Origin of the sequence: Herbaspirillum frisingense (assembly GCF_047325095.1) — a bacterium.
Lineage (GTDB): Bacteria > Pseudomonadota > Gammaproteobacteria > Burkholderiales > Burkholderiaceae_D > Herbaspirillum > Herbaspirillum frisingense.
Window position 1 is genome coordinate 4,666,582 of record NZ_CP168558.1, and the last position, 57,671, is coordinate 4,724,252.

The 57,671-nt window shown below is 61.7% G+C and carries 39 protein-coding genes and 1 tRNA gene (2 of these 40 only partly in view); 13 read left to right on the forward strand and 27 right to left on the reverse strand.

Annotated elements, in window-relative coordinates; all coding sequences use genetic code 11:
- The 5 genes from ACEOAC_RS21325 to ACEOAC_RS21345 form a co-directional block, all read left to right on the forward strand.
- Window positions 1-1,742: the 3' portion of a methyl-accepting chemotaxis protein gene (locus ACEOAC_RS21325; RefSeq protein ID WP_077237353.1), read on the forward strand. 232 nt of this gene lie to the left of the window's left edge; 1,742 of the gene's 1,974 nt are visible here — the last part of the coding sequence; its start codon lies beyond the left edge, outside the window; its stop codon occupies window positions 1,740-1,742.
- Window positions 1,743-1,906: 164 nt separating this feature from the next.
- On the forward strand, window positions 1,907-3,841 hold the full coding sequence (mutL, locus tag ACEOAC_RS21330) for a DNA mismatch repair endonuclease MutL (RefSeq protein WP_413443441.1): 1,935 nt from the start codon (window positions 1,907-1,909) through the stop codon (window positions 3,839-3,841).
- Between the two features lie 2 nt (window positions 3,842-3,843).
- Window positions 3,844-4,788, forward strand: coding sequence for a tRNA (adenosine(37)-N6)-dimethylallyltransferase MiaA (miaA, locus tag ACEOAC_RS21335; RefSeq protein ID WP_413443440.1), 945 nt, complete (start codon window positions 3,844-3,846; stop codon window positions 4,786-4,788).
- A gap of 69 nt (window positions 4,789-4,857) precedes the next feature.
- Window positions 4,858-4,934 (forward strand) — tRNA-Met (locus ACEOAC_RS21340).
- Window positions 4,935-5,662: 728 nt separating this feature from the next.
- A complete protein-coding gene (locus ACEOAC_RS21345; protein ID WP_413443439.1) occupies window positions 5,663-6,970 on the forward strand; it encodes a winged helix-turn-helix domain-containing protein in 1,308 nt (435 codons plus the stop codon).
- A 223-nt stretch (window positions 6,971-7,193) separates the two neighbouring features.
- On the opposite strand, the gene ACEOAC_RS21350 is transcribed toward ACEOAC_RS21345, so the two are convergent.
- From ACEOAC_RS21350 to ACEOAC_RS21455, 22 genes are all read right to left on the reverse strand, one after another.
- On the reverse strand, window positions 7,194-8,855 hold the full coding sequence (locus ACEOAC_RS21350; protein WP_413443438.1) for a heparinase II/III family protein: 1,662 nt from the start codon (window positions 8,853-8,855) through the stop codon (window positions 7,194-7,196).
- A 191-nt stretch (window positions 8,856-9,046) separates the two neighbouring features.
- Window positions 9,047-9,799: a DUF6270 domain-containing protein gene (locus ACEOAC_RS21355; protein ID WP_413443437.1), complete on the reverse strand. Its 753-nt coding sequence runs from the start codon at window positions 9,797-9,799 to the stop codon at window positions 9,047-9,049.
- Window positions 9,800-9,900: 101 nt separating this feature from the next.
- Entirely contained in the window at window positions 9,901-10,857 is a 957-nt protein-coding gene (locus ACEOAC_RS21360; RefSeq protein WP_413443436.1) for a polysaccharide deacetylase, read from the reverse strand.
- Between the two features lie 18 nt (window positions 10,858-10,875).
- Complete coding sequence (locus tag ACEOAC_RS21365; RefSeq protein ID WP_413443435.1) at window positions 10,876-11,874, reverse strand: polysaccharide deacetylase; 999 nt, start codon at window positions 11,872-11,874, stop codon at window positions 10,876-10,878.
- A 33-nt stretch (window positions 11,875-11,907) separates the two neighbouring features.
- The gene (locus tag ACEOAC_RS21370; RefSeq protein WP_413443434.1) at window positions 11,908-13,062 is read right to left on the reverse strand and encodes a hypothetical protein; all 1,155 of its coding nucleotides are present in this window, start codon (window positions 13,060-13,062) and stop codon (window positions 11,908-11,910) included.
- Window positions 13,063-13,078: 16 nt separating this feature from the next.
- Complete coding sequence (locus ACEOAC_RS21375) at window positions 13,079-13,945, reverse strand: polysaccharide deacetylase family protein (protein ID WP_413443433.1); 867 nt, start codon at window positions 13,943-13,945, stop codon at window positions 13,079-13,081.
- Window positions 13,946-13,976: 31 nt separating this feature from the next.
- The gene (locus tag ACEOAC_RS21380; RefSeq protein WP_413443432.1) at window positions 13,977-17,384 is read right to left on the reverse strand and encodes a glycosyltransferase; all 3,408 of its coding nucleotides are present in this window, start codon (window positions 17,382-17,384) and stop codon (window positions 13,977-13,979) included.
- A gap of 22 nt (window positions 17,385-17,406) precedes the next feature.
- Window positions 17,407-19,317, reverse strand: a complete 1,911-nt coding sequence (locus tag ACEOAC_RS21385) for a hypothetical protein (protein WP_413443431.1) — start codon at window positions 19,315-19,317, stop codon at window positions 17,407-17,409.
- Window positions 19,318-19,386: 69 nt separating this feature from the next.
- Window positions 19,387-20,916, reverse strand: a complete 1,530-nt coding sequence (locus ACEOAC_RS21390) for an LTA synthase family protein (protein WP_413443430.1) — start codon at window positions 20,914-20,916, stop codon at window positions 19,387-19,389.
- A 1-nt stretch (window position 20,917) separates the two neighbouring features.
- A complete protein-coding gene (locus ACEOAC_RS21395) occupies window positions 20,918-21,682 on the reverse strand; it encodes an SDR family NAD(P)-dependent oxidoreductase (protein WP_413443429.1) in 765 nt (254 codons plus the stop codon).
- Window positions 21,675-23,159: a glycosyltransferase gene (locus tag ACEOAC_RS21400; RefSeq protein WP_413443428.1), complete on the reverse strand. Its 1,485-nt coding sequence runs from the start codon at window positions 23,157-23,159 to the stop codon at window positions 21,675-21,677. Before ACEOAC_RS21400 ends, ACEOAC_RS21395 begins: the two co-directional genes overlap by 8 nt.
- A 10-nt stretch (window positions 23,160-23,169) precedes the next feature.
- A complete protein-coding gene (locus tag ACEOAC_RS21405) occupies window positions 23,170-24,255 on the reverse strand; it encodes a glycosyltransferase (RefSeq protein WP_413443427.1) in 1,086 nt (361 codons plus the stop codon).
- Window positions 24,245-25,552: a glycosyltransferase family 4 protein gene (locus ACEOAC_RS21410; protein ID WP_102661820.1), complete on the reverse strand. Its 1,308-nt coding sequence runs from the start codon at window positions 25,550-25,552 to the stop codon at window positions 24,245-24,247. Before ACEOAC_RS21410 ends, ACEOAC_RS21405 begins: the two co-directional genes overlap by 11 nt.
- Before the next feature lie 99 nt (window positions 25,553-25,651).
- Entirely contained in the window at window positions 25,652-26,914 is a 1,263-nt protein-coding gene (gene wecC, locus ACEOAC_RS21415) for a UDP-N-acetyl-D-mannosamine dehydrogenase (protein WP_413443426.1), read from the reverse strand.
- Window positions 26,915-26,975: 61 nt separating this feature from the next.
- The gene (gene wecB / locus ACEOAC_RS21420; RefSeq protein WP_006462894.1) at window positions 26,976-28,109 is read right to left on the reverse strand and encodes a non-hydrolyzing UDP-N-acetylglucosamine 2-epimerase; all 1,134 of its coding nucleotides are present in this window, start codon (window positions 28,107-28,109) and stop codon (window positions 26,976-26,978) included.
- 17 nt (window positions 28,110-28,126) lie between these two features.
- Entirely contained in the window at window positions 28,127-29,293 is a 1,167-nt protein-coding gene (locus ACEOAC_RS21425) for a chain-length determining protein (RefSeq protein ID WP_413628574.1), read from the reverse strand.
- Window positions 29,290-29,952 carry an ABC transporter ATP-binding protein gene (locus ACEOAC_RS21430; protein ID WP_006462892.1) on the reverse strand — a complete coding sequence of 221 codons (663 nt, stop codon included), beginning with the start codon at window positions 29,950-29,952 and terminating at the stop codon, window positions 29,290-29,292. Before ACEOAC_RS21430 ends, ACEOAC_RS21425 begins: the two co-directional genes overlap by 4 nt.
- Window positions 29,949-30,764 carry an ABC transporter permease gene (locus tag ACEOAC_RS21435; RefSeq protein WP_006462891.1) on the reverse strand — a complete coding sequence of 272 codons (816 nt, stop codon included), beginning with the start codon at window positions 30,762-30,764 and terminating at the stop codon, window positions 29,949-29,951. Before ACEOAC_RS21435 ends, ACEOAC_RS21430 begins: the two co-directional genes overlap by 4 nt.
- On the reverse strand, window positions 30,765-31,934 hold the full coding sequence (locus ACEOAC_RS21440; RefSeq protein WP_413443445.1) for a polysaccharide biosynthesis/export family protein: 1,170 nt from the start codon (window positions 31,932-31,934) through the stop codon (window positions 30,765-30,767). It lies immediately after the preceding gene.
- Window positions 31,935-31,982: 48 nt separating this feature from the next.
- Entirely contained in the window at window positions 31,983-33,305 is a 1,323-nt protein-coding gene (locus ACEOAC_RS21445; RefSeq protein ID WP_234295514.1) for an aminotransferase class I/II-fold pyridoxal phosphate-dependent enzyme, read from the reverse strand.
- Window positions 33,302-40,912, reverse strand: a complete 7,611-nt coding sequence (locus ACEOAC_RS21450; protein WP_413628575.1) for an SDR family NAD(P)-dependent oxidoreductase — start codon at window positions 40,910-40,912, stop codon at window positions 33,302-33,304. Before ACEOAC_RS21450 ends, ACEOAC_RS21445 begins: the two co-directional genes overlap by 4 nt.
- A 607-nt stretch (window positions 40,913-41,519) precedes the next feature.
- The gene (locus ACEOAC_RS21455) at window positions 41,520-42,455 is read right to left on the reverse strand and encodes a LysR family transcriptional regulator (protein WP_413443800.1); all 936 of its coding nucleotides are present in this window, start codon (window positions 42,453-42,455) and stop codon (window positions 41,520-41,522) included.
- Between the two features lie 138 nt (window positions 42,456-42,593).
- On the opposite strand from ACEOAC_RS21455, the gene ACEOAC_RS21460 reads away from it, so the two are divergent.
- The 5 genes from ACEOAC_RS21460 to ACEOAC_RS21480 all read left to right on the forward strand — a co-directional run bounded on the left by ACEOAC_RS21460 (window position 42,594) and on the right by ACEOAC_RS21480 (window position 47,526).
- Window positions 42,594-43,715 (forward strand): alkene reductase, encoded by a 1,122-nt coding sequence (locus ACEOAC_RS21460; RefSeq protein WP_413443799.1) that lies wholly within the window; start codon window positions 42,594-42,596, stop codon window positions 43,713-43,715.
- A 37-nt stretch (window positions 43,716-43,752) separates the two neighbouring features.
- On the forward strand, window positions 43,753-44,448 hold the full coding sequence (locus ACEOAC_RS21465) for an SDR family oxidoreductase (RefSeq protein ID WP_413443798.1): 696 nt from the start codon (window positions 43,753-43,755) through the stop codon (window positions 44,446-44,448).
- A gap of 14 nt (window positions 44,449-44,462) precedes the next feature.
- Window positions 44,463-44,867 (forward strand): extradiol dioxygenase, encoded by a 405-nt coding sequence (locus ACEOAC_RS21470; RefSeq protein WP_413443797.1) that lies wholly within the window; start codon window positions 44,463-44,465, stop codon window positions 44,865-44,867.
- A 337-nt stretch (window positions 44,868-45,204) separates the two neighbouring features.
- Window positions 45,205-46,638, forward strand: a complete 1,434-nt coding sequence (locus ACEOAC_RS21475; RefSeq protein WP_413443796.1) for a GGDEF domain-containing protein — start codon at window positions 45,205-45,207, stop codon at window positions 46,636-46,638.
- Between the two features lie 78 nt (window positions 46,639-46,716).
- Window positions 46,717-47,526 (forward strand): TIGR02285 family protein, encoded by an 810-nt coding sequence (locus ACEOAC_RS21480; protein WP_413443803.1) that lies wholly within the window; start codon window positions 46,717-46,719, stop codon window positions 47,524-47,526.
- Between the two features lie 31 nt (window positions 47,527-47,557).
- Here ACEOAC_RS21480 and ACEOAC_RS21485 read toward each other — a convergent pair whose 3' ends face one another.
- From ACEOAC_RS21485 to ACEOAC_RS21505, 5 genes are all read right to left on the reverse strand, one after another.
- Entirely contained in the window at window positions 47,558-48,748 is a 1,191-nt protein-coding gene (locus ACEOAC_RS21485) for an AGE family epimerase/isomerase (RefSeq protein WP_413443802.1), read from the reverse strand.
- A 29-nt stretch (window positions 48,749-48,777) separates the two neighbouring features.
- The gene (locus ACEOAC_RS21490) at window positions 48,778-49,797 is read right to left on the reverse strand and encodes an ABC transporter permease subunit (RefSeq protein ID WP_413443795.1); all 1,020 of its coding nucleotides are present in this window, start codon (window positions 49,795-49,797) and stop codon (window positions 48,778-48,780) included.
- On the reverse strand, window positions 49,790-51,352 hold the full coding sequence (locus ACEOAC_RS21495) for a sugar ABC transporter ATP-binding protein (protein ID WP_413443794.1): 1,563 nt from the start codon (window positions 51,350-51,352) through the stop codon (window positions 49,790-49,792). The genes ACEOAC_RS21490 and ACEOAC_RS21495 overlap by 8 nt, the downstream gene beginning before the upstream one ends.
- Window positions 51,353-51,488: 136 nt before the next feature.
- Window positions 51,489-52,439, reverse strand: coding sequence for an ABC transporter substrate-binding protein (locus ACEOAC_RS21500; RefSeq protein ID WP_234295505.1), 951 nt, complete (start codon window positions 52,437-52,439; stop codon window positions 51,489-51,491).
- A gap of 132 nt (window positions 52,440-52,571) precedes the next feature.
- A complete protein-coding gene (locus ACEOAC_RS21505; protein WP_413443793.1) occupies window positions 52,572-53,189 on the reverse strand; it encodes a nucleoside/nucleotide kinase family protein in 618 nt (205 codons plus the stop codon).
- 820 nt (window positions 53,190-54,009) lie between these two features.
- Between ACEOAC_RS21505 and ACEOAC_RS21510 the strand changes: the two genes are divergently transcribed.
- The 3 genes in view from ACEOAC_RS21510 to ACEOAC_RS21520 are tightly spaced (at most 2 nt apart) and all read left to right on the forward strand, a layout consistent with a single transcriptional unit that may run on beyond the window.
- Entirely contained in the window at window positions 54,010-54,681 is a 672-nt protein-coding gene (locus tag ACEOAC_RS21510) for a hypothetical protein (protein ID WP_413443792.1), read from the forward strand.
- Between the two features lie 2 nt (window positions 54,682-54,683).
- Window positions 54,684-55,178 (forward strand): hypothetical protein, encoded by a 495-nt coding sequence (locus tag ACEOAC_RS21515; RefSeq protein WP_413443791.1) that lies wholly within the window; start codon window positions 54,684-54,686, stop codon window positions 55,176-55,178.
- Window positions 55,175-57,671: the beginning of a calcium-binding protein gene (locus ACEOAC_RS21520; protein WP_413443790.1), read on the forward strand. It continues 2,744 nt past the right edge of the window; the window shows 2,497 of its 5,241 coding nt (coding positions 1-2,497); the start codon lies at window positions 55,175-55,177; its stop codon lies off the right edge, out of view. The genes ACEOAC_RS21515 and ACEOAC_RS21520 overlap by 4 nt, the downstream gene beginning before the upstream one ends.

Sequence of the window (57,671 nt, forward strand, 5' to 3'; positions counted from 1 at the left end):
AGGTCGACCGTTTCTCAAAGATGTTCGACAATGAGTTCGGCAAGCTCACCCTGGATGAGAGCCGCACCGTACAGATCGCCGACCGCGCCACCCCGGTGCTGCAGAACGACGGGCGTGACCTGAACCTGGACTTTTCCATCCCGGACCGCTTTACCGGCCGTACCGGCGTGACCGCGACGATCTTCGCCAAGACCGGCGAAGACTTCGTGCGCGTCTCGACCTCGGTGAAGAAGGAAAACGGCGAGCGTGCCGTGGGCACCCTGCTCGACCGCACCCACCCCGGCTATGCTGCCCTGAAATCCGACAAACCCTATAGCGGCCTGGCCACGCTGTTCGGCAAGCAGTACATCACCAAGTACGTCCCCATCAAGAACGATGCCGGCCAGATCATCGCCGCCCTGTATGTGGGTATCGACATCTCCGCCGACGTCAAGGCCTTGAAGGAGCAGATCAAGGCACTGAAGATCGGCCAGACCGGCAATTTCTATGCCCTCAACGGTCGTGAAGGCAAGGACCTGGGCGTGATGATCGCCGGCGCCCCGCGCGAGGGCAAGGAAGAAGGCGCCAGCCTGTTGGAACTCAAGGATGCCGCCGGCGAGAGCTACATCAGGACCGTGCTGCAGCAAAAGGAAGGCGCGCTGCACTACACCGCCATCGATGGTCGCAAGAAGATCGTGGTCTTCACCCACTACTCTCCCTGGAACTGGGTCATCGCCGGCGAGGCCGCGGTTGACGAGATCACCAGCGAAGTCACTTCCATGCGCAATCTCTACATCGGCCTGGGCCTGCTGTTCCTGGCGGTACTGGGGGCGATCCTGACGGTGATGATCAACCGCATGGTCACCCGCCCGCTGGATGCGGTGTGCAAGGCCGCCGACCAGATCGCTGGCGGCGACCTGACCACCCGCCTGCACGTACACAGCCGCGACGAGATCGGTCGCCTGATGGGCGCCTTCAATGGCATCAGCGCGGGCCTGTCGGAAGTGGTCTCCAGCGTGCGCGCCGGTACCGAGGAAATCAATACCGCCGCCAGCGAGATCGCCGCCGGCAACCTCCATCTGTCATCCCGCACCGAACAACAGGCCGGCGCCCTCGAAGAAACCGCTTCGGCCATGGAAGAACTGACCTCCACCGTCAAGCAGAACGCCGCCAATGCGGTACAGGCCGACGAACTGTCGAGCTCGGCCTCGGACGTGGCCAGCCATGGTGGTGAAGTGGTGGGCAAGGTGGTGCAGACCATGGACGCCATCAACAGCTCTTCGCAACGCATCGTGGACATCATCAGCGTGATCGACGGCATTGCCTTCCAGACCAACATCCTGGCCCTGAACGCCGCGGTGGAAGCCGCCCGCGCCGGCGAGCAGGGACGCGGCTTTGCAGTGGTGGCCACCGAGGTGCGCACCCTGGCCCAGCGCAGCGCCTCGGCTGCCAAGGAAATCAAGGAACTGATCGATGCCTCGGTGCAGACCGTCTCCAGCGGCGGCCAGCTGGTGGCCCAGGCCGGCAACACCATGAACGACGTGGTCTCCAGCGTGCAGCGCGTCTCCACCGTCATCAGCGAAATCACCACCGCCAGCCGCGAACAGAGCGAGGGCATCGACCAGATCAACCGCGCCATCGCGCAGATGGACGAGAGCACCCAGCAGAACGCCGCCCTGGTGGAACAGGCTGCCGCAGCAGCGCAATCGCTGCAGCAACAGGCCGAACGCCTGGCAGCGGCGGTCAGTACCTTCCGCGTGTAAGACGGGTCTCTGGAGCGGGTCGCCGGAGGTGAGCAGCCCGTTTTATCAGCCATGGGGCGCCGGGTTTTGCCGGATGGAAAACCTGTTTTTCTCCACCGCCACCGAAGCCGCCCACGGGCGGCTTCTTCACATTGCCGCCATTGCGTCGGCGGTATAATCGCCGGATGAACGCACCGCATGCCTCCCCTGTTTCCGATTCCGCCGCCACGCCCCATCGCCCCATCCAGGCCCTGCCCGATCAGTTGATCTCGCAGATCGCCGCAGGCGAGGTGATCGAACGCCCCTCGGCGGTCGTCAAGGAATTGCTGGAAAACGCACTCGACGCCGGCTCCACCCAGATCACCGTGCGGCTTGAGCAGGGCGGCGTCAAGCGCATCGCCATCACCGACAACGGGCGCGGCATCCCGCCCGAGCAATTGCCATTGGCCCTGGCACGGCACGCCACCTCCAAGATCGCCTCGCTGACCGACCTGGAAAATGTCTCCACGCTGGGCTTTCGGGGCGAGGCCCTTGCCTCGATCGCCTCGGTGGCGCAACTGACGGTGACCAGCCGCACCGCCGACGCCCCCCACGCCTGGGAAATCACCGGCTCCCAGTTCGGCACGGTCGCCCCCGCCTCGGGCGCACAAGGCACCACCATCGACGTCCAGGACCTGTACTTCAACACCCCGGCGCGCCGCAAGTTCCTCAAGTCCGAACAGACCGAATATGGCCACTGCGCCGAGGTAGTACGCCGCATTGCGCTGGCGCGGCCTGACGTGAGCTTCTCGTTGTCGCACAACGGCAAGACCGTCGATCATTGGAACGTCGGCGAATTCGCCAAGCGCAGTGCCCATATCCTCGGCGATGAATTCGCCAACGCCCGCCTGCCGCTCGACGAGAGCGCCGGCCCGCTGCGCCTGCATGGCTTCGTCGGCCTGCCCACGGCCTCCAAGGCACGCGCCGATGGCCAGTATTTCTACGTCAATGGCCGCTTCGTGCGCGACAAGCTGCTCACCCACGCGGTGCGCGCAGCCTATCAGGACGTGCTGCACGGCGACCGCTACCCGGCCTATGCCCTGTCGCTGATGCTGGACCCGGCACTGGTGGACGTGAACGTGCATCCGTCCAAGATCGAAGTGCGCTTCCGCGACAGCCGCGCCGTGCACCAGTTCGTATTCCACGCCGTCTCGCGCGCGCTGGCACAGACCTCGGCGGTCTCCTTCGGCAATCTGCCGCAACAGGCGGGTGAAGGCGATAATCAGCCCCCCGCGCCGGCCGCGACCGGCAACACCGGCGGCCCCCTGCCCTGGGTCCGCGAACAGCAGCAGCAGACCTTCTCGGCGCAGTTCGCAGAACCGCCACGCCCCTACTCCTTCGGCGGCAACAGCGGCTTTGGCGTGCGCCAGAACACTGAAGCCTACGGCAGCATGTTCCGCAGCGATCCGGCCGCCGGCGAAGCCCTTACCGGTCGCCCCGCAGCAGGGTATCCGGGCAGCACAACCACGCCCGCCCCGGCGCCGCTGCCGGAAGGCGACTTCCCGCTCGGCTTCGCGCTGGCGCAGTTGCACGGCATCTACGTGCTGGCACAGAACCAGGCTGGCTTGGTGGTGGTGGACATGCATGCCGCCCACGAACGCATCCTCTACGAACAACTGAAGACGGCGCTGGACGGCAATGAGATCTTCCTGCAGCCCCTGCTGATCCCGGTGACCTTCTACGCCGATCCGGTGGAGGTGGGCACCGTGGAAGAACACCAGGACACCCTCTCGGCACTGGGCTTCGACATTGCCGTGATGTCGCCCACCACGCTGGCCGTGCGGGCGGTTCCGGCCCTGCTCAAGAATGCCGATGCCCAGACCCTGGCCCGCGACGTCCTGCGCGATGTGCGCGAATACGGTGGCTCGCGCGTGCTGCTGGAGCGCCGCAACGAACTGCTGGGCACCCTGGCCTGCCACACCGCCGTGCGCGCCAACCGCAGCCTGACCCTGCCCGAGATGAATGCGCTGCTACGCCAGATGGAGGCCACCGAGCGCTCCGACCAATGCAATCACGGCCGCCCGACCTGGACCCAGATGGGCCTGTCGGACCTGGACAAGCTCTTCCTGCGCGGGCAATGACGATGGAGAAGCACCCGCCCCTGGCGGTGGCCATCATGGGCCCCACCGCCTCCGGCAAGACCGCCGCCGCCCTGGAAATCGCACGCCGCATTCCGAGTGAGATCATTTCGGTGGACTCGGCCCTGGTCTATCGCGAGATGGACATCGGCACCGCCAAGCCCACTGCGGCCGAGCTGGCCGAAGTCCCGCACCACCTGATCGACATCATCGATCCCACCGAAGCCTATTCGGCCATGCAGTTCCGCCAGGATGCACTACGCCTGACCCAGGACATCGCCGCGCGCGGCAAGCTGCCGCTACTGGTGGGCGGCACCATGCTGTACTTCAAGGTGCTGCGCGATGGTCTGGACGAACTGCCGCAAGCCGACCCGGTCCTGCGCGCACAACTGGACGAAGAAGCGGCGCAGGTCGGCATGCCGGCCATGCACACCAGACTGGCGACGCTGGACCCGGTCACCGCCGCCCGCCTCAAGCCAAACGACAGCCAGCGCATCCAGCGCGCTCTGGAGATCACTTTGTTGACCGGGCAGCCGATGTCGTCGCTGCTGTCGCAAAAACCCGCCGAACCATTGCCCTTCACCCTGTTGCCGCTGGCGCTGGAGCCGAGCGAGCGCGCCGTGCTGCACGAGCGCATCGCCCTGCGCTTCGACCTGATGTTGCAGGGTGGCGCCCTGGAGCGTGAAGTAGCCGCCCTGCGTGCACGCGGCGACCTGCACCTGGGCCTGCCCTCGATGCGTTGCGTCGGTTACCGGCAGATGTGGGAATACCTGGACGGCAGCATCGATGCCGCCGCCCTGCGCGAAAAAGGCATCGCCGCCACCCGCCAGCTGGCCAAGCGCCAGCTGACCTGGCTGCGCTCCATGCCGGAGCGCATCAGCATCGACTGCAACCGCCCGGACGCCACCGCCGAGGTGCTGGCGCGGGTGCAAGAGGCTGTGGATAAGTAAATTCGAGGAAAATCCGAAAAACTATTGACAGAAGCCGCGCCGATGCTTATAGTCTCGGGCTTGCCTCCTGGTGATATAGCTCAGCTGGTTAGAGCACAGCACTCATAATGCTGGGGTCGGTGGTTCAAGTCCACCTATCACCACCAGATACCCGTCGCTGCATGTGCAATCATGCGTATGCGGCGCCGTCCGAAAAACCCGCCTCTTCGAAAGAAGGGCGGGTTTTTTGTTTTGGCGCTGGCTTCACCCCTGTCATAAGAACCAAGCCTCGCTGCCCTCCCCCCGGTCCACCATGCGGCGCTTCTTGATATCAGCTTGACACTATCGGCCTCCACACCGAATCCAGCAGATATAACAAAAATAGATCCATACCCTCTCAATTGGCCCATACCACACCGCTTTGCCCGATGGGCCAGGGAATCACACGACATTACCTGCAGCTCGCCCAAATACTGATTTAATGAGCATAACAGCGCGACTGATATCGTTTTCGCCAGTTGCACCTGGCTTAATCTAGATCGACTATGGGTTTATAGATATATTCATCAAATTTAAGTCTTTATCCAACATAAAATCAACAAATAGTACAAATTCATCGTATTGATACTCGCCACATGTCCATGAACCGATTACAATCTTGTCGCTCTCAAGAGTTAGCCGCCGACTGGATAAGAGCGTCAACAATAAGGGGCAAGACTGGAGGTTCGATTCCAGACCCCATTCCCGACAAATCGCCTTCAGGTAGCGCATCGGATAGCACTCTCTTCAAGGAATTTCTCATGACTATGCAGGCCGGCAGGCAATATCTGAGCGATGGCGCTGCCATGGCAGCATTCGGCAGCCCTGGGGAAGGTCAGCAACAGGGTGCCAGGTCATGCCGCTAAGACTGAACTCCCGTGGCATTCCCACCTGGCGTGGCACGGAGCTGGACTTACCGCCGAAAGAGCGGGCAGTGCTCACGCAGCTGATCCAGAATTCCCCCGACCCCGTCAGCAAGGACGCGATCATCCAGCATGCATGGATGGGCGATCGTTCCGTCTCCGACGATAGCCTGGTGCGCTGTATCAGCCAGCTAAGAAAGGCCCTACCCGACGCCAAGATCGAATCCGTCTATGGCTACGGTTACAGGCTGCTGCTCGCCCGCGATTCCACCGGGTTCCGGCCGGGACCATCGACCAACGCATCGATGGCTCACGAGCAGTGTCTGCATGCATCAATGCTGGCGCAACAACATAGCGCCAAGCCCCTCAAGCAGGCCATCAGCGTTTTCCGCTCCGTCACCCTCACCGCACCGAATTTTGCACCTGCCAAGATCGGCCTGGCCAAAACCATCACCACTGCCATGGCCATCGGCCTTGATACCCATGTGGGGGTATCCCAAGCGGAAGCGATCGAACATCTTGAGGCAGCCGCAGTATTGGCGCCCGATTCACCCGACCTGTTATCGGCCCAGGCCTGGTTGCGGGACAGCCAGTGGCGCTTCCGGGAGGCCCGTGCAATGCATATCGAAGCGCTGCGCATGGCGCCGGACAACGCCGATGCATTGCTCTTCTACGGTCTGCACCTCTCCGGCACGGGCAGACCTGAAGAAGCCATCGGACCACTGCGCCGGCTCTTGATGCTGCGCCCCTACAGTATTCAGATCCGTGCCATCCTCGCGCGTACCTTGGGCATGCTCAACCGCTATTCCGAGGCCATGGAGGAGATTGCCATTGCCGAGGACCACGACTATGCCGGTAGCAGCCCGGCATTGAAGGGCGTCAAGATCATGGTGAGCGCCGCGTTCGAGCCAACGCAGAGACTGGCGCAAATTGCCGAAAAGCTTTCCAGCTCGACCAACATTCCCCCTTACGCACGAATCAACCTGCCTTATGTGCTGGCGCAGTGCGGTCTGCTGTGCAAGGCCCGCAATCTGGTACAGGAGCGGCTGCAGAGCTGCCTCCCCAATAGCCCCGAGGGTATCCTGATGGTGAAAGATCTGGTAGCCATCGGCGAGATGGAGCAGGCAGCTGAACGCCTGCTGGGCGCATTCACCTCACGCTTCAGCTACCTGCCCTTGTTCCTGCAGTCACCGGAACTGGCGCCTTTGCTGACGCATCCGGCTGTCGAGAAGGCGTATCGGGAAATGTATCAGGAGGTCTGGCAGGAGCGTGGCGCGCCTTCAGTCATTAGAAATCCTTGAAATTGCATAGGGAAAGCAGCTCCCTGCAAAGCGCGAATTTGCGCAACCCGAACGCACTGACGATGCTCAGGATCGGTTCCAGCCTTTGTTCCTCCCTATCACCATGGGCCACACAATTATCTCCTGCTAAAGGTATGCTCCGGAAGGAACACGCGCGTACGTGTGAGCCGTTCCTTTACATGAAACCAAGGCCGCGTCCTCACGCATTGATGGCAGGGAGACCTTATTCCCTCGGTTGGAACTGAAAGGAAAACGCGACCTTCTCAACGGTGGCCGGCCCAAAGACAATCACCTGAGAGTCCTCCAGCTGATTGATCGTCACACTTGTTACGCTGGGAAATCTGCCAGCGAATCCACGATGAACTTCGCAGCTCAGACGCTCACTGGATCTGATCACCAGGCTGACCTGCTTGCCCACCACGCGGCATGTATTCGGACCAATCGATATCTTCTTGTCCGAGGGCACATGGAAAAGCCAATAACAGGGGTTATCCTGCGACGACAGGATTTTATCGACCAGCCGGAAATTGTTTTCATCCCTGATCAACAGTTGGCGCACCAGCCGCCTGCCGGAATACATCTTCGTCACGCCCTGCACAGCATAAGGAAAATCGTCGAGAGAAAGGCGCTCCAGGGTGGCGAAGTCCGCGCCGGGCGTAGAGCGGTTCACCTTGGCGCCCGGCAAGAATGGAACGTTGTGGGCCCGCGCCGACCGCATGTACACGCGTACGGGATCATCGTGATGGTGGTTATACAGTCCGGAATCTATCAGCCAATCCTCTCCATGTGCGTGCACCAGCACATTGAGGTCATCGTCCTGGCGATGGTAACGACTCAGGAATCCACACTTCATCATGATGTGCGTATGTCGATCCCAGGGACTCCACCTTGATCGATAAATCGCGTAGCCCGATTTCTGGTACACCACGAATGACTCCGAAGGAGCACTGCCTTCCTGCCCCGCCGTCGCCGCATATCGTACCTGTGCAAAACCCGGCAGGTCGGCTAACTCTGCAGGGGCATTCGGACGATAGCTGACACTGTCACCGAGATAGGAAACAAAGCGATCCGGCCGCGTTACCCAGGCCAAAAACCGCAAGGCCTGGTCGAACAGCTTATCGAATCCGATCAGTACGGCATGGGCGCCGACGGCCTGCAGCAATCGTCGCGCCCGGTTCAAATTGCCGATCATCCCCATATGATAGGCCGGGCTGTTTTCCACGTGCACACCTTCGTCGGTGAAAGCAAAGCGGATTTCATCCTCCAGCCGAACCACACCAATCTGCTGCCATCTGCCGCTTTCGGGATGATGAGGGAAAGCCAACGAAGCCAGCATCAGGGAAAGCGCCTGATCAAATCCATGATTGGTATGCCTGGAATAGAAACTCTCCTCCAGCAGCAAAGCTGCATGTCGGGCCGCCAGCGACGTGAGCTGCCCAGTGGGCATCTGCAGGGCAACCCGGGAGAGTCGATCCAACCGCAAGGCCGTCGCATGATCATGCCAGGGAAAATCAGCCTCGATCGGAGCATCTGCAAACCGAGAGGACCATGCGTTGATATGCGACAGGACGGCGTCCCAGTCTCCGACTGCGATCAGCGGGTCCAAGGGCAGGAACGCATGCAAGGTCCAGCACCACGTCCTGTTATCCAATGGTCCGCAGCCCCAGAGATCGCCATGCGTGAGAATGTCCCCGTAGAATTTGGTCTGGATCACACCTTCCATCTTCAATTTCTCGGCCAACGCTCTATCCAGATCAGAGGGGCAAGAAAAGAGTTCTCCAGCGGAGTTGTTCGACAACATCTGACCTTCCGTATTATTTTCCTTACCGGAGTGCATGGCCTTTGAAGAGCTCAATTTCTTCTCCCACGCCATGATTTCTCCCATGTTGCTCCAGAGGTCGCAGCTCGAAGTCTGCGCGCCGCCTGATGTCTGACCGGAGGCCTATCAGCCGGTGCCGCCGGCTGACGTAGTTCTTGATTATTCATCGTTGTTGCCTGTATTCGTAGGTATCGCCAGATCAAGCTGCATCGGATCATCTGACTGGAGCAAATCAGGGGAGCGCGACAAAGAAGTCCTTAACAAACGCTTTGCGACAGCCTGATCTGCCGCAATTTTCCAATGGTGGCATGGTAAAAGTCTTCTACAAAGTGAAATGGCGCAGGTCCCCATGGATGCTCATCGGGGCAACGGCACAATGCATCGTCATGGCCGATGAATTGCGTCGCCGGCAGCGTGTCCGCCATGATGGCGTATAAACGTTCAAGCATCACATTGGCAGACTCCACCTGCTCTTTACGGACATTCGGAAAAGCCCTTCCGCTCTGCGTGGCGGCTTGCCAGTAGACCCTGTTGACGTAGGTCCTCTCCAGCATGTCTGCGGCGCGCAGCAGTTCGACCAGAGCACACCATCCCCTGATCCACGTTTGCAGGAACGGCTCGGACCCGCTGCGGATGATCCTGATTCTCTTGCTCTCCTGTAGTTCCTTCAGAGCGCCGCTCTTGATGAATTCATTCGAAACCGTACACACCGCACCCGTTGAGACCGCTGCCAGATTGAATCGCTCATCAATCAGGTCGATCAGCACCATATCAGCGGCGACCGACTGCAACCGTCGTCGGCCGGACTTGGTGATATCCATGTTGACGATACGCTGCTGAAAACTTGAGGAGAGCCTCTCGCTGAAGGTATCGGCAAAGGGCGGCGGTGAAAACAGGCTGCCGATGGATGACCTCGCGATGTAGTTCACCAGCCGGAATTCATCCGGCTCGGCAAAGTTGAAAATATCCCGCGATACGCAGCTGCCGATGATGGAAACGCGCGTCACCATGGCGCCGTAATTGCATTAAGCATGTCGATTCTTTCTCTCACTCGCAAACACCGAGGCACGGGAGCAAAAAAATTGCTGAACAATGAACCTGTTCCAGGCGTTCAGGATTGCCTGACGAGCTCGGCCAGATCCAGGTTCACCGTGCGATCCGTCCTGATCTTTCCTCTCGCGCACAGATCAAGAAATTCAGATGAAGTAATCACGTCATAGTCCTTGGTCAGCTTCCTGAGCAACTTCCGGTAACCCTCCAGGCGCTGGTCATCGCGATAGCTGCCAAGTCCATTCTCATCCCAGTACAGCAATGACCATGAATGCAGAAGAAAGACCGCGAACTCGGGCGTGCCGCTGATCATGTTGAGCAGGAAGCGTCCCCACCACGGATCGAACTGAAAATACGCCGACTCCGGATAGGTCAGGCGTACCCAGCGTTCCTTCTTGCCGACCTTGGGCAGAATCCGCTTCTCCGTCATCGGAACCTCGATGACACCATTGGACCACTGGAACGGGTGGTTGGTCGGAACGCTATAGATGCATTGCCCGGTATGGACTGAGCAGACGGTGTTATTGAACGAGAGCGGAATATCGACCGCCTTGAGCGCACGAATGGTCGACGCATTCCAGCGAAACGAGCCGGCACGATGCGACAGCACCGGTTTTCCGGTTTCCTTCGATATCAGGTCCGCGAAGTGGCGGATCACGAATTGCGCCCGGTCATCATCTTCGTACTGATTCATGTACTGCGGCCGATCCGACAGGCCATGCTGATCCCAGAAACTCTTGGGCAGGTATTCGGGGTGCGTGTGCAGCTGCACATCCTGTCCAGCCGCATCCAGCCACCGTACTACCTCACGTAGTTCATCGAGGTAAGCATAGGCACCGCACATGTCCATGAAGAAAATGTGCTTGGCGTTGAATTCGTCGCCGATTTCCGCCATCTCGCGGATACCGGCCGTTCCGTTGGCATGGCGTCCCCAGATCAGGCGGTTGACGTGGTCACCGCTGGCGCGCTTGGGAAGCGCCTCTGTATCGACGGTAAGCATTGCATAACGATTAGCCATTGCTAGTCTGACCTTCCTTTAGAAGCCTGAAGATGAATTGACCGACACCGTCACCGGCGGCGTACTGACAAGGTCGGCCCGCTCCAGCGGGACCACCTGTTTGGTCTTGATCTTTCGCCGGCCCACCAGGTCCAGAAAATCGGTGGTGGTGATGACGTCATAGTCCTTGACGATCGAGGCGACCAGGCGTCGATATTCCTCCTGACGCTGGTCGCCAAGGTAAGTGGCATGCTGATTGTCGTCCCAGTGCAGAAGCGACCAGGAATGCAGCAGGAACACCTGCAGATCCAACGGCTCCGGCAGCCAACGACGCCACCACGGCGAGTGCGGCGGCGCGTACTGGAAATAGGAGGACTGGGGGAACTTGAGGCTGAGCCATTTCTCCGACTTGCCACGCTGTGGCTCCGCCGGGTAATAGCGTTCCGTCACAGGCACCTCGATCACCCCGTTGGACCAGGCATAGGGACTGTTGGTCGGTTCGGCATGCGGGCTGCGGCCAAGTAGGTGGGCCCGCATCGAATTATTGAACGACAGGGGAATGCCTGCCTGCCCCAATGCGCGGATGATGTCGCCATTCCAGCGGAACGATCCTGCGCGGTAGGCCTGAACCGGCTTGCCCGTGAGCTCCTTGAGCCGTTCCGAAAAAAAACGGATGACGAACTCGGCGCGCGCAATATCTTGATACTCATTCATGTAGCGCGGCCGCGGTGTCAGGCCATGCTGTTGCCAGAACTGGAGGGGCAGGATCTCCGGATGCAGGTGTAGTTGTACATCCTGCCCATCACGGTCCAGCCAGGACACCACCTCTGCCATCTCCCCTGGATAGAGCTCGTCGCCGCACATATCCACAAAGAACACATGGGGCGCACCGAATTCCCTGCCGATGGCACACATCTCGCGTACACCGGCCTGGCCTGCGGCATGCTCGCCCCACACCAGATGGCGAACGTGGTCACTGGCCGCACGGGCGGGCAGTGCCTCGGTATCGACGGTGAGAATGGCGTATCGGTTTGGCATAAGCGCTTTCTTCCTTACGGTGCAAGGCAGCCTTCAGACGGCTTGCCGCAGCACCTCGTATTCGGTTACGGCGAAACTCCAGAGGCAGGAGTTCCAGCCGTTCCAGTTCGCGAACAGATCCTTCTCATCCAGAACGATCCCATAGCGCCTGCGAAACCGGCTGGTCTCGTAGGCCACCAGCATGGTTCGCCTGCGCGCCGGTGACACATTGAATCGATAGGCCGCCTTCTGTACCGGGATATCGATCAGACCAAGCCGGGCCACCAGATCGGAGCGCACCTTGTCGCGTCCGATCCGGGGATCGGGAATATTTTTCCACTGGGCCGGCATGGCCATGGTCAGCGCCAGCATTGGATAGCTGAGGAAGGGAAAGAACACATCCTCAAATACAGTGGCCAGACGATGGATGCTTTCCCCCCTGGTATTGAAAAAACTGCGTGCATGCAACCATTTCTCGTACGGCACCGAATACGTTTCCTGGGCCCCGGACAGCAGCACATGGCGGGATGGATCATGCGTCCCCCAGAAGTCGATCTGGTAGGTATAGGGGTTCCAGCCTTCGCAGGGGAGATCGGTCCTGCCGACGTTATAGACGTCCGGCCCGCTATCATCCAGCACCGAGATATTGGTCCAGCCGTTGGCGGCCATGATCTTGCGGAACGAATCGGCCTCATGGGTACACCAGCAATGGAACAGGACGTTATCGAAAGACATCTTTCCCTGGCGGCGCAGGCGTGCCATGGTCCCGGACAGGATGCGGCTGTCCGATCCCGAGGAATGTGCCATCAGATATTGCCGCCCGGGATGCATGCGTAACAGGACCTGTTCCAGCGTCGATTCAAGGCGATCAAGGTAAGCCTCGTAAGACCCCGAAAATATCGGCCAGCCTGGTCGCAGCCGCCTGTGACCATACGCATGCGGCGGAGCACGCCGGATTTCCCTGAATGGCGTCTCGGTTGTATTGACGAACTGCGGATCGAGAAAACGCTCGTCGAAGGTCAGCGTCCTTTGCAACCGAGCCAGCTGGTGAAAGCTGTCCGAGTAGCGGTCTTGCCGGTCTACGAACACGCAGCGATTGAAAAAATGCCGTGTATCAAATGGAGAACGGTAAGCGTAATGCATGCCATCTACCGCCGCGCCCGCTGCGACAGTCGTGCCTGGCGTGCACATCGTCTCCATGCCGTTCATATCGACCTCCGCCGCATCATGTGTCGTCACGGAAGAGTCTGGCAAAACCGGCCAGGGTCATCCGCGGCGAAACATTCAGCCGGGAAATCATGATTTTCCTTCCTTGTTGCGGCTGCGCCCATCCTCTATCGGTTGTATAGAAGTAGCGGAAGCCGAGATGGGCCAGGCGTTCAGTCACCTGTTCATCGTACTGGCCAAAAGGAAAGCAGAAATGACGCGTCTGTCCCAGCTGGGCGAGGCTGAGTGCAGCATCCTCGGCCAACGCGCCGTCATCGGCCGCCAGCAGATCCGAGCGGGAAGGGTTCAGCTTCATCGAATGCAGGTTATGGGTATGGGCAGCCCACTCAAACACATCGCTTGCCGGCGCCATCTGCGCGCGTGCAATGTACTGCAGCTTCTCAGGCAGGAACCGGCTCTCGGCCAGCGCCGGCTGGCGGCCCGTGATCAGGAATACCACTGCGGTGAAACCGTACTCCTTGAGAATCGGATAGCAGAACTTCAAGGTCGTCAGATATCCATCATCGAAGGTGATGAGTACCTTTTTCTCCATCGAACGGTTCGAACGGTTCTCGATAAAGGCTTCGAATTCCTCCAGCTTCAATGAGGAGTAACCATTTTTCCGCAGCCACTCCATCTGCTCGCGAAAGCTCTCGACGGAGTTGGTGACCGAACCATCCCGATATCTTCCGGCCATTTTAAGGTCCTGCGGAAGATGATGGTGATAGGTAATGACTGGGATGCGCCGCGCACGTTCAGGAGCAGAGGTCTCTTCATCCGGGGTCGCATCCGTGACGTCCTGGTCGCTGGCCATGCCCAGCCCCGCAAGACAGGAAAGAAGGCACAGAACAAGCCACCGCAGCAATGTCTGGGGAAACAATTTCATGATGTCCATGCTGATTGACGCGATTGATTCCTCATGCCACCCGTACCGCACCAGCCGAACCGATCAATGCCAGTTCCGCCCTGCTCATCGCCTCGGCACTGCGCGAACCGCGCACCGAACTGGCTGCCTGGGCGGAAAGCCGGGCAAACAAGGTCTCATCCTCATACAGCGTCAGGACTGCTCTGGCCATCGCCTCCACATCTTCCGGGGCGCACAGCATGCCATTGAACCGGGAAACGAAATCGCCTACCGCACCGACCTCGTTGGTCACCGGCACCAGGCCCGAGGACATGGCCTCGTCCCGCGATACACCTTGGGTATCCATGCGCGTTGGAACGAGGAAGATCCCGTATTGCTTATGCAAATCTGCAATCTCGTCCTGGGTCAGGAAGCGTCGCTCCAGCCGCACATTGTCAAATGCGCGTAGCGGTGCCACAGTCTGCTCGAACAGCTCCCCGTCGCCAATCAGATGGAATTCCATCTTCGCGAAATCTGGATGGACGGACAAGGCCTGGATCACCTTCACCGTCAGATCGTTGGCGTACGCCAGCGCCGAGTAAGGCCGGATGGACAAGACCTTGCGGCGCTGATCCGGCTGCTTGGGTATATAGGAAAACTTCCCGGTATCGATGGGATTGTGGATGATCGAATATTTCTCCGATGGCAGCTGCATGCCGAGATCCGCAAAGACCTCGTTGGCAAAGGACTGCGAGACGAAGACCAGGTGCAGATTCTCCGGCATGTCCGAGAAGATGCCGCGCCAGAACTGGGTACGCTGATCGCCCAGTTTCTTCTTGTGTTCGATCTGCTGGGCATCGAACAGGGCAAACTCGAACTGGCGGCGCTGCCACGCCTGGATCTCCGCGCCATGCACCCAGACCGTGACGTGAATACGGTCGATATACTTTTGCAGCACTTGCCACATCTGCCGATCCAGCATATGCACCAACACGTGTTTCACCTGGCCGGTGGCCAGGGTGGCGTCCAGCAGTTCGGCATCTCCGGTGGCCACATCCACGCCTTCAAACTCGCGGTAACCGGGCGGCTGTGGACTGATACGGAAGACCTCGGTCAGTACGCCGGCAGCACGGTAGGCACGAATGCGCGTATGCAGGAAGCCATACCGATACAGATCATCGTAAGCGGGATATTGCTTGCTCAACACCAGCAGCGGCGAACGGCAGACGAAGCTGGCCGGACGTTCGGAATGACTGCCCAGCACCAGTTTGTCGATACGGAACTCGCCCTCGCCTTCGATGCGCAGCCCAAAGCGGACTTTCTCGCACTCGGAGGGAATGGCCAACGAATGCTTGTCACCGACCTTGTTGATCTGGTGCGAGAGCTTCTTGCCATCCTTGTCCTGGAACTCGAAGATGGTACGCACATCCAGTTCGCCGGAGGCGCAGAGCCTGAACTGGCTGTTCAGGACCAGATTGAGCTCCTCCCGGGAAAAAGTCTTGCCAGCGTAGAGATATTCATGGCTGCCCATCCCCAACCGGGAATGGATCAGCAGCTTGCCCCCTGCCAGCTTGATCTGGATAAGTTTCTTCGGGACCAGCAGTTGCGATAACTTCCCGGCCTCCAGGCAAGGCAGGCCGCTGATATCTTCGTCCTGACGGTAGGAGGATGGCGAAAGACGGGCCGTGACCGCCTTCATCGTGCGCGGATAATCGATGCCTTGATCGACCAGTTGCAGGTCGTCGACCTCATGCTGCTGCGCGGGGGATAACAGACCGCCCCCTTCGATATAGTTGAATTCATCGATGGCGACCATCTTTTCCAGTGCCAGGGTGGCCTGTTCCGGTGCCCGCAGCAGTTGCTCCAGCACGGCCGGTGTCACGGCCGCTGACCTGAGCAGCGCACGGCGCGCAGCCAGCATGCCGACGCTGCGGTAGGCGACGTCGCCCCCCTCCAGCGCCAGGCTGCCTGCAGCGGCGCGATATCTGAGCGCCTTGCCCCAGGCATCGGCATGGCTGTAGTGGGTGGCCAGGGCCAGATCGGTCAGGTAGTTGGGACCGTAATAGTCCTCTGGGCAAAGCACGCCCAGCAGGGTCCCGGCAGCCAGCGCCTCGATGCGCTCCCGACAACGTGCTTCGTCCACCCAGACCACCAGCCCCTGCGCCTCTGTGACCGGCACGGGTTCGCCGATGAGCAGCAGCGTCCTGTTGACATAGGTCTGGCGTGAGAATGCCGCCACCACACACTGTACCTCGCCCTCGTTGCGCACCCTGGCCAGCAGGACCACCGGTGCCGATGGCGAAGCTGGATCGGTCCTGGCGATGCTGGCGCAGATGGCGGACATGCGGTGGGCATAGGTGTGCTCGGACATGACCTTGCGCAGGCCCAGTAGCCGGAACTTGCGGTAATTGACATCACTGGTCACGATCTGTCGCACGCGCGCCTGGAGCTCCTTGGGGCTATCCGAGCACACGACCAGTTCACCGAAGAGCAAGCGCACACCACGCGAGAAATTGCTGACCACGACCGTATTGGAGGCCAGCAATTCAAACACTCGGCGCGCAAACATCGACTGCGACTGCTTGATGGTGTTCATGTTGATGCCGTAGCGATAGCCCTTGTAGGCGCGATCGATCTCCGAAAACGGCAGCTTGCCCAGAATCATCGGTTTGTACTGATCCGGGAAGGTGTAATTGGGATGCGGCTTGTCGAAGTTGCGATCATAGATCTCGACCGGCCGAAAATCCTTGACCGTGTCGATCAGCGAAGAGAAGTCACGCTGACGTTCCGGGTAGCGCAGATAGTAGGAACCGGCAAAGTTGAAGGCATCCTTGCGCTCGTAGATCTCGAGCGGGTTATGCACCTTGGGCTGGGCCGCAAAACACAGCAGGAAGACCCGATCGTGTTCCAGCAGCGCCTTGTAGCGGGGGATACAGTCGATGTCGGTGGTAAAGACATAATCAACCTGCCTGGCCATGTCGATGAACGTGCCGAAGTGCACCGGATCTTCCTTGTTCCAGAACATCGAAGGAATGCCCTGTCTACGGCACCAGTCGATGCAGGCATTGATCTCCGGACCATTGGTGCTGATCTTGAGTTTCCATTTCTGTTCGAAGCCCTGCCAGGCCGATTCGATGAACAGCAGGTCTGGCTGGAATTGCTCCAGCTGCTCCAGATAGCAGTCCGGATCCAGTTGCAGCAGCGTACATTCGGGATCGTAGGAGTGGAAGGTAAATTCATCCATCACCGCCGCCACGCGCAGCTTGCCGGGAGCAATCGTCGCCAGCGCCTTGTGCCGCGGAGAATTGAGAAGCCTGCGGCGACACAGGGCGAGATTGGCCGCAACGTACTGCGCTCCCAGATTCTCGCCCAGGGCCTGATAGCTGAACAATGCCGCACCGAAGTCACCCCGCTCGAATTCTTCCATTGCCTTGCGGGTCAGCGACGGCATTTGCAATTCCACGTCCTTGTCGGTTTTCATACTCTTTCCTTGCTGTATCGCCTCAATGGGCCGCGATGAGCGTCGGCCGGATCTCGATGAGGCAGGCATCCTTGTGCAATTTCTTTTCGATCATTTGCGCACGCTGACCGCTGGCACCGATATCGGCCAGCCACATCTGCGCTACCTCCTTTTCGTCGGCACGCACGTAGTCGTCCATCAGGACATCGATGGCGCGCTCGGCAAAATGGGCCAATATCAATGGCAGCGCCGGATAGCGGGCGTGCTGGCCGGTTGCGGCTGGCGGCCCATCGACGATGACCAGGATGCGGGCTGTCGCGGGCGTCTCGCGGGCCAGTGCGGACAATATCTCCTCGCAGGCATAGAACGGATAGTGCTTGCCATCGCGGGATTGCCAATCGGACAGGGGCGCCAGGCAGACCTGGGCATAATGTTCCAGTCCCAGCTGGCGTAAATGGCCCACGGTTTTCTGGAAATAGGGTTCCAGATGATCGAAGGAGACAAACCTGGCCGGCGCGCGTTGGGGCGCACGGGCCTGGATCAGTTGCAGCGCCTTGGCTACCACCGTCGTGGAAATGCCCGAGCCAAACTCGATCACCAGATCGTAGGCATTGCATTCGATCAGCTCGACCAGGTAATGGGCCAGGTCCATATCGATGGCCCAGGAATGATGTTCACTGTTGAGCATGGGTAACTCGCCGGAGGCGAAGTAGCTCTGTACACCCAGGAAAGCCTGAACCTGTCGGGTCACATTGAGAGCTTCGTTCTTTACCACATTGTCCAGATGACGCCGGACCTTCAGCAGTTCTTCGGACTGCTTCCTGAAGGCGTCCGCCATGAGACTGCCGGCAGCGGCGTTGGCATGCTGGATTTCCTGCACGGACGAACCGAATTTCTGCAACTGGTCCTGTTGCGAAAGCAGTGTCTGCATCTGCGCAGTCAGGGCCTGGTTGTGTCCCAGCACGGTCGCCACCTGCTGCTGGAACACCCGCAGCTGCTCGGCGAGCATGTCCCTTTCGCCTACCAGGGCGGCGCGTTCCTCTTGCAGCCTGCCTTGCTCGATCTGCAAGGCAGCATTCTCCTGTTGCACCCGACGGTACTCACTGCGCAGCCAGGCCTGCTCCTGCTCCAACGTGGTTTTGCGCGCCTCCAGCGTCGCCACCCGCTGCTGCAGCTCGGAAGTCTTCTCCAACGCCTCGCCGGCCTGCTTCCTGAGCGCGGCCTGGCGTTCGCTGAAATTGGTCAATTGCATGGCCTTGCCGTGCCAGAACCGTTGCGTCTGCTGGCGCAGCTTTTCCACCTGGCGCAGTTCCGACTCGCTGAACGACACATCCTCCGGCAAGCAATCCAGGTTGGCCTGGGCCTGCTCCATCACACCTGCCTCGTACTGGCGCAGTGCCAGCCATTTGAGACGGAACGGCCGCGGCTCAAGATCGTAGGCCTTGCGCGCAAGGTCGGCAGCAGCCTGCGCGTCTTCCTTCTGCAGGCTGCGCGCGAGGACGGTGAGCGCCTTGGCCCGCAGTTCCGGCGGTGTCATGCACTGGTCGAACAGGACGTCAACGGCACGTGCCCCGCCACTGGCATAAGCGGCGATGACCTTGGCAAAGCTCTTGCCACCCAACCGGTCGGCACCAGGCATGTGCTGCCACAGGCGCCGCCACCATGACAGCCGACCGTTGGCGGCCGCATAGCGACGCTCGGCGGCCAGGTTACGTTTCCATGCGGCGATGAAGGCTGCGTTGGCGAGATTGTCGGCGTGCGCCTGCACAACGTGGTCGTCGATCAGGTCAATCCGAACTGTGGCTGCCGGTGGCAACGCCTGCAGACGTTCCAGCTCCTCCTGCAACACCACGGACTGCCTGAGCAACAGCTGGTTCTCCTGCTGCAGCTCCTGATTCACCTCCAGCAACTCGGCTGGCGGGAGGGTCCGACTGTTATCGATCTCGTTATGCATGGGCGCGATTCCCTTGGACTAGGCGCTTGGGATGGAAAAATAGGTATGGTGATCTGGACAGCGTGCTACTCAGGTGCCGTATCTGGCCTGCCCAGTCTCATGCGACTGCTCGGTGACCATGATTCGGGACACCTCCTCCACGCGGGTATTCCGGACCTCGCCACGACCAGCCTCGACATTGCTCCAGAGGAGGTATTCCACAGTGCCGTCGGGTGCGCCGAAATGCTGGTAGACCTCCGGCATGATGGGGACGTGATCGCCATACCAGCACAGCCTGGCCGGGAATTTCTGGCGCTCCAGGAAAGCCCGCAACCTGGCCAGCATACGGTCCGCATTGCGCAGGTGACGCAGATAGACGGTCAGATCGTCACAACCCGACGGCGGCGGCTCGGTGTACAGATCATCAATATCCGACTGGCTGATCGATTCCAGGTGCAGCGGGCCATGGTTTTCCATGGTGACCACGAAAATGAATACCGGTCCGGTGGCAAACTTGAGAATCGATTCAATCTTGTCAGCCACGGCATCGTCACTGGTGTAGGGGCCGAAGCGCGAATGCTCGTCGAACTGCTCGATATCGATGAATTCGTCAAAGCCTAGCCGTGGAAATACCCGATCGCGCCGATAGAAACTCTTGGGATAAGGATGGATGCAGACGGTGCGGTAACCCTGGCGCTTGAGATGAAGCGCCACGGAACCAGGCTTCCAGCCAGCAGCTACAGCGCGGTAGGGGTTGAAGCGATGTACGCCCAGTGAACGATTGGATATCCCCGACAAGAAGGCGAACTCAGTGCGTACCGTATTGGCCCCCCAGGCCGGCACCTTCATGGTGCCGCGCACGAGCGCGTCGCGCTTGAGCTGGTCGAAGTGATGCAGCACGTCCTTCTTCACACCTGGATACAGCGCACGGGCGTCGAAAAACGACTCGCTCTGGATCGTCACCAGATGCGGCAATTGCGCCGTCTGCGTGGTCGCAGGCGGGAGCGTGGCGAACGGCGAAGCAGCGCGGGGGAACTGGCTTTCCTCCTGCCCATAGCGGATGAAGCTTGCCCAGAAGCCCAGTCGCGGCAGATCCAGCGTCGGATCAAGACTGATGGGCAGCGCCTGGCGCAGACCCGCCCGCAGCAACAGCAGCCCGATGACCAACAACACCAGCATGGCACCGCCCTGCCCCCGCACCGCCAGGCGCATTTCCGGCAGTGACTCTCCCAGCAGGCCGATGGCGACGGCCAGCACGAATCCAGCCACCGCACCGATGAACTTGAGCCAACCGAGGAAGGGAATGTACAGACGCGGATGCCGGATCGCATCGGTGAAGTATTCGTAATCCTGGAACACGAAGGGCTCGCGCAAGGCCTTTTGCTTGGCATTGTTGACCAGGATGAAGGTCAGCATGACCGCCGACACGATGGCCATCGAAAACCAGGGCCGGCCCAACACCAGCAGGAAAGCATCGAACGTCAGTGTCCAGAGCGCCACGTGCAGCGCCCAGGCGCCCCACGGGCGGTGCTGCGAAGGACGTGGCGTCATCAGGGCTTCGATGCATACCGACAGCAGCAGTCCTGCCACCCAGGCACTCAGCGCGACGACAAGAGTCACATTAATGTCCATAGCCCATCCAGCGAACGATTCGGGTCGACAGTCCGGCCGGCATCACCGCCAGGAACCAGGTACCCAGGTTGAGAGGGAACGGGAAGCTGATGCGTGCCCGGTTGGCCTGCAGACCGCTCCTGATGGCGGCCGCCGCCCGCTGCGGCGTCCACAGGAAAGGCTTGGGACCGGGCATGTCGTCGCACATGGCGGACTTGACATAGCCGGGCATGACCACGCTGACCTTGATGCCATAGGGCATGAGCCAGCCGCGCAGTGCCTCACCATAGGCTTTCAGCCCAGCCTTGCTGGCGCTATAGGCGGGTGTCACCGGCAAGCCGAAATAAGCTGCCAGCGAACTGATCAGGGCGATCTGGCCGCGACCGCGCGCACGCATGGCCGGATAGACGGCATGTACGGCGACCATGGCGGACTTCAGGTTCACATCCAGCAGGGCCTCGACTTCGTCCCAGGGCTCGGCCTGACCGTCGGGACCCGTGCTGGTATTGATCCCGGCATTGAGGACCAGCAGGTCGATGACCGGCAACCGCGACAGCGCATCACGCAGGGTAGCGAAATCGCGCAGGTCGAAGCTGAGCAACTCGACTTGCGCGCCAAGTGCGCGGGCGCCCTCTGCAACCTCCTCCAGGCGCAGCGCATTTCGCCCGTGTAGTACCAGCTGCACGCCCGGTCGCGCATAGGCCACCGCCAGAGCAGCGCCGATGGCGCTGGTGGCGCCGGTGATGACGATAGTGCTTTGTACTTCTTCAGCCATGATCACGGCTCAACCTTTCCTTCCAGGACCAGTACAGCACCATCGCGAAACCGACGCAGACGGTCACGTTCAGTGGTACCAGACAAAAATTGTCTTCGTCCAGCGCAACCAGCACGGCCGCCAGCGAATAGAAAAACGTAAATATCTCTCCCAACAGCATGGCGGTATTGGCACGAGGCATCTTCGTGCGATGTTCGTCACCGGCTTTGGGGGTACGGTGGAACTCGCCATAGACGCCGAACAGGGCGCGACAGCCGCCGAAGAAGTAGTACCAGGCCATCGGCAGGAACAGCGCGATGTAGAGATAGGAATCCCAGACCATGCGTCCCAGGGAGCGTTTATCGTTGATCCACGCACCCTTGCTGGCGCCGATGGCATTGTCGATACCCCAGACGCCGGCCAGAACGAAGAACAGCAAGGCGCCCCACTGGACACTGGCCGCCTCGAAGTTCAGGAGATAGTTCAACGGCAGACTCAACAGGACCAGCACGTGGATGGAAGCCAGCAGCAGCGAAGAAAACATGGTCGAGATGGCATGCAGTCTTCGCATCAGCGGCATGCGCTGGTGGAACATGGCCCCGGCATGCTTGAAGGCGCTGTGGATCAAGCCGCGCCCCCAACGCTCACGCTGCATGCGAAAGGCACTGATGGTCTCAGGCAGGATCGACATCGACATCACATCGCGCAGGTAGGCGTACTTCCAGTGGCTGAACTGGGCACGGTAACCCAGGTCGACATCTTCGGTCACGGTGGCATCGCTCCAGCCACCCACGGCCTCGATGCAGCGCTTGCGCCAGACGCAGGAACTTCCGCTGAGGGAGGCCATGTCGCCATCTTCACTCAGTCCCACGGTCACATATTGCTGGTGGCCCATCTCCATGGCCTGGAACCGCGTCAGGAAGGAGTGGTCGCGGTTTTCATAGCCGATGCCGGTCTGCAGGAAGCCCAGTTCCGGGTCGCTGAAACAAGGCATCGTACGCAGCAGGAAATCCGCCGGCGGCAAAAAATCGGCGTCGAAGATGGCAAAGAACTCGCCACGCGACTGTTCGATGCCATGGATCAGGTTGCCCGCCTTGAAGCCATTCCTGTCGGGGCGCCGCAGCACGCGGATATCGATACCGGCAGCCTGGTAGCGGCTGGCCGCCTGCTGCGCCAGCGCCGAGGTCTGATCGGTCGAATCGTCCAGCACCAGAATCTCGAGCTGGCCTGCCGGGTACTGCATCTGGCAGACGGCGTGGATCAGGCGTTCGATCACGGCAGATTCGTTACAGACCGGCAGCAGCACCGTAACCGGCGGATAGCCAGCGGGTGGCTGCACAGGCAGCGCCGGTATCGCCGTCAACTGCGCCAGCTTGCGCCGCTCGGTCTTGCGCGAGATCAGCAAGGCACGCAGCTCCAGCCCCACGTACAGGAAGAAATAGCAGACCACCAGCCAGAAAATGGCCTGGGCGAGGAAGGAAAAAATGGAGACCAGCACGCTGCGCCCTTCAGAGACCAAGCACGGCGCAGACTTCCTGCAACCGATGTGACCAGGTGTGATGGGCACGTACGTAACGGGCGCCTGCTTCGGCACGCTCCAGATCCAGAGACGACGGGCCATGCTTGAGACGACCGAAGACTTCCTGCATCTCTTCCCGATTGCGCACAACATGGCAAAAATCGGCGAAGTGCCGTTCCACTGAACGGCTCGGATTGGTCACCGCAATGCCGCCACAGGCCAGGATTTCCAGCAGGCGGCGTGAAAACATGGTGTCGGACGCGGTCACCGAATTCACATTGAGCGAGAGGACATGCCGCTTGTAGATCTCCGCCGTCTGGCGATGCGCAACGCCACGCTGTACGTTCAGGTGGCTGCCGCGGGGATAGCGGAATTCGATGTACCGGGAAAGCCGGTCGTGATTGCGATCGAAGACGTTGAGCGTCAGCGCGGTATCGGCGCAGGCCTGGAAAGCGCTGTCCAGGAATTCCCGACGCGCCCCCAGGATGCGGCGATAGTAGCTCCCGGTGAAACAGGCTTCCTTGTGCGTGAAGCGAAAGCCATCAAAACGATGGAAAGCCGGCTGGTAGGGCATGATCAGCGTGTTGACCGCGCGCGCACCGGGGGCGGCTGCACGGTACCTGGGCACGCAGGTCTCGTCGGTGGTGAAGATGTAATCGAAATGCCTGGCCACGTCGATGAAGGGCTCGAAATAGGCGCCGTCATCCTTGTTCCAGAAGACCGTCGGAATGCCCCGGGCCTTGGCGAAATCGATCAGCCTGAAGATGGCCGTCGGTCGTGTCAGGCGCAGGAGTCGGGGCTGGCGGGCCAGCTCGTAGCGCCAGCTGCCCCGTATGCCGTGGAAAGCCGATTCGACGAACACCAGATCGGGCTTCCACTCACCGATGACGCTGCGGTAGTTGGCAGGCGTGAGGGCCCGCACGCGACATTCTCCGGAAAGGCAGTCGGCGGTGAAGTGGTCGGTGACCAACGCGATCTTGAGCTGACCGAAGGGACCGGCTGCCGGTTGGTCTTCCTGCAATTCGGGGAAGCGGTATATCAGCGAACCGACGGCGCGAATGACTCTACCGACCATGCGGTGCTCCCATATTGCCGGCGCTCGCCCGAGGGGTAGCACCCGGTACTGCCGCACCGACGAAACCCTGCCAGCGGCGTTGCCCTATCGCATAGGTACGCGCACGCTGGCCAATCGCAGCCAGTTGCGCATGATCTTCCAGCGCCACCCTGAGTGTGCGCGCAAGATCTGCGGAGTCGCCTGCCTTGAAGAACCAGCCGGCAGGATCACTGCCCATCTCGTCGACGAACACCGGCAGATCAGGGACCACGACCGGACGCGCCATGGCCAGGGCTTCCACCAGCTTCAGCGGCGGCACGATCCTGCAAACCTCGAAGGGACGACGCGGAATGCAGATCACCGCGCAGCGGCCGATGATGGCGCGCGCCTGCACGGCGCTGACGCGGCCATGGAAACACACCACATCGTCGATGCCCAGTTGGCGCGCCTGCTCTTGCAGTGCCTGGCCTGCTTCGCCGTGGCCTGCCACGTGCAAGCGCACCGCCAGGCCTTCACGCTTGAGCCGGGCGACGGCCTCCAGCAAGGTATCCAGACCTTCGTAGACGATCAGCGAGCCGGCGTAACCGATGGTCAGTGGCACTGCCTGGGCAGGATCGGCCGCCGGAATGCGATCCGCATCGATGCAATTGGGTAACAGCGTCATGCGTTCGGCAGGAATGCCCCAATGCTGCTGGATGTACTTACCCAACTGTTCCGAGATGACGAACAGGCGATCCGCCTGGGACGCCACCAGACGTTCCAGTGCCAGCCCCTGGCGGAAGGCCCAACTACCCTCGAAGTCGGGCGAACGGGAGATACGGCTCAGTTCCCACAGGCCGCGCATCTCGTAGTGGAAGGGAATTCCCAGTCGACGCGCCGCCAGCAGGGCCGGCAAGGCATTGGTGTGGTTGGAAGCGGCGTGGATGGCAGCCACTTTGCGGCTGGCCGCCAGTTGCGCAATGGCAGGCGCGGCCTGCAGTGCAAACTGCAGGACCGGACGATGGTTGGAGGGGCTCCGGCTGTGGTGATAGAGGATGCCGTCGACCAGGGTGGCGTCAGGACCGGCATCGACGACGCGGTCCTTGCGATCCCAGGGATAGCCAGGGCGGGTCATCACGCTCACATCGGCGCCGACCGAGCGCAGCGCGACAATGATCTCCTGGGTCCGGTTGGTATAGCCGGAGACGTGATAAGGCAGGGCGCTGGCAGCCACATACAGCAGGCTACCCGGACGCGGGGTGTACTCCGGCGCCCTGCGTGCCTTGCGCTTGACCAGCCAACGCAAGGCGCAAACCGTCAGATGGCGATTGATCGCCATCGTCAAGGTCATTGACCGGAGCCGTTTCAAGAACAAGATAGTTACCTTTCTGGAGGGGCCGGCGGGCGAACCTTGTCGCGTTCGCCGTCCGGGCTGGCTTCATGCCCTGGAGATACCGACCACGTCGACCAGACGCTGGTGGGGCTTGAGTCTGGAACGCAGGTCGCGGAATTCCTTGTGCGCCACCAGCACGGCAATCACATTGGCCTCGGCCAGCGCGGTATCGAGCGCGACCAGGCGGGCCTCGGCCAGTTGGGCCGGAAGCGCCTCGATATTGGGCTCCACCAGTGACACCTGGCCCGCATAGCGGGACGAGAGCTCATGAGCGATATCCACCGCCGGACTCTCGCGCAGGTCGTCGATGTCCGGCTTGAAAGCCAGGCCCAGGCAGGCGATACGCACGTCCGCGCCGGTCATCCTGGCCTGCGCCATGGCTTCTTCCACCTTGCCGATGACCCACTTCGGCTTGAAGTCATTGACTTCACGTGCGGTACGGATCAGCTTGGCCTGTTCCGGATTGCTGTGCACGATGAACCAGGGGTCCACCGCGATGCAGTGACCGCCCACGCCAGCACCCGGCTGCAGGATGTTCACGCGTGGGTGGCGATTGGCCAGTGCGATCAGCTCGCGCACATCGATATCGAGCTGGTCACAGATCAATGACAGTTCGTTGGCAAATGCGATGTTGGTATCACGGAAGGAGTTTTCGGTGAGCTTGCACATCTCCGCAGTGCGCGCCGTGGTGATGACACACTCGCCTTCGACAAAGATCTTGTACAGGGCTGCTGCAGCAGCCGAGCATGCCGGAGTCATGCCGCCGATGACGCGATCATTGGACACCAGCTCGCGCAGCACATGGCCCGGCAACACACGCTCCGGGCAGTGCGCCACGCGGATATCGGAGGCCTCGCCGGCATTCTGCGGGAAGCTCAGGTCAGGACGGGCCTCGGCCAGCCACTCGGCCATGCGTTCGGTGGCGCCAACCGGCGAGGTCGATTCCAGGATCACCAGATCGCCCTTCTTGAGCACCGGGGCGATGCCACGGGCCGCCGACTCAATATAGGACAGGTCCGGTTCGAAGCCCTCCTTGAAGGGCGTTGGCACCGCCACCAGGAAAGCATCCGCCGGCTCGGCCACGGTGGTGGCGCGCAGGGCGCCATCGGTGACGACCGCGCGCACCACGATGTCCAGATCCGGCTCCACGATATGGATCTCGCCACGATTGATGGTGTCGACGGCACGAGCGTTGACGTCCACCCCGATCACCTTCACCCCGCGCGAGGCAAAGACCGCGGCCGTGGGCAGACCGATATAACCCAGCCCGATCACCGAGATGGTCTTGAATTGCTGACTTGCTTGCATGACTTTTACCTTCGTTGGAAATGGAACCCGCGGAACCCGCGGAACCCGCCGCACGCGGCGCTCAGTTCAAGCTGGCCTTCCTTGCCAGCAGTGCTTCGACGATCCGCTGGCAGGCACGACCGTCGCCGTAGGGGTTATGGGCACGCGACATGGCCTGGTAGGCTGCGGCGTCGTCCATGAGCATGCTCACGCCATTGACAATCTCTTCGCGGCTGGTGCCGACCAGTCTGACAGTGCCGGCCGTGACCGCCTCGGGTCGCTCGGTGGTGTCGCGCATGACTAGCACCGGCTTGCCCAGCGACGGAGCCTCTTCCTGGATGCCGCCGGAGTCGGTCAGGATCAGGTGCGAGCGCTGCATCAGGTAGACGAAGGGCAGGTAATCCAGGGGCTCGATCAGATGGACATTGGCCAGGCCCTGCAGGATGCGGTTGACCGGCTCGCGCACATTGGGATTGAGGTGCACCGGATAGACGAAATCCGCCTGCGGATAGCGGTCGGCCAGTTCGGCGATTGCGCCGCACATGCGTTCGAAACCGGCGCCGAAGTTCTCGCGCCGATGGCCGGTGATCAGGATCACGCGGGCGTCCTGGCGAATGAACCCGAAGCGCTGCGAAAATTCCTGCTGCAGCAAGGCGTCGCTGTCGATCTTGTCTTTCACTGCCAGCAGGGCATCGATGACGGTATTGCCGGTGACGACGATGTTGCCTTCATCCACGTTCTCGACCAGCAGGTTCTGGCGCGACATGTCGGTGGGAGAGAAATGCAGCTTCGCCAGCGCGCCGGTGAGCTTGCGATTGGCTTCCTCAGGCCAGGGCGAATACAGGTCGCCGGTGCGCAGACCCGCCTCCACGTGACCTACCGTGATCTTGCGGTAGTACGCAGCCAGTGTCGTGGCAAAGGTCGTGGAGGTATCCCCGTGTACCAGCACTACGTCGGGCTGGAATTCCTGCAGCACCGATTCGATGCGCGCCAGGATTTCACGGGTGATATCGGACAGGGTCTGGCCCGGCTTCATGATGTCAAGATCGAAGTCGGGCGTGATCTCGAACAGTTCAAGCACCTGATCCAGCATCTGCCGGTGCTGCGCCGTCACGCACACCTTGGCATCGATGCTAGGTGTTTCTTCCAGCAGCTTGACCAGCGGCGCCATCTTGATGGCTTCCGGCCGTGTTCCAAAAACAGTCAGTACTTTCATCTGGTTCCCCCCATAGGTCAATCAACGTGATCGCGTACGATGCTTTCGAGAAGCTTCAAGATGCCGGCCAGCATGAGTGCCACCAGCAAGGTGAAGAAGGCGTTATAGAGACGGCGCGGCTCCAGCGGATACTCCGGCAGGTTCGGCGTCTGCAGCACGGAAACCTTGTCGATCATCCGGGTAGCCTCCGAGCGTCCCCGCTCCAGCCCGGCCAGCGCGGCCTTGTAGATATCCTGGGCAAACACCGTTTCCATCTGCAGCCGCTGGTACTCTTCCATGGTGTAGTTCAGGGTCTTGCCTTCGGGCTGCGCGAGCTTGGCGCGCTCGCGGGCGATCTGGCGGTCTACCGCTGCCAGCGAGTTCTGCAGCATCACCACATTGGGATGATCGGCATTGAGGTTGCGAGGCAAGGCGGCCAGATTGGTCTGGATCTGGGAGCGCTGATCTTCCAGTTTGGACACGATGGCGTTGATGCCCTCGGCCGTGGTCTGAGGCGAGATCAGTCCCTTGCTGTTCTGGAAGCGCAGCAGTGCCTGGTTGGTCTGTTGTACCCGCAGGCGCGCGGTATCGACCTGACCGACCAGGAAATCGACCTGCGCCTGGGCCAGTTCATGGCCCAGTTGGTTCATGTAGCGCTCGCCTTCCTGGACCAGCGCACGCGCCAGATCCTGGGAAAACTTGGCGTCGTACGCCTGTACTGCGATACGCAGCACCCCGGCGTAGTCGTCATATTCCACGCTGACCCGCGACAGGTAATAGGCGTGGAAATGCTCGATTGAATCGCGGCCCAGCCACATCCGCGAGAAGGGGTCATGCCCGCTGTCACTGTAGTGCTCGCGCAGGTGCAGTTTCTGGTCGAGCTTTTTGAGCATGTCCACCGACAGCAGGTATTCCCGCAGCAGGAACTGATCGGCCCGATTGATGCCCAGCATGCCCTTGGTGACGGCGGAAAGGTCGGTGGCCGCAGAGGCTGCGGAGTCGGTCTTGCGCAGGATCACGGTCGCTTCCGAGACATATCGGTCCGAGGCCACAAAGAGCCAATAGAGGCTGATCAGCACGGCCAGCACAGCGATGACACGGATCAGCTTTCCGAAGATGCGGATGGACAACCAGTCCTGTTTCAGGCGCGCCCAGCGCGAGCCCTTGACGGAGATTGGGGAATTTTCTGCTTGCATGTTACTCATGGGTTCAACGTCTCTTTGTATGCCTTCAGTGCATCTTCAATGTCGTCGAACCAGTCGGCTCGACCATCGTGGATCCATATGCCGGACTGGCAAAAATCGCGCAGCGTGCGCTCGTCGTGCGCCACCATGATCAGACCGGCCCGATTGGTCATGGACTTGAATGCCGCTGCCGCCTTGCGCCGAAAGGCAGCATCGCCAGCCGCAGTCACTTCGTCGGAGATATAGACGTCGAAGTCGAAGGCCAGCGAGAGTCCGAATTGCAGGCGCGAGCGCATGCCTGACGAATAGGTCTTGACCGGCTCATCAAAAGCCGGCCCGAGTTCAGCGAAGTCCTGGATGAACTGCAGACGTTCGGCCAGATCGCTGCGATGGCCATGCACACGGCAGACAAACTTCGCGTTCTGGCGTCCGGTGAGCGTGCCTTCCAGGCCGCCCTGCCCCATCGGCCAGGACACACGGCATTGACGCTGGACCGATCCCTTGCTGGGCTGGTCAGCGCCGCAGATGATGCGCAACAAGGTCGATTTGCCGGCCCCGTTGGCGCCGATCAATGCAACGTTGCTCGCAGTAGGGATGCGCAGATTGATGCCGCGCAGTACCCAGCGTCCCACGCCATGCTCCGTCATGTAGCGCTTGTGAACGTCGTCGACCAGGATCATTGCATCACCAGCTTTCGTTCAAAGCGGCGGTACAGAACCAGTCCCAGGAACAGACTGGACAAGGCCCACATCAACAGGTAGTCGAGACTGGTCTCGGCGACTGCGTGGTAGTTCTCCATGTATCCCAGACGGATCAGTTCCAGGCCGTTGGCGACCGGGTTGTACATCAGCCAGCCACGATAAGGCTCAGGCACGGCCGACATCGGCAAGATGACGCCCGAGAGCAGATAGAGCGGCATCATCAGCAGCTTGAGGACATGTTCGCTCTCCGGCACCAGCGCCATGAGCACCGAAGCCACCAGGCCATAGCCCAGCGCGAACAGCCACAAGGCAACTGCCGACAGCAGTACCAGCAAGGGATCATCGACGGCCAGCGTGTCGTGTCCCAGCAGCGCCGCCCCCAACAGCAGCACGGCGCTGATGACCGCCATCAGGAAGGCCTCCAGCAGCGCGCGCATGAGCGCCGTGTCGAAAGGCTTGACCTGGCGATAGGCAAACAGCGGCAGGTTGGACTCGACCGCATAACTCACCTGCAGGGCGGTGCGACGGTAGAGGAAGAATCCCAGCATGCCGATCATCGTCCACACCGCGAGGTCGGCACCACCAATGGTCTGGATGCGCAGCGAGCGCCAGATCAGCGCAATGAAGCCGATATGCACCACTGGCTCGGCGATGAGCCACAGCCAGGCCGCGCGCATGTCGAACAGGCGATCCAGCGCCTCGCGCAGGAAGATCGCATGCCAGACCGACAGCGTTACCGACAGCGCGCTGCGCTGCCGGGGAGCCAGTGAATTGTCAGAAGATTCGATCACTTAGTCTTTGATCAGATTGTTCAGGGTGACACTGGGGGCTGCCACGGAGACCACCAGACTGAGGAACTTGCGGAATTCGGCGGCCGGCGAATTGGCGACGTAGATCACGTCATGGTCCTGCACCGGGAAGTTCTGGGTGACGAACAGCGAAGCCGGGTCGCGCAGGTCCACCTGGTAGACCACCGGCACCTTGCCGTCCACACCCACAGCCAGCGGCTGGGCGCTGCGCACCAGGGCGGGATCTTCGAAGCGGAAGATGAACACGCCGCGGGCATCGGCACGGCTATCGTTGAGTCCACCGGAGCGTGCCAGCGCCTGGGCCAGGGAAATACCGGCCGCCTCGAACGGAATTTCCTCGTTCTTGCCGGTCGCCCCCAGCACCGAGAAGGATTGCGACTGGAACAACGCGGTCACCACATCACCGGGTTGCAAGGCAATGTTCTGACGCGGGTCGCGGATGATTGCGTCCAGCGGCATGGAGGCGGTCAGGTCGGCACGCGAAAGCTGGATGGCCATGCGATTGACCGGTTGCTTGACGCCGCCACTGGCGGCCAGTGCGTCCAGCAGTCGTTCGCGACGCGGCGTCAGTGGCAGGAGCACACTGTTGCTGACCTCGCCCACCACGGTCACATTGGATGAATTGTTCTTGCCCACGCGCACCATCACCTGTGGCCTGTTGGCCTTGCCATTGAGGCGACGCACAATCTCGCGCTCGATCTCGTCGGTGGTCTTGTCATTGGCCACGATGCGACCCGCAAAGGGAATACCGATGGTGCCGTCCGAGGACACCATCTGCGAAGGAAAGGCGACTGGCTGCACCGTGGTCGCGCTGACATGGGCGTCCGCGGAGACGGTTCCGAACAGCACCGCGGGCGGGGTCTCCCACAGGGTGACATCGACCACATCACCGGAACGCACCAGGTAACGATCATCGGCCTTGCCGTCGAACAGTCTGGCGAATTGCTCGTGCTTGCGGCTGGCAGCCAGCCTGCGTGCCAGTGCATCATCCACATCGACCAGCTGGATACCCTCGATGCGACCCGAGGCAGGCTCTTCGATCACCTGCGCACGGCTGGCGCCGGAGGTAGGAATCCAGCCTGGCATGGTGGCGCAACCGGCCAGCAGCGCGATCAGGCTAAAGGGAAGGGCAAGACGCGCCCGGAGGGTCATTGAATGCATGGCTTGGGTATCTTCTTGGGTATCGCTATGGGCGGCCTGTCAGCCGACCAGTTTTCTGAGCAGCTCACAGGTGGTGGTGATCTGCTCTTCGCTGTGCATGGCGGAGAAGAAGAAACGCAGGCGCGCGGCCTTCTCTTCCACGGCGGGATAAATGATCGGCTGAGCATTGACGCCGGCCTGGAACATCTGCTCCGACAGCTTGCCGGCCTTGATCGAACTGCCCGTGATCACGGGCACCACGGCATAGCCCTGGGCATAGCCGGTGTTGATGCCGTACTCCTGCATCCGTTGCAGGAACTGTCCGGTGCGCGCGCGCAGCTGGTGCACCCGTTGCGGCTCGGCCAGCATGATGCGCAACGCTTCCAGCGAGGCCGCCGCCAACGGGGGCGAGATACCGACGCTGTAGACGAAACCGGGGGCGGCGTACTTCAGGTGCTCCACCAGTGCCCGCTCACCGGCGATATAGCCGCCGCAACTGGCCAGGGTCTTGGAGAGCGTGCCCATCCAGATATCGACATCCTTGCCAGCCACGCCAAAGTGCTCGCGCAGACCGCGTCCGCTCTGGCCGAGCACGCCCAGCGAATGCGCCTCGTCGACCATCAGGAAGGCAGCATGGCGGCGCTTGATGTCGATGAAGGCCGGCAGGTCGGGAATGTCACCGTCCATGCTGTAGAGACCTTCGATGACGATCAGCACCCGCTCGAAACGCGGGCGCACCTCGGCCAGGATGGCGTCCAGTGCCGCCGCGTCGTTATGCGGGAAGGAGCGTCGCGTGGCACCGGATAGCCGGGCACCTTCCAGGACGCTGTTGTGGATCAGACTATCGTGCAGGATCAGGTCCTTGGGGCCGAACAGATAACCGATGGTGGTGACATTGGTCGCATGGCCACTGACGAAGACCACACAGTCCTCGACCTCATAGAGCGCGGCCAGCGCCTGTTCCAGTTCCTGCTGGACCGGTCGTTCACCCGCGACCAGGCGGCTGGCCGACGGCGTGGTGCCATAGCGCAGGATGGCGTCGCTGGCGGCCTGGTTGACCGACGGATGACCGTTCAGACCGAGGTAGTTGTAGTTGGCGAAGTTGATCAGCTCACGTCCGCCGACGCGGGTGGTCGCACCGGCGATGCCTTCATGGACCTTGAAAAACGGATTGGGTACGCCAAAGCGATCGGCGGCGACCTTGGGTACGAGGATCTTCTGGTAACCCGGATGATGGTCGAAGCGGGTGAACGCCTGCGACACCCTGGTCTGCGTCGGCTGCGCAGCGGCACCGGCAGCGCGGCCGCCTCCGCTGGCGGCGCCGTTCTTGCCCAGGAAACGTGCGATCAGGTCCGACTTGGACCTTCCTTCCAATTTGCTCATGGGGTCAACCTCGCGCCTTGCGCCTTCATGCGTTGGGTCTCGGCGCTCATGCGGGCCCGATCATCGGCGCTGACCTCTTCGCCATGCTTGCGGATGAAATCCTCGACCAGCGTGTCGCTACCGGGCGCATCTTCGATCGCATCCTCGCCGCCGAGACGGGCGGTGATCTTGGCGGCGACCTTGGCAATGGTGGGCGCATCATTGAGCATCATGACCGGCAACTGCACACCGACCCGGCGCTCCAGCCCCATGGCAAGTTCCACCGCCATCAGGGAATCGAGGCCGAGATCGTGCAGTGCTTGTTCATGGCCGATGCGTTCTTCGCTCACGCCCAGGATGGCCGACACCTCGCGCGCCACCTGCTGGCTGACCAGCTGATGAATTTCGGCGCCGGACTTGCCGGCCACCATGCTGCGGAAATCACTGTCGTTCTGGTCATCGGTGCTCATCACGCGCGCCGCGTCCAGTGCCGCGAAACGGGCGGCCGGCGCCAGCAGGCGCGCCAGCGTAGGCCATTCGAAATTGGCAGCGGCCAGGGTGTCGCCGGGGCCGCCTGCGGCCAGAATCCGTCCCAGCGTATCCAGGGCCTGACGGGTCGTTAGCGGAGGACGTCCCAGGCGCTGCTCCAGCGCGTCGCGCACTGCGGTATTGCGGGTCAGGTAACCGCTATCGGCGATGGGCCCCCAACCGATGGAAATCGCTGGCAACCCCTGTCGGCGACGCAGGCCGGCCAGGCTTTCCAGGCCGGCATTGGCCGCCACATAGTTGGCCTGGCCAGGATTGCCGATCGATGTGGTAATGGAGGAATACAGCACGAAGTGCTCCAGCGGCAGAGCGGCGGTCGCTTCATGCAGATGCCATGCCCCCTGCAGCTTGGGCCGCAGGACTGCCTCGATGGCCTCAGGATCCAGCTTGGGGATAAGGCGATCGTCGATCACCATGGCCGCATGCAGAACACCTTTCAGCGGTGGCAGGGTGTGGCCGATCTCGTCGATCAATGCCGTCAGCGCGCTGCGGTCGCTGATGTCGCAGGCAGCGGCATGGACCCGCGTGCCCTGCGCCTGCAGCTCGGCGATGGCTTCCGCTGCGCCAGGGGTCGCCGCGCCGCGTCGGCTCACCAGCACCAGGCTGCGCACGCCCTGTTGCGCCAGCCACCGGGCCGAAGCCAGGCCGAAACCGGACAGGCCGCCCGTGACCAGCCAGGTGGCATCGGCCTGCAGCAGAGGCTGCGCGGCACCGCTGGCTTCCACGCGCGCGGGCGTCTGGTCCAGCGTGACGACCACCTTGCCGATGTGGCGCGCCTGTTGCATGGTGCGGAAGGCATCGACGATATGCGGCACGGCAAAACTGCGATATGGCAGCGGCGCCAGCACGCCTTCGTCGAACAGTGCCATGAGTTCGGTGAACAGGCGTGCGGCCAGCCGTGGGCGACCGGTCAGCAACTGGTCGGCATCAATGCCGAAATAGCTGATGTTGTCCTTGAAGGGTCGCAAGCCGATGGGCGTGTTCTCGAAGAAATCGCGCTTGCCAAGTTCCAGGAAGCGGCCGAAGGGCTTGAGCACCGAGAAGTTGCGACGTACGGCCTCGCCTGCCAGCGAATTGAGGACCACGTCCACACCCTCGCCGCCGGTCGCGGCCATGATGTCGTCGACGAAGTCCAGGCTACGCGAATCAAACACATGGTCGGCACCGAGCAGGCGCACGAAGTCACGCTTTTCCTCGCTACCGGCGGTGGCAAAGACTTCCGCGCCAAGGTGGCGGGCCAACTGGATGGCCGCGATGCCGACCCCACCGGCACCGCCGTGGATCAGCACGCGTTCGCCTTCGGCCAGGTTGGCCAGGTGACACAGCGCGTAATAGACGGTGAAGAAGACGGTCGGCACCGTGGCCGCGGATTCGAAACTCCAGTGGGCAGGCTTGCGCGCCACTGCGTCGCGTCGGGTGACGATATGGCTGGCGAAGCAGGCGCTGCCAAAGCCCATGACCTCCTCGCCGACCCGCAGATCAGTCACGGCCGCCCCGACCCGGGTAACAACACCGGCGAATTCCAGCCCCAGGCTGGCACCGGCAAAACCGTTCTCGACCGCTTCGTCGGGCAGCAGACCCATCAGGTACATGACATCGCGGAAGTTCAGGCCGGCGGCCAGGGTACGTACTTCGATCTGGTCATCGGCCAGTGGCTGCGGCGCCATCGCGAACCATTGCAGGTTGCGCAACTGGCCTGGCACCTTGAAGTCCAGACGGAAACGCGTCGGCTCCGAGGCCTGGGACGCTGCCGTAGCAAGCTGTTCGCTGGCTTGCCAGCGCAGAGCCAGGCGCGCCTGGCCGCTGAGCAGGATTTCGTTGACGCCATCCGGTGCGAGCAGCTCCTGGCCCAGACGCACTGCGTCCTCCTGCCGCCCGGCGCCGCTGTCCATGTCCACCAGCGTGACCTGCAGATCCGGGAATTCGTTCATCGCCACGCGCATGGCCCCCCACAGCGCCGCTTGCGCCGGCTTGTGCTGGTAGTGCGCGGGCAGGTCCTGTGCCAGTGCGCCACCCTGGGTCACTACCCACAGGCGGGGGACGCGTGTCGAGCGTATCAGCGAGGGCAGTACATCCAGCAGTTCGCTCACGTAGAAGCCTGCGGCATCGACGCTTGCTGACGAGCCGCGCAGATAGACCACCTGATCGCCGCCGTTATGCAGGACCCGCTCCAGGTCGGTGGTGCAATCGACTTCCTGGCCTTGGGCGATCAGGCAGGCGCGCAGATGTTCGGTCATCAGTGCCGATGCGTCGTCGAACCAGAGCAACCAGCGGCGTGTCGGGCCGGTCGGCGTCGGCGAGGGCTGTGCCTCGGCGGCATGACGCGCCAGCAGCAGGTAGGCAGCGCGTGCCGCGGCATCTGGTTCACTGACACTTTCGATGTCGGCAAAGCCGGCACGGGTCAAGAAGATTTCCCAGTCGGCCGGTGAGGTCAGCGAAGACAGCGGCGCATCTGCGGCCTCATCCTGCTGTACCGGGGCATGCCACCAGTGCGGACGCAGCCCTTCGATGAAATCGGCGCTCAGGTCGGCGTGGCGCTCGGCCACGACCAGCAGTCCGCCCGGTACGATCTGGCGGCGCAGTTTTTCCAGTACCTGTTGCGGCTGTGCGGCCAGGTTCAGGCAGTGGCGCAGCACAACGACATCGTAGGACTGCGGCAGCTCTGCATCGCTGTGCACATTCCAGTCGGCATCCAGCCGGGCCAGTGCCAGGCCGGGCAGACCTGCCAGTTCGGCCTGGTGACGCTGGACCATGGTTTCATCGGACAGCGCCAGGGTGTAATGCAGACTGCCCTCGGATTGCGACTGTACGAAACGGCGTGCCACATCGCTGTAGCCAACAGATATCTCCAGAATGCGCAGGCGCGACTGGATGGGCCAGACCCGCGCGAGATCGGAGAGCAGTTGCTCGATGCCGCGCGTGCTGCCGGTATAGACGGGGTCGCTGTCAAGCTGGGTTTCCACCGCGGGCATACGCGCCAACTGCATCCAGAAGCTCTCATGCAGCGACGGATCGGCCAGTAGTGCCGGCAGGTGCAGGCCCACGCGACCGGCCAGCAATAGTTGCGGCAGGCTTTGGGGGGACTGGTTGAGCAGGAGTTTCCAGATCTCTGCAGCCGGCGGCAGTGCGGAATCCGCATGCAGTTGCCAGTGCTGACCTGCACGGCTCAACAGGCCTTCGGCATGCAGCACATGGCGCACCCAGCGGCCATAGGCGCTGTGTTCCAGCAAGGCCGGGTCCAGTCCATCGCGCAAGGCTTCGTGCAGGAAGGCCATCACCAGGGCTTCCTGCAGCGGCAGGTTCTCGTTGAACCACGATTGGCGCTGCGCGGCCATCTGAGACAGGGTCTGGCGAATGCTATCGACCATTGGAGCCAGCGCCTCTTGGTTGTGCAGGTGGCCAGCGCCGTCAGCGCGAGGTGCCAGGCGCGCGCTGGTCTGCCACAGGCTGACCGCACCACCGGCGCCTTGAACCAACGGCGCGGCGCGGAACCGGCAATCGCTCAGGCGTGCCACCAGTTCGCCATCGGCATCATGCAATTCGATATCGGCCAGGGCGGCGCGCGTGCTGACGCGCTTGAGATGCAAGCGGGCGAACTGCGGACAAGCCGCGCCGAATACCTCCACGCGTGCGGTCTTGACAGGCAGGAAGGCGCGTCCCTGGCCAGCGCGGATTTCGTCTCCGGAAAAGCCGACCAGTGCCTGGTAGCAGACATCCAGCAGGGCTGGATGCAGCAGGTAGTCGGCCAGGCCGTTCTGCACCGCAGACGGCAGGGACAGATGCAATTCCATGCAGCGCCCGGCGACGCGGGCGTGGCTGAAGCCGCGGAACGCAGGGCCATACTCCAGCCCGACGGCAGCGGTAAAACCATAATGCTCGCTGGCGTCAATCACGCCGGCGTCGGCGGGCACACTGATGGTGCCGGCGCGACATCCCTTGCCCGGGGCCAGGATGCGACCGCTGGCATGCAGCGTCCATTCGTCGGCCGACAGACGTGGCTTGCTCTTGATGAGGAAACTGCCATCGCGCTCGTTCAAGCTCAGACGCAAGGTGCGGGCCTGGTCCTGATCGAAGAGCATCGGTGCCAGGATATCGACCTGATCCAGCAGATAGTGACCGCTGCCCTGGGTCCCCAGCCATTGCCGGGCCGCGGCCAGCGCCATCTCGGTATAGCCGGCACCGGGGAAGACCGTCGCACCACCGACCTGATGGTCCTTCAGCCAAGGCAGGATGCTTGCGTCCAGTACGTTCTCCCAGGCATGGCCGTCGTACAGGGACCAGCCGAGCAAGGGATGCTCGCGGCGGCTGGTATTGGCGCGCCGTCCTTCGCTGGTGCTGGGGTGCCAGTGCCGCACATGTTGCCAGGGGTAGGAGGGCAGGCGTACTGGACGTCCAGGCTGCGGGAAATGATGCTGCAGATTGGGTGCACGCGCCAGCAATTCGCCCCGCGCCACGGTATCCATGAGACAGTCCACGCCATCATGCTGGCGACGCAGGAAGGGCAGTACCTTGCCCTTGACGCCTGCGCCTTGCAACGATTCACCGATGTAGCGCTGCAGGATCGCATGAGGTCCGATTTCGATGAAGACGCGGCAGTGGCGTTGCGCCAGCACACGAATAGCCTGATCGAACAGCACCGGTGCACGCACGTTACGCCACCAGTAGTCAGCATCAAGCTGGTTGCCTTGCAGCTCCCCACCGGTGACCGTAGAAACGAAGATGGCCAGATCCGCTGGGCCCGGTCGCAGTCCTTGCAGACTGTCCACAAGCAGTTGCTGCACCGGGTCCATGGCGTGGCTGTGGAAGGCGTAGTCGAGATCGAGCAGACGGAAGAACACACCGCGCGGACGAAGCCACGCCTCGATGCGGGCCAGTTGCTCGGGCGCCCCCGAGAGAGTGACATTGCCAGGACTATTGATCCCGGCCACGACGACGTCGTCACTGCCGGTGGCGACGATGGCCTCCAGTACATCCTGTTCACCCAGGGCGACGGCGGCCATGCGGCCGGCACCCCGGGTCTTGCCTTGCGCGGCACTGCGCATGACTACCACCTGCAAGGCCTGATCCAGGCTGAGTGCGCCACAAGCCCAGGCGGCGGCCACTTCGCCCACGCTATGGCCGGTCACGGCCGCAGGCTGCACCCCCTGTTCACGCAGCAGCAAGGTCGCGCCGACCTGCACGGCGAACAGCAGCGGCTGTGCCACTTCGGTTTCGTCCAGACGGGCCTGCGTGCCGTCGGCGTAGAGTTCGGCCAGGATGGAATAGCCGAGCATGGGATGCATGCGCGCATCCAGATCGGTGATGATCTGCCTGAAGCGCGGGACTTCCTCGCACAGGCGACGTCCCATGCCGACCCATTGCGCGCCATTGCCGGAATAGACGAAGGCGATATCGCCAGACTCGGCGGGTTCGTCTTCGCACACGATCGTGGCCACGGCATGGCCGGCGGCATAGGCTTGCAGCGCGGCGACCAGTTCGGTACGCGAACCGGCCCGGCACACCAGCCGGCGAGCCAGGCGCTGGCGCCCGGTGGCACTGGCATAGGCGACGTCATAGCAACGCTCGTCGGCCACCTCATCGGCCAACCAGCTTGCATAGCGCCCGGCCAGCTCGCGCAGGGCGTCTTCGGTTCTGGCCGAAAGGTAGAGCGGTGGCAGGCCAGCGGCCGCAGGGGTGTTGCCGGCGACCTCGGCCACCGCCGGGGTGCCGGCTTCCAGCAGCACATGGGCATTGGCGCCACCAAATCCAAAGGAATTCAGGCCAGCGATCAGCGTACGACCATTACCGGGGGGCAGCTCGGTATAGTCAGTCAGCAGGGCCAGCTTCAGGCCGGCGAAATCGATGCGGGGATTGGGCGTGTTGAGATGCAGGCTGGCCGGCAAGGCGCGCTGACGCAGGGCGATCACGGTCTTGACCAGTCCGGCCATACCGGAGGCGGCCTCGAGATGGCCCAGGTTGGCTTTCACCGAGCCGATGGGGAGATCCCGTTCGCGCCCCGAGCCGGCACCATAGACTGCGCCGATGGCGGCCGCCTCGATCGGATCGCCAACCGACGTACCGGTCCCGTGCGCCTCGACGAAATCAATTTCGGCTGCCGCCAGTCCGCTGCGGGCAAGAACGCTGCGCATCAGCTCCACCTGGCCGTCGCGGCTGGGGATGGTGATGCCGGTCTTGCGCGAGCCATCGGCATTGACGCCGCTGGCGCGGATGACGGCCAATACATCGTCACCGTCGGCCTGGGCCTGGGCCAGCGGCTTGAGCAGCAGCACGGCCCCGCCTTCGGCGCGCACGTAGCCATCACCGGATTCGTCAAAGGCCTTGCTGCGCCCGTCCGCCGACAGCATGGAGGCCTTGGTGAAGCCCACGAACGGATAGGGATGCATGAGCATGTTGACGCCACCGACCAGCGCGGTGGAAGCCTGACCGGTCTGCAGCGCCACGCAGGCGTGATGCAGTGCGACCAGCGACGAGGAACACGCGGTATCGACGGCCAGCGAAGGGCCGTGCAGATCGAAGACGTAGGAAATGCGGTTGGCGGCCACACTCATGGTGTTGCCGGTCATCATGTGGCCACCCAGGCTGGACAGATCGTCCAGCACGCGGGTGCCGTAATCGAGACTGGAAATGCCGACGTAGACGGCGCAATCGCTGCCGGCCAACGAGGCAGGCGGCACGCCTGCATGCTCCAGAGCCTCCCAGGTCAGCTCCAGCAGCAGACGCTGCTGCGGATCCATCCAGGCCGCCTCACGGGGCGAAATGCCGAAGAATTCCGCATCGAACTGGTCCGCACGGGACAGCACGCCGGCGGCAAAGGTGATGCTGCGCCCAGGTTCGGCGCGTGTTCCGTGTTGCAGTTCGTCGGTCGCCCAGCGATCGGCCGGCACCTCGGTCACCAGGTCACGACCCGCCTTCAGCGCCGTCCAGAAATCGGTTTCATTGCCAAGATCGCCGGGCAATCGAAAGCCCATGCCAACGATGGCTACAGGCAGGCACACAGGGGGACTTGACTGACTGCTGCCCAACGAGCTCTGGTCAATTCCGTGCGGCAACTTATCGCCATCGCTCGTTGTGCTTTGAGCCATGCTTCCCCCGAAGATGCTCTCCCCTGCCCCCTCGTAAGCTCAGACGCCTGCTTGACTTCCGAATCCAACACGCAGTGAAGATAGTTCACTTATTCACTTAATCAGGCGGCGAAGTATTCAGTAAATAATCGCAAACATCCCGATGAATTCCGATGTTGTATTGTAAAAGCGGAGCATCGGAGAAGCAACGAACTGAGGAATTTTTAACCTAAATTCATCCCGGATGATGAGATCGAATTATCATAAGGCGGCCTCGAGCCCAAGATCATTCTGAGAGAAATCGAGAAATATACGGTTATTTAGGAGTTTTTTAATCCATCTTATAGGATTTTTCTCATATTTCCAAAATAACATCATTCCTGCTGGAATGTTGTGTTTTATGACAAAAAGCTGGAAAGTACGACTAGATTCCGATTATTAGATAAGCCATTACCGATGTATTCCTCACACCACAGCTCGGCTGTCGATTACGTAACTGCACCGGCGTGAATGCATGGGTTTCAAACCGGGGCAGGTACGCATTTAGGGCAGGACGGAACATTCGCGGGTTGACCATCGACGATTGCTCCCAGGAAAAGATAGTCGCCGATACTTGCCAACCGCTGTACTAACGCAGTTCAAGCAGCGCCGTCATTTCGCCTCCCGCCACCTCGAACCGCTCGACCAGATAATCCAGCAAGGCCCGCACCCGGGGCGCCATGTAGCGCGTGCGTTGGTAAAGCGCATGCACCGGTGCTTCCGGGGCGCGCCACTGCGGCATCACCACCTGCAAGTTACCCTCGCGCAAGTCCGCCGCCACGTCCCAGATCGACTTCATGACCAGTCCCTTGCCTTCGATGGCCCACTGACGGGCCAGCGCGCCGTCGTTGGTTTCGCGTGCGCTGGTGAGGGGAACGGTATGGGTCTGCACCACGCCGTCACGCTCAAAGCGCCACTCGTTGGCCGGACCGCTGGCCGTGAGCAGCACGATGCAGTCCTGATGCTGCAGATCGGCCGGCTGTTGCGGCGCTTGGCGACCGGCCAGATAGGACGGCGCCGCGCACAGCACGCGGCGGTTCGGGGCCAGCGGGCGGGCAACCATGGAACTGTTCTGCGGTACACCGAAGCGGATGGCCAGGTCCAGGTCGTCCTGCAGCAGATTGGCGACCGTGTCGCCCAGGATCAGGGCCAGCGTGATCTGGGGATGCAGCGCATTGAATTCTTCCAGCCAGCCCTGCAGGACATGGCGGCCGAAGTCGGAGGTGGCGGCGATGCGCAACTTGCCGCTGACAGCGCTGCGGCCTGCCTGCAAGGCCGCCTGGGCATCGTCCAGCGCGGCCAGGGCCTGCTGGCAGTGCGACAGATAGAGCGCTCCCTCGGCGGTCAGTCGCAGGCGGCGTGTGGTGCGCTCGAAGAGCCGCGTGTTGAGCTCCGCCTCCAGCTTGACCAGCCGCGCGCTGGCCGCCGCCGGGGACAAGCCGATCTTGCGCCCCGCTGCTGATAGGCTGCCCAGGCCGGCGGCCTCCACGAAGAGTCGGATATCACCCAGGTTGTGCGCTGCCATTATTCCGCTCCATTTGATAATTATTCAAATACTAGACCAATTATCAAATTCCAATGCGGTTCGCATAATGACCTCCATCAGCGCCTGAACCCTTCGATGAACCCTTTGATCGTCTTGCCCCCTTTTTTGGAGTCTTTCATGCAAACCCCGACCTCCCTGCTGGCACCGCTGACCGTGGGCCACCTTTCGCTTCCCCACCGCATCGTGATGGCCCCCATGACCCGCGCACGCAGTTCGCAGCCGGGTGACATTCCCAATGCCATGAACGCCTTGCACTACGCTCAACGCGCTTCGGCTGCGCTGATCATCACCGAGGCATCGCAGATTTCGCCGCAGGGCAAGGGCTACTCCTTTACCCCGGGCATCTACAGCCCCGAGCAGGTCGCCGGCTGGCGCCTGGTCAGCGAGGCGGTGCATCGTGCCGATGGCCGTATCTTCCTGCAGCTGTGGCATGTGGGCCGCATGTCGCATCCCGATTTCCACGACGGCGCGCTGCCGGTGGCGCCTTCGGCAATGCCCTTCGAGGGCCAGATCTGGAAGGTGGACCCCGTCACCGGCCAGGGCGGCATGGTCGCCAGCCCGACCCCTCGCGCACTGGAACGCCAGGAGATCAAGGCCATCGTGGAGGACTTCCGCCGCGCTGCACGCAATGCCATCGACGCCGGTTTCGATGGTGTGGAAATCCACGGCGCCAATGGTTACCTGGTGGACCAGTTCCTGCGCACCACTTCCAATGTGCGTACCGACGAATACGGCGGTTCACGCGAAAACCGGTTGCGCTTCCTGAAGGAGGTGGTCGATGCAGTGGCCGATGAAGTCGGTGCGCATCGCACCGCGATCCGCCTGGCGCCCTTCCTGACCGCTCGCGGCATGGATTGCCCGGACATCCTGCCCACCATCCTGGATGCGGCCGCCTGGCTGCAGCAGCGCGGCATTGCCTATCTGCACCTGGTGGAAGCGGACTGGGACGATGCGCCGGTCGTGACCGAAGCATTCCGCCAGCAACTGCGCGAGCGTTTCAGCCATCCCATCATCGTGGCTGGCAACTACAACAAGGCGCGTGCGCAATGGGTGCTGGAACACGGCTACGCCGACCTGGTGGCCTTCGGCCGCCCCTTTGTTGCCAATCCGGATTTCCCGCGCCGCCTGATCGAAGACCTGCCCCTGGCCGAATTTGATGGCGCTACGCTGTTCGGTGGTACCGAGGTCGGCTATACCGACTACCCCGCCCTGCCGACTGCCACCGCGGCAGCCGCCTGAACCTCTTCCACCGGTTGATCCCTCAAGGAGTCTGATCATGAAAGACCAGAAAATCGTCGTCATCGGCGGCCTGACCGGCATCGGTCGCGCCGTCGCCGAACAGGCTGCCGCTGCCGGCGCGCAGGTGACCGTGGCCGGGCGCTGCAGTGCGCCGGCCGACTTTCCCACCCACATCACCACGGCCCAGGTCGACATCGGCAACGATGCGTCGGTGGCGCAACTGTTTGCCGGCATCGGCAGCTTCGATCATCTGGTGGTCACGGCCGGTCCCGTGATCGGGTCGGCGCGACTGGCCGACCTGAAGATCGCCGACGCCATGGCCGCCTTCAACGTAAAGTTCTTCGGCCAGATACGCGCCGCGCAACAGGCACTACCCTATCTGCAGCCCAACGGTTCCATCACCTTCACTTCCGGCCTGCTGGCACGCAAGGCGGCTCCGGGTGCACTGGTGAAGGCGACCATGAATGCCGCCACCGAAATCCTCGCCAAGACCCTGGCCAAGGAACTGGCGCCCTTGCGCGTGAACGTGGTCAGCCCGGGCATGGTCGAGAGTGGCATGTGGGGCGACATGAGTGAGGCCGACCGCAAGGCCATGGCCACGCGCGCCGGAGGCAAGCTGCCGGTGGGACGCGTGGGTCAGGGCGCGGACCTGGCGCAGGCCTACCTGTTGCTGATGCAGAACGGCTTCATGACCGGCAGCGTGGTCGATGTCGACGGTGGCGGGCTGCTGTAGAGATCAGGTATCGCATGCATCTTGATCACATCACCATCGTGGCCGGTGACTGCAGCTTCCTGCGCCAGTTCTTCGTGGAAGTGGCCGGCCTGAGGGAGGGTCCAAGGCCGCCTTTCGGCAGTACCGGCCATTGGCTTTACCTGGGCCAGCAGCCGGTACTGCATCTCATCGAACGCAGCACCCTGCCAGCCCCACACGGCATCAGCAATGGGCCGCCGGCCACGCGTATCGACCATCTGGCGCTGCGCATCGACAGTCATCCGGAATGGCAGGCGCTGCTGCAACGTCTGCATGCGCACCGCCTGCGCTATCGGATCGAGACGATCGATGCCCTGCAGGAACGGCAACTCTTCGTGGCGCCGGTTCCCGGGGTCAAGGTCGAGTTCGTGATTGCCGAACGGCATCTTGAGGCGACCTGATTGCGCCCCTTCTGCCGCAATCCTCACCAACCCTTCGCATCCATCCCCCTTCGCAAACTTCTCGGCCCCCTGCGGGCGCAATTTAGCCAACATCATTGGCAGTTTCGCAAAACCTAACTGTTAAAATTTGCTCCACGCATTCAACGACCAGCACGTTGATCATTTTCATTCCAGCGGGAGGAAATTCCATGGGGCAGCAGCATGCCTTGCCAACGCACCCGATCCCGCCCGGCGGGACGCAGCGTCAACCTGCAGGGGAGGCCGCGGGCGCATGGCGGCGCCTTCCGCTCTGTCGATTCTCTCAATACTGAGCAGAGCATCCCCATCACGCAAGAACATGAATTTGCTCTCCAAGAATTCCCTGGCGGTCCACCTGCTGCGCATCATTTTCGGGAGCTACTTCCTGGTGACGCTGATCGTCACCTGCCTGCAGCTGGCGGCCGAGTACGAGCACACCCAGTCCGGCGTGGATAACGAATTGCGGGCAATGGACCTGACCTTCGGCGCCAGCCTCGCCAGTTCGACCTGGCGTTTCCAGGGCGATGTGCAAAAGGCCACATTGCGCGGCATCAGCAACCTGCCGGTGGTGACCGGGGTGAAGATCGAAGATCCGCAGGGTCGGCTGGTGATGGCCCAGGGCAATATCGTCGATCACGACGGCCGCCAGATCCATGTCGATGCCGACGGGCAGCGCAGCCCGGTGCGGACGGGTTTCCTCAACGCCGCCACCAGCCACCGCTTCCCCATCCTGTATCGCGATGAACATGGCGTGACGCACGACATCGGCGCCTGGACCGTGTACTCCAGCCGTCACGTGGTGATCCAGAAAGTGGCCTATGGCTTTACGCTGATCCTGATCAACTCGGTGATCAAGACGCTGGTGTTGTGGTTCATTTTCCTCTATGTCTTCAATCGCTGGCTGGGCCGGCCGATCACGCGCCTGTCAGGCTTCGTGCGTCGCCAGGACCTGAACCGCCCGGACCTGCCGGACTCGCCGCAGAGCATCGACCTGCCGGGCAAGAAGCGGCATGAGCTGCACTTCCTGGCCGATGCCATCAATGCCATGCTGGCCAACCTGCGCAGCCATACCATCCAGAATCGCACCCTCTACGCCCAGCTGGAACAGGAAAAGGAATCCTTGCGCGCACTCAACAAATCGCTGGAGCTGCGCATTGCCGAGCGTACCCGCGATCTGGCCCAGGCCAATGAACAGCTGCGCTCGCTCAGTCTCACCGATGGCCTGACCGGCATTGCCAACCGGCGCAGCTTCGATGACACCCTGGACCAGGAATGGCGGCGCAGCGTGCGTCATGGCAAGCCGCTGACGGTGGCCTTCATCGACGTCGACTGGTTCAAGCCCTACAACGACCACTACGGCCACGTGGCGGGCGACGCCGTGCTGCGCCAGGTGGCGCAGACCATGCGCGATACCGTCTGCCGCGCCGGCGAGACCGTGGCGCGCTATGGCGGCGAAGAATTCGCGGTGATCGCGGCCGACACCGATGGCGAGCAAGGCGTGCAGATCGTGCAGCGCATGTGCGATGCCATCCATGCCCTGGCGTTGCCGCACGCCGGGTCGACACTGGGGCGCATCACCATCAGCGGCGGCGTGGCTTCCTGCATACCGGCCCATCCCGGCGCGCGACTGGAGTCCTTGCTCCAGGCTGCCGATGCGGCCCTGTACCAGGCCAAGACGCTGGGACGCAATCGCGTCCTGCTGGCGCCGCCATTTGTGTCACCGCCCCCTTCTTCTTCCCCTTCCCCTGCCTGAAGAAAGTCGCGCATGCCCTCACGCATTTTCCGCCGCCTTGCCTGTTCTCTGGTTCTCGGCAGCACGCTGTTATCGGCGATGTCGTCAACGTCAGCACAGCCGACACAGCCGGCGGCGCAGGCGACCGACCAGATCGTCTGGGGCAAATACAATGTGCCGCCCTACATGATCCGCAGCGGTGAATTCGCGCATCAGGGTATCTTCGACCTGACCCTGGACGTCATCAAGAAGGGCTTGCCGCAATACCAGCACGTGGAACTGGAAGCGCCCTTCCCGCGCATCAACAATGAAATCCGCAAAGGCAGCCACTGGTGTTACAACGGCATGTTGAAGACCCCGGAACGCGAGAAGGTCGGCTACCTGTCGCTGCCGACCTCGATCTTCCTGCCGCTGCGCATCATCGTGCGGCGCGACCGGGTAGACCAGTTCAAGGGCAAGCTATCGCTGCAGGCACTGCTGCAGAATCCGCAACTGACCACCTCGGTCATGCGCGACCGCTCCTACAGCCCGACCGTGGACAAGCTGCTGGCAGCCTATCCACCCAGGGAAAACTACTCGGAACAGGTGGAATCGATCGGCATGCTGCTGGCCGGGCGCATCGACTACATGATCGAGTTGCCATTGCTGGCCTTCGAGCAGGCACGCGTGATGGGACAGCCCGGCGCGCTGGTGGCGCTGCCGATGCAGGAGGTCAGCGAGGTCGTGTTCAATCGCGTGATGTGCCCCAGGAATGAATGGGGGCGGCAGGTGGTGGAGCAGGTCAACAAGGTCTTGCTGGCCAAGCGCGCCCAGCCTGCCTACCGGGCGATCGTGGAAAAATGGCACGATCCGGAATCAGTGGCGGAAATCGACAGGATCTATGACAAGGTGTTCCTGAAGATCCCCTGACGTCCCCGACCGACCCGATCTTCCCGCCACGCTAGGGCCGCAGGCCACCCGTCTCCAGCACGTCCCAGCAGGCGCCCATGGTGTGGTAGTCGACCTTGCCGGCGGGGGACTTGGTGTCTTCCAGCTTTTTGCCGTCGGCGGCGAGAATGCGAAACCAGGCACCGTACTGGTGATCGACCAGGTGTTCCCAGCTCCAGGCCCAGATGGCGTGATATTGGCGGCGGAATGCCTCATCCCCGGTCACCCGCCAAAGACGCCAGGCACTGGCGAAGGATTCGGCCTGGACCCAGAAATACTTGTCGCTGTCATAGGGCCGCATGTCCGGATCGAAACCGTAGATCAGGCCACCATGTTCGCCATCCCAGCCATGCGTCCAGGCGGCCTTCTGCAGCTCGGCCGCGCGCGTGACGTAATCCGGGCTGGCCTCGATGGCGTGGGCGATCAGCAGCAGCTTGGCCCACTCGGTCTGGTGACCGGTCTGGAAGCCCCAGGGCTTGAAGATGTTGTCGCGATTGCCGCGGTTGTAGTCGTGGTCGGGCGTCCAGTCCTGGCGGTAGTGCTCCCAGACCAGCCCCTGCGACTGCTGCGCCAGTCCGAACACGAAACGGTCGATCAGCAGACGGGCGCGCTCCAGATAGCGCGCCAGGTCGGTGGCCGCATAGGCTGCGAGGCAGGCTTCGCACATGTGCATGTTGGCGTTCTGGCCGCGATAGGCAATCAGCTCGCCAGACGGGGTGATCTCATCGGCATAGGCGCCATGGGCGGGTTCGAAGAAGGCGCGCTCCATACGCTCGAAGGCCTGGGCCACCTGCTGCGCATCACACAGGCCAACGCGATGGGCGTGGGCATAGGCCAGCAGTACGAAAGCCTGACCATAGGCCATCACGGTACCGTCCTCGATCTGCCCGTCGCGCAGGGTCCAGGCATACAGGCCGGCCAGCGGACCATGCGGATGGCGGAAACGCTCCAGATGCGATAGCGCGTGCCGCGCCTGCTCCAGATAACGTTCCTGGCGAGTATGCGTATAGGCCATGGCCTGCGTGAAGACCAGGCGGGTGGCACTGACCAGATGGCGGTGCGAGCGGTCATAGACGCTGCCGTCATCCTTCAGGTAATGGAAGAAGCCGCCCTGCGGATCGATGGCATGGCGGTCGTAGAAGGCCAGGGTATCGGCCACATGCGACTGCAGGAAATGACGGCTTTCGAAATCGGGTTGCTGCATGCTGCGCTCCTTGTACGAGAGGCTGAGGTTCATTGGCTGGCATCCTTCTGGCGCCATTTGTCGAGGATCACCGCCAGCACGATCACCGCGCCCTTGGCCACGTATTGCCAGAACGAGGACAGGCCGAGAATGGTCAGCCCGTTGTTCATGACGCCGATGATCAGCGCCCCAACCACCGTTCCCCAGATCGTGCCCACGCCGCCCATCAGGCTGGTGCCGCCCAGTACCACGGCAGCGATCGCGTCGAGTTCATAGCCACTGCCCCAGTTGCCGTTGGCGCCATACAGGCGACTGGCCGACATGGCACCGGCCAATCCCGAGAACAGGCCGCTGATGGCATAGACGAACAACAGGACCAGCCCGACGCGGATGCCGGTCAGGCGCGCTGCCTGCAGGTTGCCGCCGATGGCATAGATGTGCATGCCCAGCACCGTCTTGCGCAGGATCACCCAGGACAGCAGCACCACCGCCAGCGCCACCCAGATCAGCCAGGGCACATGCAGGAAGTCGCCATTGCCGATCCACTCGAAGCTGGGGATGTCGTTGTTCAAGACCGTGGTGCCATCGGCCAGCAGGTAGGCCGCCCCGCGAAAGGCCGTCATGGTCCCCAGGGTGACCACGAAGGCATTGATGTTGAGGAAGGCCACCATGGTGCCGTTGAGCAGGCCCATCAGTAAACCCGAGAAGACGAAGACTGGAATCGACCAGCCGGACGCCGCACCCAGAGACACCTGCATGCCCAGCACCGCCGAGACCGCCAGCACCGACCCCACGGACAGGTCGATGCCGGCAGTCAGGATGACGAAGGTCATGCCGGCGGCCAGCACCAGGTTGATGGCGACCTGGCGCAGGATGTTCATGGTGTTTTCGGCACTGGCGAAATTGGACGTGCCATCGCCGCTGAGATAGATCGTCAGCGCGTAGAAGAGGAGGTAGAGCACCACCAGCACCGGCAACATGCCCAGCCGGTGCAGCAGCCATTGCGAGGGGCCGGAAGGGGCGCGCGAAGGGGCGCGTGCAGTCTCATGCATGGGATCGATTTCAGCCATGGGTGGGATCAAGGGAAGGTTGAGGTGAATGGGGAGATGCGGGTGGCACGCCGGCAGTGTCGGTGGCCAGGCGCATGATGTTTTCCTGGGTGATGTCGGCACCGGCCAGTTCGCCGGTGATGGCGCCTTCGCGCATGACCAGTACACGGTCGCAGATGCCGATCACCTCCGGCAGTTCGCTGGAGATGACGACCACGGCCACGCCCTGCTCGGCCAGTCTGTGGACAAGTTGATAGATCTCGCTCTTGGCATAGATATCCACACCCCGGGTGGGCTCGTCCAGGATCAGTACGCGTGGCGCGATCTCCAGCCAGCGCGCCAGCAAGACCTTTTGCTGGTTGCCACCGGAGAGCTTGCCCACCGGCACGCCGGGATGGGCCACCTTGACGTTGAGGCGACGTATCGATGCCTGCGCCGCCCCGTGCAGGGTGCGGCCGTTGACCAGTCCCAGCCGCGCATGGCGCGATGCCACATTCATGGTGGCGTTGGCCGCTACCGCCATCTGCAGGAACAGACCCTGCCCCTTGCGGTCCTCAGGCACATAGGCGATGCCAGCCCGCATGGCCGCGCGCGGGCTATCGATCTGCAGCAACTGGCCATCCAGCAGGACCTGACCGCCGCTGCGGGCATCCGCACCGAACAGCAGGCGCGCCAGTTCGGTACGGCCGGCACCCACCAGCCCGGCAAAGCCCAGCACTTCGCCTGCGCGCAGCGCGAAGGAAGCCGGTTTGACCTTGCCACCGGCGAGCGCCCGCACCTGCAATACAGTGGGCAAGGTCGCGGCTTGCTCGGGCGCCATGCGGCGATGCTGGTAGAACTCCCCCAGCGAGCGCCCGACCATCATCTGGACGATGCGCTCGGCGTCGATCTCCTGGCGTGTCAGCTCGCCGACGAAGCTGCCATCGCGCAGTACGGTGACGCGGTCGGCCAGGGCGTGGACTTCGGCCATGCGATGGCTGATGTAGATGATGGCCAGGCCTTCGTCGCGCAAACGACGCACGACCTTGAACAGGTTTTCGGTCTCGCGCTCGGACAGCGCTGCCGTCGGTTCATCCATGATGACGATGCGGCTGCGATGCACCAGGGCGCGGGCGATTTCCACCTGCTGCTGCTCGGCGATGGAAAGGCGTCCGGCGCGGTCGCTAGCGCGAAAGGCGGCACCCAGCTGAGCCAGCACGGCATCGGTACGCTGCCGCATCGCGACGTGGTCGATCAAGCCCAGGCGCGTGCGCAATTCGCTGCCCATGAAGACATTGGCAGCCACGCTGATATTGGGTGCCACGGCCAGTTCCTGGTAGATCAGGTTGATACCAGCCACGCGGCTGGCTCCGGGGTCACGCAGGGACAGCGGCTTGCCGTCCAGGAGAATCTCGCCGCTGTCCGGCGCATGCACGCCGGACAGGACTTTCATCAAGGTGCTCTTGCCGGCGCCGTTCTCGCCCATGAGGGCGTGGATTTCGCCGGAATAGATGCTCAGGTGCATCGCCGACAGGGCGCGCGTGGCACCGAAAGACTTGCTGATGCCGGTCATCCGCAGCAGGGGTGTGGAAGTCATGAGCTCGCAAAGGAAATGGTAACGTCAGCCGTACGCGGCAACGCTGCCCAAGGGCGCCGGACGGTGCAGCCATCGGACTCACCGGCCCGCCACGATGCAGGCAGGCCGGCGCTCCGGGCAGCGACAGATCAGTCGATCAGTTGGCCGGGACCCAGCCCTTGTAGTCGGCCACGTTGTCGCGGGTAATCAGCTTCACGGGCAGCAGCTTGACGTTCTTTTCCGGGGCGCGGCCATTCATCAACTGATAGCCGATGGCCACGCTCTCGGCGGCCATGCCATACGGGTCCTGGGCCGGCGAGGCGGCGAACAGCGACTTGCTGTCCTTGAGGGCGCGCTCGGCATCGGGTGCGCCATCCACGCCACTGATGACCTTGATGTCACTGCGCTTGGCCTGACGGATCGCCAGTTCGGCACCGATCGCGGTGGGGTCGTTGATGGCGAAGACGCCATCGATCCTGGCGTGCGCGGCCAGCAGGTTGGACATGGTGGTCATGCCACCGTCGCGACTGCCACCGGCATTCTGGTTGTCGGAGAGGATCTTGATGCCGGGCGACTTCTTGAACTCGGCCTTGCAGCCGGTGACACGGTCCATCACCGCCGAAACCGGCGGGCCGTTGACGATGACCACATTGCCCTTGCCCTGCAGCTTGTCGGCGATGAACTTGCAGGACTCGGCGCCGGCCATGGTGTTATCCGACATGACGGTGACATCGGCTCCCTCGGCGGCCACGTCCACGGCCACCACTACGATGCCAGCCTTCTTGGCCTTCTTCACCGCCGGGCCGATACCCTTGGAATCAGCCGCATTGAGCACAATCATGTCGACCTTGTTGGCGATGAAATTCTCGATCTGGCCGACCTGGGTGTTGAGGTCGTACTTGGAGGACACCACGGTCACCCGCGCGTCCGGGTTGATCTTGTGGGCGCCGCTCTCGGCCCCCTTGGCGATGGCCACGAAGAAGGGATTGGCGAGGTCACCCAGGGTGACGCCGACCGACTTCAGCGGCTTGTCAGCGGCCTGGACCGCATGTGTGACGGACGCCAGCGAGAGAGTGGCACAGGCGATGGCGAGGGTTTTTCTGATCATGCTTGTCTCCGGTTCTTTTTAGAGGGGGGATGGCTTGTTCTACGTTTTGCGTGCTGCTGACTGCGTGCTGCTAAATGCGTATTGCTGATTGCGTGCTGCCAACCAGGTACTGCTGACATTGACGCCGGGAGTTCAGTCCCAGCGAAAAATACGGTCAGCCCAATCCCGTGTGGTGGCGATCAGGGCGGCATTGATTTCATCGCTGTTCATCACCCAGGCCTCGGCATCGGCCCGGCTGCGTCCGAACTGCACATGGCGGGCAATCAGGCGTTCCAGCCGCAGGGCGGGATCAACCTCGACATACCAGACCTCGTCCAGCAGCGGACGCACGCGCGACCAATGGCCGCGGTCGAGCAGCAGATAGTTGCCTTCGGTGATGATGAGCGGGATATCGGCACTGATGGCGATGCTGCCGGCAATGGCTTCCTCGATCTCGCGCAGGAACTGCGGGGCGTAGACCATCTCGTCGGCGACCTGGCTGCGCAGACGCGACAGCAGGTGGACGAAACCGGCGCTGTCGAAAGTATCCTCGGCACCCTTGCGGGCAGCGCGACCCAGGCGTGCCAGCTCGGCATTGGCGAGGTGGTATCCATCCATGGGCAGCACCGCAGCGCGGGAACCTGCATGGTCGAGCAAGGCCTGTGCCAGCGTGGACTTGCCACAGCCGGGCGGCCCGGCCAGTCCAAGTATCGTGCGCTGGCCGCTGGCGAGCAGCGCATCAAGCCTGTCGCGAAAGACTGCCGGGATCATGTTCGACTCATCCTTTTTCCAGGGAGCGTGGCGGTGGCAACGGGCCGCCTTATGCAGCCAACTTATGCAGCCACCTTAGTGGAATGCGGCCGCGCGAAAACTGCAATGGTTCTGTTCGGCACGTCTGTCACGCTTGCTGCGCCTGGCCCAGCAGCCGGGCGTGGGGCGTGATCGACATTTTTTTGACAGCGGACAAACTAAGCGATTCTGTCACCTGAATTTCAGTGCTCCTGATTGTTCTCAGGGAAATTCCAATTATTGCTAGTTCCGCGTCGTCAACGTGATGAAATTTTCTTCAGAAAAATTCGATATCGATCAACTTATGGATAACAGGATGTAAAAAGTCTGCTGGGCGCAGCTTCGTCTCCCCCGGTTATCCAGCGCCATTCGTTCGCGGTCGCTTTACTTACCGATCAAGATTGCTCCGGCCATATTCCATACCTGATCACTCAGCAGTGTCCTGACGACATCACTTCATTCGCGCATAAGAAAAAGATACGCACCAACACATTTCAGCGAACGTGAAGACCCTAGGACAGGTTCGATGTGTCCCGTGAAAAGCTGGTTTTCACGAGAAAAAACTTCACGATCACGCCCGCGTTGATTGCCACGCTCAACATAAGTTTTGCTTCCTTGAAAAATTTGGGGCAAGCAAGACAAATAGGCTTGCGCCTATCGATACCCCTGCCACTATGGCGATAGGAGAGCACCGTGGTGTCCTCCTTGTTGAATTGCAGCGCACGTCGTTTTTATTCCATTTGAATGTTCACATCAGGAAGGAAATCGATATGAAAAATTTACTTAATAAGGAGAAGTACCAGTGAACACAATCCACAACGCGTACATCGGTGCCTTGCTTGCCGATGCAGCGCACATAGATCTAGACAAGGATTTGGATGTCGGAAAAATCGTCGCTGTCCTCAAAAATAGAATGGACAAAGATCAAGCGAAATTCATCGCCGCGAACTTCGAGGTCATCGCATCAGAAAATAAACGCGACATCTCGCTGCCAGGATCCGGCTTTGACGCCACTGTATGGCGCGGCAGGGTTGGAAGAGTCTACGCCGGCGAGATTTACGTCTCCTTTCGCGGAACGCAAGCACAAGACGGCGGAGCCGGCATCGAGGCCGATGTCGATCTTGCCTCACGCGGCGTGGGCTACAACCAGGTGCGTGACATGGTCAACTGGTGGATGCGGATCACCGCCAAGCCGGGGGACTTGGTCAAACAGCTCAAGGTCGAGACCATTGCGCCCTCCCCTCTCGCAAATAACTACACCTTCGCCGCCGATAGTCCAGTGGTCGCCACCGGCGAACTCTACGGCCAGGTCAACACCATCGCGGGCGTGAACGCCCTCAGTCTCGGTGGATGCCTCTTCACGGCGTTCACGCATCTGCTTGAAGCCAATCTCTTGGCGGCCACTACCTTCAATAGCGCGGCTATCAGCAACGTAACGGGTGACGGGGCAAATCAAGATACCAGGGGGGCGTAGGCATGATCGGATTGCTATTCCTCATCGTGTTCTTTGTGTGGCTGGCATCCGCCTTTTACTTTGGCAGGGCAATCCCACGATGGTTAGGCCTGAAACGCGCGTGGTCGTATCTGTTTGTCCCGTTGGCGTTTCTCGCGCCCATTGTCGATGAGTTGATTGGTCGTTGGCAATTCAAACGGCTTTGCGAGAAAGAGGCGGTTGTTTGGCTCAGCCCGGATTGGGAAAGCGTAAGGGCTGTACGTAATGTCAGTCCTGATTCATCTGAACCAGTTCGTGGAACGGTCATACCGATCAGTATTCAACAGGCCATCTATGTCGATGCAGATACGGGACAACCATTCATGAACTACAACGCAGTACATACCAATGGTGGCCTTTTGCTTGGAACGTTGGGCTTGGGTCTGGGAGGTACTACTACCTGCTGGCCCAAGGATAAACATGAAATTCGCAAGATGATCAGTATCGAAAATTTACTTACTGAGGAGAAATCTCAATGAAAACGATCCATAACGCGTACATCAATGCTTTGCTTGCCGATGCAGCCTACATCGATTTGGAAAGGGGCATTGATTTAGACGATAAAGTCGATGCACTCAAAAGAAGAATGACCGAAGATCAAGCGAAGTTCATCGCAGCGAGCTTCGACGTCATCGCCTCAGAAAACAAAAGCGATATCCCCTTGCTAGGGTCCGGCTTTGATGCCACTGTATGGCGCGGTAAGTCTGGCACAGACTACGCTGGTGAGGTCTATGTCTCCTTTCGCGGCACCCAACCGAAAGACGGTGGAGCCGATATCGAGGCCGATGTCGATCTTGCCTCACGCGGCGTCGCTTACAACCAGGTGCGCGACATGGCCAACTGGTGGATGCGGATCACCGCCAAGCCGGGTGACTTGGTCAAACAGATCAAGGTCGAGACCTTTGCTCGCTCCCCTCTCGCAAATGTCTACACCTTCGCCGCCGACGTGCCAGTGGTCGCCACCGGTGAACTCTATGGCCAGATCAACACCATCACCGGCGTGAACGCCCACAGTCTCGGTGGCTACCTTTCCACAGCGTTCACGCGTCTGTTTGGTGCCAAGGTCTTGGCGGTCACTACTTTCAACAGTGCAGGCTTTAGCGACGCGGCGGGCAGCAACATCCGCGCCGAGTTCAACAACATCGAGACCTTGCTGGGCACTGCGGCGTTGGGTACGCGCAGCTTTGATGCTGCAGCCCTCAAGCAGACCAACTTCAGGGCTGGCAACGGCGTGAGCGTGACCACCAATGACTGGGGCGAGAAGTCCTATTGGACCCTGGGCTTCAACCAATATGGCAAGAAAATTGCGCTCTATCAAGAAGGCAGCCTGGTCAACCCCATGGCCAACCACTCCATGTTCAAGCTGACCGACTATCTGGCGCTGGGAGCGACCTTGGAGAAGCTTGCGCCGACGCTCACGTTTTCGCAGCTCAATACCCTTGTGCAAGCGGCCAGCAATGACATGGAGGCCAGTCTTGAGAGCGTGCTCGACGCAGTGCGTCGGATTGTGACTGGGTCGGAATTCCCCATCACGCGGGTTGGCGATGTGGGCGATGACGCTGCCAGTCGTGTTGACTTTCACAAGCATCTGTTAGATCTGCAAGCCAATGCCGCCTACAAGAAACTGCTCGGCAACGCCAACATCATCTCGCTCGCTGGGACATCGGGCGCTGCGATACTGAGCTCAGCCGAGCAAGCGGGGACGATCGGCATGGCTTACCGCTACGCCCTGGTGACCGGCAACCCCTTCGTCGTCACAGGCGCAGACTACAGCGCCGCCAACAAAGACGGGAAGCTTGATCTCTTTGACAAGACCAGCGGCGCGGGCAAGTTGACCCAGCACTACCTCAGTGACCGGGCCAACTTCCTCGTCTGGAAAATCACTAAAAACAATGCCGACGCAAGCTACGCCAGTGCCATCAGCAGCGACACCACTGAGGGCGATTGGGACTACACCGATATGGCCGCAAAGATCACGCTGAAGGTGGATGGACGCGGTGACCTGTTCAGCACGGCCCACCAGATCATCTTTGGCACCGACACGGCCGATACCTTGACGGGTAAAGATCAACGCGACCACCTGTATGGCGGTGATGGTAACGACACCCTGATCGGGGGCGACGGTGCCGATTATCTGGAGGGCGGCAATGGTGTTGATATCTATCAGGCCGCAGATGGCGACATCCTCTTTGATGCTGACAGCCAGGGCGTGGTGATGCTGGCCGGCAAGCGCCTGGAGGGTGCCACGCAGCGCTTGAGTGAACACCGCTGGCGGGGTGCCGCCGGAGAAATCTACACCCGCAATGGCGATGATCTGGACATCACGCTGGACGCCCAACGGGTCACGATCAAGGACGGCTATCTGCACCGTCTCAAGGCGCCGGGCGGCGTGCTAGGTCTGGCGCTGACGGGCGAGGTGCCAACGCCGTCGGGCGATGACAGGGTCTACACCGGCAGTAGCTTGCGCGACATCTGGGAGTGGCAGCGCATTTATGGTGTCGGTTATTACGAGACCACCGGCCGTGAAACCTTTCGCATGGGGGCTGGCGATGACCAGGTAGCCTCGGTCGGGGGCGGGGATACCTTTTACGGCGAAGATGGTAACGATGTCTTCATCGCCACCGACGGCGACAATGTTGGCGAGGGTGGCAAGGGCAACGATGTACTGGCCGACGGCGTGATGCTGGACTACACCTCGCGCCCGGTCTGGCAGGCGGGCGATCCGTACTACGTCCCCTTCCTCGGCTGGACACAGGGACCGGGCTACTGGCGTGACGAGGTCGACGTGCCCGACGTGGAACGACAAGAGCGCACGCTGGCCACGACCGGTATTGTGATGCATACGCTGACCGGCACCATTGACCGCATCAACACCAATACCAACGATAACTATGCCGGCGGCGAGGGTGACGATTGGCTATGGGGCGAGGGCGGCGACGATGTGTTGGCGGGTGATGCCGGTAACGATGTGG

Bases quoted from the DNA above. Each gene is read 5' to 3' on its own strand.
- mutL (WP_413443441.1), top strand. From the start codon at position 1,907: ATGAACGCACCGCATGCCTCCCCTGTTTCCGATTCCGCCGCCACGCCC.
- miaA (WP_413443440.1), top strand. From the start codon at position 3,844: ATGGAGAAGCACCCGCCCCTGGCGGTGGCCATCATGGGCCCCACCGCC.
- ACEOAC_RS21345 (WP_413443439.1), top strand. From the start codon at position 5,663: ATGCCGCTAAGACTGAACTCCCGTGGCATTCCCACCTGGCGTGGCACG.
- ACEOAC_RS21350 (WP_413443438.1), bottom strand. From the start codon at position 8,855: ATGGGAGAAATCATGGCGTGGGAGAAGAAATTGAGCTCTTCAAAGGCC.
- ACEOAC_RS21355 (WP_413443437.1), bottom strand. From the start codon at position 9,799: ATGGTGACGCGCGTTTCCATCATCGGCAGCTGCGTATCGCGGGATATT.
- ACEOAC_RS21360 (WP_413443436.1), bottom strand. From the start codon at position 10,857: ATGGCTAATCGTTATGCAATGCTTACCGTCGATACAGAGGCGCTTCCC.
- ACEOAC_RS21365 (WP_413443435.1), bottom strand. From the start codon at position 11,874: ATGCCAAACCGATACGCCATTCTCACCGTCGATACCGAGGCACTGCCC.
- ACEOAC_RS21370 (WP_413443434.1), bottom strand. From the start codon at position 13,062: ATGAACGGCATGGAGACGATGTGCACGCCAGGCACGACTGTCGCAGCG.
- ACEOAC_RS21375 (WP_413443433.1), bottom strand. From the start codon at position 13,945: ATGAAATTGTTTCCCCAGACATTGCTGCGGTGGCTTGTTCTGTGCCTT.
- ACEOAC_RS21380 (WP_413443432.1), bottom strand. From the start codon at position 17,384: ATGAAAACCGACAAGGACGTGGAATTGCAAATGCCGTCGCTGACCCGC.
- ACEOAC_RS21385 (WP_413443431.1), bottom strand. From the start codon at position 19,317: ATGCATAACGAGATCGATAACAGTCGGACCCTCCCGCCAGCCGAGTTG.
- ACEOAC_RS21395 (WP_413443429.1), bottom strand. From the start codon at position 21,682: ATGGCTGAAGAAGTACAAAGCACTATCGTCATCACCGGCGCCACCAGC.
- ACEOAC_RS21405 (WP_413443427.1), bottom strand. From the start codon at position 24,255: ATGGTCGGTAGAGTCATTCGCGCCGTCGGTTCGCTGATATACCGCTTC.
- ACEOAC_RS21410 (WP_102661820.1), bottom strand. From the start codon at position 25,552: ATGGCGATCAATCGCCATCTGACGGTTTGCGCCTTGCGTTGGCTGGTC.
- wecC (WP_413443426.1), bottom strand. From the start codon at position 26,914: ATGCAAGCAAGTCAGCAATTCAAGACCATCTCGGTGATCGGGCTGGGT.
- wecB (WP_006462894.1), bottom strand. From the start codon at position 28,109: ATGAAAGTACTGACTGTTTTTGGAACACGGCCGGAAGCCATCAAGATG.
- ACEOAC_RS21425 (WP_413628574.1), bottom strand. From the start codon at position 29,293: ATGAGTAACATGCAAGCAGAAAATTCCCCAATCTCCGTCAAGGGCTCG.
- ACEOAC_RS21430 (WP_006462892.1), bottom strand. From the start codon at position 29,952: ATGATCCTGGTCGACGACGTTCACAAGCGCTACATGACGGAGCATGGC.
- ACEOAC_RS21440 (WP_413443445.1), bottom strand. From the start codon at position 31,934: ATGACCCTCCGGGCGCGTCTTGCCCTTCCCTTTAGCCTGATCGCGCTG.
- ACEOAC_RS21445 (WP_234295514.1), bottom strand. From the start codon at position 33,305: ATGAGCAAATTGGAAGGAAGGTCCAAGTCGGACCTGATCGCACGTTTC.
- ACEOAC_RS21450 (WP_413628575.1), bottom strand. From the start codon at position 40,912: ATGGCTCAAAGCACAACGAGCGATGGCGATAAGTTGCCGCACGGAATT.
- ACEOAC_RS21455 (WP_413443800.1), bottom strand. From the start codon at position 42,455: ATGGCAGCGCACAACCTGGGTGATATCCGACTCTTCGTGGAGGCCGCC.
- ACEOAC_RS21460 (WP_413443799.1), top strand. From the start codon at position 42,594: ATGCAAACCCCGACCTCCCTGCTGGCACCGCTGACCGTGGGCCACCTT.
- ACEOAC_RS21465 (WP_413443798.1), top strand. From the start codon at position 43,753: ATGAAAGACCAGAAAATCGTCGTCATCGGCGGCCTGACCGGCATCGGT.
- ACEOAC_RS21470 (WP_413443797.1), top strand. From the start codon at position 44,463: ATGCATCTTGATCACATCACCATCGTGGCCGGTGACTGCAGCTTCCTG.
- ACEOAC_RS21475 (WP_413443796.1), top strand. From the start codon at position 45,205: ATGAATTTGCTCTCCAAGAATTCCCTGGCGGTCCACCTGCTGCGCATC.
- ACEOAC_RS21480 (WP_413443803.1), top strand. From the start codon at position 46,717: ATGTCGTCAACGTCAGCACAGCCGACACAGCCGGCGGCGCAGGCGACC.
- ACEOAC_RS21485 (WP_413443802.1), bottom strand. From the start codon at position 48,748: ATGCAGCAACCCGATTTCGAAAGCCGTCATTTCCTGCAGTCGCATGTG.
- ACEOAC_RS21490 (WP_413443795.1), bottom strand. From the start codon at position 49,797: ATGGCTGAAATCGATCCCATGCATGAGACTGCACGCGCCCCTTCGCGC.
- ACEOAC_RS21495 (WP_413443794.1), bottom strand. From the start codon at position 51,352: ATGACTTCCACACCCCTGCTGCGGATGACCGGCATCAGCAAGTCTTTC.
- ACEOAC_RS21500 (WP_234295505.1), bottom strand. From the start codon at position 52,439: ATGATCAGAAAAACCCTCGCCATCGCCTGTGCCACTCTCTCGCTGGCG.
- ACEOAC_RS21505 (WP_413443793.1), bottom strand. From the start codon at position 53,189: ATGATCCCGGCAGTCTTTCGCGACAGGCTTGATGCGCTGCTCGCCAGC.
- ACEOAC_RS21515 (WP_413443791.1), top strand. From the start codon at position 54,684: ATGATCGGATTGCTATTCCTCATCGTGTTCTTTGTGTGGCTGGCATCC.